The 55,939-nt window shown below is 68.7% G+C and carries 53 protein-coding genes and 1 tRNA gene (1 of these 54 cut by a window edge); 30 read left to right on the plus strand and 24 right to left on the minus strand.

Translation table 11 applies throughout. The annotated features are described in order from the left end of the window. Positions 1–89 precede the first annotated feature (89 nt). Positions 90–512, minus strand: a complete 423-nt coding sequence (locus WG923_RS18785; protein WP_340352519.1) for a rubrerythrin family protein — start codon at positions 510–512, stop codon at positions 90–92. A gap of 241 nt (positions 513–753) precedes the next feature. Here WG923_RS18785 and WG923_RS18790 point away from each other — a divergent pair, with 241 nt between their 5' ends. The 4 genes from WG923_RS18790 (at position 754) to WG923_RS18805 (ending at position 6,235) form a co-directional block, all read left to right on the plus strand. Next, entirely contained in the window at positions 754–1,371 is a 618-nt protein-coding gene (locus WG923_RS18790) for a VOC family protein (RefSeq protein WP_340352520.1), read from the plus strand. 87 nt (positions 1,372–1,458) lie between these two features. After that, positions 1,459–3,180: an FAD-dependent oxidoreductase gene (locus WG923_RS18795; RefSeq protein ID WP_340352521.1), complete on the plus strand. Its 1,722-nt coding sequence runs from the start codon at positions 1,459–1,461 to the stop codon at positions 3,178–3,180. After that, positions 3,177–3,365, plus strand: a complete 189-nt coding sequence (locus WG923_RS18800; RefSeq protein ID WP_340352522.1) for a DUF2783 domain-containing protein — start codon at positions 3,177–3,179, stop codon at positions 3,363–3,365. The genes WG923_RS18795 and WG923_RS18800 overlap by 4 nt, the downstream gene beginning before the upstream one ends. A 29-nt stretch (positions 3,366–3,394) precedes the next feature. Beyond that, positions 3,395–6,235, plus strand: a complete 2,841-nt coding sequence (locus WG923_RS18805) for a valine--tRNA ligase (RefSeq protein ID WP_340352523.1) — start codon at positions 3,395–3,397, stop codon at positions 6,233–6,235. A gap of 72 nt (positions 6,236–6,307) precedes the next feature. Here WG923_RS18805 and WG923_RS18810 read toward each other — a convergent pair whose 3' ends face one another. Then, positions 6,308–7,312, minus strand: a complete 1,005-nt coding sequence (locus tag WG923_RS18810; RefSeq protein ID WP_340352524.1) for an NAD(P)-dependent oxidoreductase — start codon at positions 7,310–7,312, stop codon at positions 6,308–6,310. A 95-nt stretch (positions 7,313–7,407) separates the two neighbouring features. On the opposite strand from WG923_RS18810, the gene galU reads away from it, so the two are divergent. After that, positions 7,408–8,301 (plus strand): UTP--glucose-1-phosphate uridylyltransferase GalU, encoded by an 894-nt coding sequence (galU, locus tag WG923_RS18815; RefSeq protein ID WP_340352525.1) that lies wholly within the window; start codon positions 7,408–7,410, stop codon positions 8,299–8,301. On the opposite strand, the gene WG923_RS18820 is transcribed toward galU, so the two are convergent. From WG923_RS18820 to cysM, 4 genes are read right to left on the minus strand one after another with little or no spacing between them, the layout of a single operon-like run. After that, on the minus strand, positions 8,271–9,179 hold the full coding sequence (locus WG923_RS18820) for a D-hexose-6-phosphate mutarotase (RefSeq protein ID WP_340352526.1): 909 nt from the start codon (positions 9,177–9,179) through the stop codon (positions 8,271–8,273). The genes galU and WG923_RS18820 overlap by 31 nt on opposite strands. 9 nt (positions 9,180–9,188) lie before the next feature. Next, entirely contained in the window at positions 9,189–9,416 is a 228-nt protein-coding gene (locus tag WG923_RS18825) for a sulfurtransferase TusA family protein (protein WP_340352527.1), read from the minus strand. 9 nt (positions 9,417–9,425) lie between these two features. After that, the gene (locus tag WG923_RS18830) at positions 9,426–9,956 is read right to left on the minus strand and encodes an NUDIX hydrolase (protein ID WP_340352528.1); all 531 of its coding nucleotides are present in this window, start codon (positions 9,954–9,956) and stop codon (positions 9,426–9,428) included. 14 nt (positions 9,957–9,970) lie between these two features. Next, the gene (gene cysM, locus WG923_RS18835; protein WP_340352529.1) at positions 9,971–10,873 is read right to left on the minus strand and encodes a cysteine synthase CysM; all 903 of its coding nucleotides are present in this window, start codon (positions 10,871–10,873) and stop codon (positions 9,971–9,973) included. A gap of 40 nt (positions 10,874–10,913) precedes the next feature. On the opposite strand from cysM, the gene WG923_RS18840 reads away from it, so the two are divergent. Further along, positions 10,914–11,000, plus strand: a tRNA-Leu gene (locus WG923_RS18840). Between the two features lie 77 nt (positions 11,001–11,077). Here WG923_RS18840 and WG923_RS18845 read toward each other — a convergent pair. Further along, positions 11,078–11,683 (minus strand): hypothetical protein, encoded by a 606-nt coding sequence (locus WG923_RS18845; protein WP_340352530.1) that lies wholly within the window; start codon positions 11,681–11,683, stop codon positions 11,078–11,080. A 224-nt stretch (positions 11,684–11,907) separates the two neighbouring features. On the opposite strand from WG923_RS18845, the gene WG923_RS18850 reads away from it, so the two are divergent. The 5 genes from WG923_RS18850 (at position 11,908) to WG923_RS18870 (ending at position 19,379) form a co-directional block, all read left to right on the plus strand. Further along, entirely contained in the window at positions 11,908–14,091 is a 2,184-nt protein-coding gene (locus tag WG923_RS18850; protein WP_340352531.1) for a YjbH domain-containing protein, read from the plus strand. Positions 14,092–14,201: 110 nt separating this feature from the next. Then, positions 14,202–15,362 (plus strand): polysaccharide biosynthesis/export family protein, encoded by a 1,161-nt coding sequence (locus WG923_RS18855; RefSeq protein ID WP_445322947.1) that lies wholly within the window; start codon positions 14,202–14,204, stop codon positions 15,360–15,362. After that, positions 15,359–15,790 carry a low molecular weight protein-tyrosine-phosphatase gene (locus WG923_RS18860; protein WP_340352533.1) on the plus strand — a complete coding sequence of 144 codons (432 nt, stop codon included), beginning with the start codon at positions 15,359–15,361 and terminating at the stop codon, positions 15,788–15,790. The genes WG923_RS18855 and WG923_RS18860 overlap by 4 nt, the downstream gene beginning before the upstream one ends. Positions 15,791–15,800: 10 nt before the next feature. Continuing rightward, positions 15,801–18,053, plus strand: coding sequence for a polysaccharide biosynthesis tyrosine autokinase (locus WG923_RS18865; RefSeq protein ID WP_340352534.1), 2,253 nt, complete (start codon positions 15,801–15,803; stop codon positions 18,051–18,053). Between the two features lie 207 nt (positions 18,054–18,260). Next, positions 18,261–19,379, plus strand: a complete 1,119-nt coding sequence (locus WG923_RS18870; protein ID WP_340352535.1) for an MraY family glycosyltransferase — start codon at positions 18,261–18,263, stop codon at positions 19,377–19,379. Between the two features lie 101 nt (positions 19,380–19,480). On the opposite strand, the gene WG923_RS18875 is transcribed toward WG923_RS18870, so the two are convergent. Further along, positions 19,481–19,807, minus strand: coding sequence for an H-NS histone family protein (locus tag WG923_RS18875; RefSeq protein WP_340352536.1), 327 nt, complete (start codon positions 19,805–19,807; stop codon positions 19,481–19,483). Between the two features lie 136 nt (positions 19,808–19,943). Between WG923_RS18875 and WG923_RS18880 the strand changes: the two genes are divergently transcribed. The 3 genes from WG923_RS18880 (at position 19,944) to WG923_RS18890 (ending at position 23,434) form a co-directional block, all read left to right on the plus strand. After that, positions 19,944–20,969 carry a S1C family serine protease gene (locus WG923_RS18880; protein WP_340352537.1) on the plus strand — a complete coding sequence of 342 codons (1,026 nt, stop codon included), beginning with the start codon at positions 19,944–19,946 and terminating at the stop codon, positions 20,967–20,969. Between the two features lie 144 nt (positions 20,970–21,113). Continuing rightward, on the plus strand, positions 21,114–21,293 hold the full coding sequence (locus WG923_RS18885) for a hypothetical protein (protein ID WP_340352538.1): 180 nt from the start codon (positions 21,114–21,116) through the stop codon (positions 21,291–21,293). Then, the gene (locus tag WG923_RS18890; protein WP_340352539.1) at positions 21,290–23,434 is read left to right on the plus strand and encodes a hypothetical protein; all 2,145 of its coding nucleotides are present in this window, start codon (positions 21,290–21,292) and stop codon (positions 23,432–23,434) included. Before WG923_RS18885 ends, WG923_RS18890 begins: the two co-directional genes overlap by 4 nt. Here the strand turns inward: WG923_RS18890 and WG923_RS18895 are convergent. Continuing rightward, the gene (locus WG923_RS18895) at positions 23,361–24,356 is read right to left on the minus strand and encodes an SDR family oxidoreductase (protein ID WP_340352540.1); all 996 of its coding nucleotides are present in this window, start codon (positions 24,354–24,356) and stop codon (positions 23,361–23,363) included. The two genes, WG923_RS18890 and WG923_RS18895, sit on opposite strands and share 74 nt — an antisense overlap. 46 nt (positions 24,357–24,402) lie before the next feature. Here WG923_RS18895 and WG923_RS18900 point away from each other — a divergent pair, with 46 nt between their 5' ends. Beyond that, on the plus strand, positions 24,403–25,461 hold the full coding sequence (locus WG923_RS18900) for a CDP-6-deoxy-delta-3,4-glucoseen reductase (RefSeq protein WP_340352541.1): 1,059 nt from the start codon (positions 24,403–24,405) through the stop codon (positions 25,459–25,461). A 143-nt stretch (positions 25,462–25,604) separates the two neighbouring features. Here WG923_RS18900 and WG923_RS18905 read toward each other — a convergent pair whose 3' ends face one another. Then, on the minus strand, positions 25,605–25,982 hold the full coding sequence (locus WG923_RS18905) for a hypothetical protein (RefSeq protein WP_340352542.1): 378 nt from the start codon (positions 25,980–25,982) through the stop codon (positions 25,605–25,607). A 132-nt stretch (positions 25,983–26,114) separates the two neighbouring features. On the opposite strand from WG923_RS18905, the gene WG923_RS18910 reads away from it, so the two are divergent. After that, complete coding sequence (locus tag WG923_RS18910) at positions 26,115–27,086, plus strand: Bug family tripartite tricarboxylate transporter substrate binding protein (protein WP_340352543.1); 972 nt, start codon at positions 26,115–26,117, stop codon at positions 27,084–27,086. Between the two features lie 104 nt (positions 27,087–27,190). Beyond that, the gene (locus tag WG923_RS18915; RefSeq protein WP_340352544.1) at positions 27,191–27,739 is read left to right on the plus strand and encodes an outer membrane beta-barrel protein; all 549 of its coding nucleotides are present in this window, start codon (positions 27,191–27,193) and stop codon (positions 27,737–27,739) included. A gap of 13 nt (positions 27,740–27,752) precedes the next feature. Here WG923_RS18915 and WG923_RS18920 read toward each other — a convergent pair whose 3' ends face one another. The 5 genes from WG923_RS18920 to WG923_RS18940 form a co-directional block, all read right to left on the minus strand. Continuing rightward, complete coding sequence (locus tag WG923_RS18920; RefSeq protein ID WP_340352545.1) at positions 27,753–28,469, minus strand: ABC transporter ATP-binding protein; 717 nt, start codon at positions 28,467–28,469, stop codon at positions 27,753–27,755. After that, on the minus strand, positions 28,466–29,278 hold the full coding sequence (locus WG923_RS18925) for an ABC transporter ATP-binding protein (RefSeq protein ID WP_340352546.1): 813 nt from the start codon (positions 29,276–29,278) through the stop codon (positions 28,466–28,468). Before WG923_RS18925 ends, WG923_RS18920 begins: the two co-directional genes overlap by 4 nt. Positions 29,279–29,288: 10 nt before the next feature. Further along, positions 29,289–30,383, minus strand: coding sequence for a branched-chain amino acid ABC transporter permease (locus WG923_RS18930; protein WP_340352642.1), 1,095 nt, complete (start codon positions 30,381–30,383; stop codon positions 29,289–29,291). Between the two features lie 16 nt (positions 30,384–30,399). Further along, complete coding sequence (locus WG923_RS18935; protein WP_340352547.1) at positions 30,400–31,329, minus strand: branched-chain amino acid ABC transporter permease; 930 nt, start codon at positions 31,327–31,329, stop codon at positions 30,400–30,402. 165 nt (positions 31,330–31,494) lie between these two features. Next, on the minus strand, positions 31,495–32,784 hold the full coding sequence (locus WG923_RS18940) for a replication-associated recombination protein A (RefSeq protein ID WP_340352548.1): 1,290 nt from the start codon (positions 32,782–32,784) through the stop codon (positions 31,495–31,497). Positions 32,785–32,810: 26 nt separating this feature from the next. Between WG923_RS18940 and WG923_RS18945 the strand changes: the two genes are divergently transcribed. Next, positions 32,811–33,182 carry a hypothetical protein gene (locus tag WG923_RS18945; RefSeq protein ID WP_340352549.1) on the plus strand — a complete coding sequence of 124 codons (372 nt, stop codon included), beginning with the start codon at positions 32,811–32,813 and terminating at the stop codon, positions 33,180–33,182. Between the two features lie 116 nt (positions 33,183–33,298). On the opposite strand, the gene lolA is transcribed toward WG923_RS18945, so the two are convergent. From lolA to WG923_RS18960, 3 genes are all read right to left on the minus strand, one after another. Then, positions 33,299–33,937: an outer membrane lipoprotein chaperone LolA gene (gene lolA, locus WG923_RS18950; protein ID WP_340352550.1), complete on the minus strand. Its 639-nt coding sequence runs from the start codon at positions 33,935–33,937 to the stop codon at positions 33,299–33,301. A 205-nt stretch (positions 33,938–34,142) separates the two neighbouring features. Next, the gene (locus WG923_RS18955) at positions 34,143–36,476 is read right to left on the minus strand and encodes a DNA translocase FtsK (protein WP_340352551.1); all 2,334 of its coding nucleotides are present in this window, start codon (positions 36,474–36,476) and stop codon (positions 34,143–34,145) included. An 82-nt stretch (positions 36,477–36,558) separates the two neighbouring features. Further along, on the minus strand, positions 36,559–37,233 hold the full coding sequence (locus tag WG923_RS18960) for a Crp/Fnr family transcriptional regulator (protein ID WP_201693301.1): 675 nt from the start codon (positions 37,231–37,233) through the stop codon (positions 36,559–36,561). Between the two features lie 157 nt (positions 37,234–37,390). Here WG923_RS18960 and trxB point away from each other — a divergent pair, with 157 nt between their 5' ends. The 4 genes from trxB to WG923_RS18980 all read left to right on the plus strand — a co-directional run bounded on the left by trxB (position 37,391) and on the right by WG923_RS18980 (position 39,968). Then, entirely contained in the window at positions 37,391–38,344 is a 954-nt protein-coding gene (gene trxB, locus WG923_RS18965; RefSeq protein ID WP_340352552.1) for a thioredoxin-disulfide reductase, read from the plus strand. 168 nt (positions 38,345–38,512) lie between these two features. Then, the gene (gene rpmB, locus WG923_RS18970) at positions 38,513–38,746 is read left to right on the plus strand and encodes a 50S ribosomal protein L28 (protein WP_201693300.1); all 234 of its coding nucleotides are present in this window, start codon (positions 38,513–38,515) and stop codon (positions 38,744–38,746) included. A gap of 20 nt (positions 38,747–38,766) precedes the next feature. Continuing rightward, positions 38,767–38,940, plus strand: coding sequence for a 50S ribosomal protein L33 (rpmG, locus tag WG923_RS18975; RefSeq protein WP_201676774.1), 174 nt, complete (start codon positions 38,767–38,769; stop codon positions 38,938–38,940). Positions 38,941–39,539: 599 nt separating this feature from the next. Beyond that, the gene (locus WG923_RS18980) at positions 39,540–39,968 is read left to right on the plus strand and encodes a DUF3597 domain-containing protein (protein WP_340352553.1); all 429 of its coding nucleotides are present in this window, start codon (positions 39,540–39,542) and stop codon (positions 39,966–39,968) included. 52 nt (positions 39,969–40,020) lie between these two features. Here the strand turns inward: WG923_RS18980 and WG923_RS18985 are convergent, their stop codons facing one another. The 5 genes from WG923_RS18985 to purN form a co-directional block, all read right to left on the minus strand. Beyond that, the gene (locus WG923_RS18985; RefSeq protein ID WP_340352554.1) at positions 40,021–40,503 is read right to left on the minus strand and encodes a hypothetical protein; all 483 of its coding nucleotides are present in this window, start codon (positions 40,501–40,503) and stop codon (positions 40,021–40,023) included. A gap of 184 nt (positions 40,504–40,687) precedes the next feature. Continuing rightward, complete coding sequence (locus WG923_RS18990; RefSeq protein ID WP_340352555.1) at positions 40,688–41,902, minus strand: DesA family fatty acid desaturase; 1,215 nt, start codon at positions 41,900–41,902, stop codon at positions 40,688–40,690. A 113-nt stretch (positions 41,903–42,015) separates the two neighbouring features. Next, on the minus strand, positions 42,016–43,284 hold the full coding sequence (locus WG923_RS18995) for an RsmB/NOP family class I SAM-dependent RNA methyltransferase (protein WP_340352556.1): 1,269 nt from the start codon (positions 43,282–43,284) through the stop codon (positions 42,016–42,018). A 19-nt stretch (positions 43,285–43,303) separates the two neighbouring features. Next, positions 43,304–45,154: a M48 family metallopeptidase gene (locus WG923_RS19000; protein ID WP_340352557.1), complete on the minus strand. Its 1,851-nt coding sequence runs from the start codon at positions 45,152–45,154 to the stop codon at positions 43,304–43,306. 20 nt (positions 45,155–45,174) lie between these two features. Further along, positions 45,175–45,759 (minus strand): phosphoribosylglycinamide formyltransferase, encoded by a 585-nt coding sequence (gene purN / locus WG923_RS19005; RefSeq protein ID WP_340352558.1) that lies wholly within the window; start codon positions 45,757–45,759, stop codon positions 45,175–45,177. Between the two features lie 24 nt (positions 45,760–45,783). Between purN and WG923_RS19010 the strand changes: the two genes are divergently transcribed. The 4 genes from WG923_RS19010 to WG923_RS19025 all read left to right on the plus strand — a co-directional run bounded on the left by WG923_RS19010 (position 45,784) and on the right by WG923_RS19025 (position 50,248). After that, a complete protein-coding gene (locus WG923_RS19010; RefSeq protein ID WP_340352559.1) occupies positions 45,784–46,461 on the plus strand; it encodes a YceH family protein in 678 nt (225 codons plus the stop codon). A 26-nt stretch (positions 46,462–46,487) separates the two neighbouring features. Beyond that, positions 46,488–47,666: an acyl-CoA dehydrogenase family protein gene (locus tag WG923_RS19015; protein ID WP_340352560.1), complete on the plus strand. Its 1,179-nt coding sequence runs from the start codon at positions 46,488–46,490 to the stop codon at positions 47,664–47,666. A gap of 12 nt (positions 47,667–47,678) precedes the next feature. Then, positions 47,679–48,794: an acyl-CoA dehydrogenase family protein gene (locus tag WG923_RS19020; protein ID WP_340352561.1), complete on the plus strand. Its 1,116-nt coding sequence runs from the start codon at positions 47,679–47,681 to the stop codon at positions 48,792–48,794. 80 nt (positions 48,795–48,874) lie between these two features. Next, the gene (locus WG923_RS19025) at positions 48,875–50,248 is read left to right on the plus strand and encodes an alpha/beta fold hydrolase (RefSeq protein ID WP_340352562.1); all 1,374 of its coding nucleotides are present in this window, start codon (positions 48,875–48,877) and stop codon (positions 50,246–50,248) included. Positions 50,249–50,360: 112 nt separating this feature from the next. On the opposite strand, the gene WG923_RS19030 is transcribed toward WG923_RS19025, so the two are convergent. Next, a complete protein-coding gene (locus WG923_RS19030) occupies positions 50,361–50,918 on the minus strand; it encodes an HNH endonuclease (RefSeq protein ID WP_340352563.1) in 558 nt (185 codons plus the stop codon). Between the two features lie 164 nt (positions 50,919–51,082). Here WG923_RS19030 and WG923_RS19035 point away from each other — a divergent pair, with 164 nt between their 5' ends. From WG923_RS19035 to WG923_RS19050, 4 genes are all read left to right on the plus strand, one after another. Next, complete coding sequence (locus tag WG923_RS19035) at positions 51,083–52,093, plus strand: bifunctional riboflavin kinase/FAD synthetase (protein ID WP_340352564.1); 1,011 nt, start codon at positions 51,083–51,085, stop codon at positions 52,091–52,093. A 102-nt stretch (positions 52,094–52,195) separates the two neighbouring features. Next, positions 52,196–55,120, plus strand: coding sequence for an isoleucine--tRNA ligase (ileS, locus tag WG923_RS19040; RefSeq protein ID WP_340352565.1), 2,925 nt, complete (start codon positions 52,196–52,198; stop codon positions 55,118–55,120). Continuing rightward, positions 55,120–55,641, plus strand: coding sequence for a signal peptidase II (gene lspA, locus WG923_RS19045; RefSeq protein WP_340352566.1), 522 nt, complete (start codon positions 55,120–55,122; stop codon positions 55,639–55,641). The genes ileS and lspA overlap by 1 nt, the downstream gene beginning before the upstream one ends. A gap of 144 nt (positions 55,642–55,785) precedes the next feature. Next, positions 55,786–55,939: the start of a Na/Pi cotransporter family protein gene (locus tag WG923_RS19050; RefSeq protein WP_340352567.1), read on the plus strand. Its footprint extends 1,517 nt past the window's final position; only the first 154 of its 1,671 coding nucleotides appear in the window; its start codon is at positions 55,786–55,788; its stop codon lies beyond the right edge, outside the window.

Here is a 55,939-nt window from a genome sequence, read left to right on the forward strand (position 1 = left end):
TTGTGTGGGGGGGGGGGGGGGGGGGGGGGCGCCCCGGGGGCGCCCCCCCACCCCAGCCCTCCCCCGGAGGGGGAGGGGGAAGACAAGGGTCAGTCGGCCAGTTCGTTGAGGGCCTTGGTGTAGCGGTTGGCGTGCGAGCGCTCCGCCTTGGCCAGGGTCTCGAACCAGTCGGCGATCTCGTCGAAGCCTTCCTCGCGCGCGGTCTTGGCCATGCCCGGGTACATGTCGGTGTACTCGTGGGTCTCGCCGGCCACCGCGGCCTTCAGGTTGTTGCGCGTGCTGCCGATCGGCAGGCCGGTGGCCGGGTCGCCCACCTGCTCCAGCCACTCGAGGTGGCCGTGGGCATGGCCCGTCTCACCCTCGGCCGTGGAGCGGAACAGCGCCGCGACGTCGTTCTGGCCTTCCACGTCCGCCTTGTTCGCGAAATACAGGTAACGGCGGTTGGCCTGGGATTCGCCTGCGAAAGCGGCCTTCAGGTTCTCTTCCGTCTTGGATCCCTTCAGAGCTGCCATGGAAATCTCCTTCGTGGTGGGTGAACAGGATGCCTGCCTCGGCGCGGCCGAAGACGCAACAAGCGTAGTGAGGCCGGAGCGCCGCGTCTAATAGCCGCAGTCAATGCGGCTCATCGCTTTTCTCTATCAGAGAACTGTAATTGATAAGGTTTTACATTCCACAGGCCGATCGCGCAAGGGCCCATTCCAACAGCGAGGGTAAAGTGAATGCGCAACGCATTCCCGAACAAAGGAGACACCCATGGCCGCCGTTCTCCAGGACCGCAGCGCCCTGCCCGCGCCCGCGCCGATCCAGCAACTGCACCACTACGCCTACCGCGCCCGCGATGCCGAGGAGACGCGCCACTTCTACGAGGACATCCTCGGCCTGCCGCTGTACCACATCATCCAGAGCGACCACGTCCCGAGCACCGGCGAGTACTGCCCGTACACGCATTTCTTCTTCCGCCTGCAGGACGGCTCGTTCATCGCCTTCTTCGACCTCGGCGACGACCAGGCCTGCGAGCCCTCGCCCAACACGCCCAGGTGGGTCAACCACATCTCCTTCCGCGTCGATTCGATCCAGGCGCTGCAGGACATGAAGGCGCGCCTGGAAGCGCACGGGGTCGAGGTGCTGGGCGTCACCGACCACCACATCTTCCACAGCATCTACTTCTTCGACCCGAACGGCATCCGGCTGGAGCTGACGGCGCAGCTCGCCGACGAATTCCAGATGCTGCAGGAGAGCATGACGGCGCACGCGCGGCTGCGCGAGTGGACCGCGCGCAAGGAACAGTGGCGCCGCGACCGCGCCGCCGGCAAGTCGGCGGCGCCGCTCAAGCCCCAGCAGAACGACCGGCCGGAATTCGTGAAGAAGTAAGGATCACCCTTTAAGCTCGCGGCGCAGCCTGCAGCCCGGGACCCGACCCCGGAATCCGGCGCGGACTGCACGCGAGGAGGATCAACGATGGCGGAGCGCTACGCCGAGGCGGCGTATTCCAACGGCTACGAATTCACCCAGGGCAGCGGCTACGAGCTGCCGGAGTACCCCTTCCGGGAGCCGCCGGAAATCGCTTCCGGGCAACCCAGCCACCACGAGATCGTGATCGTGGGCGGCGGCATCACCGGCCTGACCCTGGCCTGCGCGCTCGCGCAGTACGGCATCAGCGCCGTGCTGCTGGACGAGGACAACACGGTGGGCGTCAAGGGCGCGTCCTCGCGCGGCATCTGCTACACGCAGAAGTCGCTGGAGATCTTCCAGCGCCTGGGCATCTACGAGCGCATCGCGGCCAAGGGCATCCAGTGGAGCGTGGGCCGCACCTTCGCCGGCGCGGACGAGGTCTACTCCTTCGACCTGAAGCAGCAGGGCTCTTTCAACCTGTCGACGCAGCCGGCCTTCGTCAACATCCAGCAGTTCTACATCGAGGGCTACCTCGTCGAGCGCATCTACGCGCTGGGCGGCGTGGAGCTGCGCTGGAAGAACCGCGTCACGGCGTTCGAGCAGAACAACGAGTGCGCCACCCTCACGGTGAGCACGCCGGCGGGCGACTACCAGCTGCGCGCCGACCACGTGATCGATGCCACCGGCTGCCACAGCCCCTTCCGCCAGTGGGTCGGCGCCTCCGTCACGGCGAAGAAGGGCGACGACCGCTGGTGCATCGCGGACGTGCGCTTCAGCAAGCACCCGCCGGTGGAGCGCCACACCTGGATCGAGGCCCCGTTCAACGAGAACCGCGCGGTGTGGCAGCACCTGATGGGCGACAACGTGTGGCGCATCGACTACCAGATGGCGCCCGATTCCGATCCCGCCGAAGTCAGCCGCGAGGAGCTGGTGCGCGAGCGCCTCACGCGCCAGTTCGGGCCCGATTGCGAGGTCGAGATCGTGTGGGTGGGGCCGTATGCCTACCGCAGCGAGTGCGTGGACCGCATGCGGCACGGCCGGGTGTTCTTCATGGGCGACGCGGCCAAGGTGGTGAGCCCCTTCGGCGCGCGGGGCGGCAACACCGGCATCGCCGATGCGGACAACCTCGCATGGAAGCTGGCCGCGGTGATGAAGGGCCGCGCGGCGCCCGCGCTCCTGGACAGCTACCACGAGGAGCGGCACGACGCCGCCCAGCAGAACGTCAAGGTCACCAACCGCACGGCGCGCTTCCTGCGCCCGTCGACGCGCATGGAAAAGCTGTTCCGCGATGCGACGCTGAGCCTGGCGCGGCAGCACATGTTCGCGCGCCAGCTGGTGAACACCGGGCGCATGGCCATCGCCAATCCCTACACGCGCTCCAGCGCCTGCGAGCCGACCGGCGGCCTGTCGGTGCAGAACGTGTCCTTCGAATGGCCGGACGGCTCGCCCGGCACCGTGAACGACCTGCTGCGCTGGGCCGACGGCCGCCTCGTGGTGCTGGTGTTCGGCAACGCGAGCGCCGTCGCGCTGCAGCGCCTGGCCGGCCTCACGGCGACCGCTCCCGTGCGCGCGGTGCAGGTGCTGGACTCCGAGGACCGTCCGGGTGCCACGGAGTTCATCCGCGATCCCAAGGGCCACCTGCAGGGCGCCTGCCACGTGTTCGGCCACGCCTGGGCCCTGCTGCGGCCGGACAGCTACATCGCGGCGACCGGCGAAAGCGTCGACGCGACGCTGGTGCATGCCGTGGGCAAGGCGCTCGGTACGGCGCTGGAGGAGGAAACCGCATGAAGACGCAGCTCAATTTCCAGGATGCCGACGCCTTCTACGAACAGTTGCTGGATGCGCACCAGGACCTGGACACCGATGCCTCGGCGATGCTCAACGCGCGGCTGATCCTGATCCTGGCGAACCAGGTGGGGGATGCGAAGGTGCTCAAGGAGTGCGTGGAGGCGGCGAAGGCCCTGCCGTCCTGACGCCGGGACGCCCCCCGTAAAATCCCCGGGTGAGCACTGAACAACCCGGCCTGAACAGCCTTTCCAAGTCCTTCGAGCCCGCCGCCATCGAGGCCCGCTGGGGCCCCGCGTGGGAGCAGCGCGGCTACGCCCGCGCGGGCTACCGCGGCACCGGCGCGCCGCAGGAAGGCGCGCCCTCCTTCGCGATCCAGCTGCCGCCCCCGAACGTGACCGGCACCCTGCACATGGGGCACGCGTTCAACCAGACGATCATGGACAGCCTGGCGCGCTACCACCGGATGCGCGGCTTCAACACGCTGTGGGTGCCCGGCACGGACCACGCGGGCATCGCCACGCAGATCGTGGTGGAGCGCCAGCTGCAGGAGCAGGGGCAAAGCCGCCACGACCTGGGCCGACCCGCCTTCGTGCAGAAGGTCTGGGAGTGGAAGGAGAAGTCCGGCAACACCATCACCACGCAGATGCGCCGCATGGGCGACAGCGTGGACTGGTCGCACGAGTACTTCACGATGGACGAGAAGCTCTCGCGCGTCGTGACGGACACCTTCGTGCAGCTGTACGAGCAGGGCCTGATCTACCGCGGCAAGCGCCTGGTCAACTGGGACCCGGAGCTCAAGACCGCCGTGTCGGACCTGGAAGTGGAGAGCGAGGAGGAGGAGGGCTTCCTCTGGTACATCCGCTATCCCCTGGCGGACGGCTCGGGCCACCTCACCGTCGCCACGACGCGGCCGGAGACGATGCTGGGCGACGTGGCGGTGATGGTCCACCCCGAGGACGAGCGTTACCAGCACCTGGTCGGCAAGTCGGTCAAGCTGCCGCTGTGCGGCCGCGACATCCCCGTGATCGCCGACGACTACGTCGACCGCGCCTTCGGCACCGGCGTGGTGAAGGTCACGCCCGCGCACGACCCCAACGACTACGTCGTGGGCCAGCGCCACAAGCTGCCGCTGATCGGCGTGCTGACGCTGGACGCGAAGATCAACGACAACGCGCCCGCCGCTTACCGCGGCATGGACCGCTTCGCCGCCCGCAAGCAGGTGGTGGCGGACCTCGAGGCGCAGGGCCTGCTCGCCGAGACGAAGAAGCACAAGCTGATGGTCCCGCGCTGCGCCCGCACGGGGCAGATCGTCGAGCCGATGCTCACCGACCAATGGTGGGTGGCCACCACGAAGGTGAGCGACCGGGACCCCACGGGCAAGTCGATCGCGCAGAAGGCGATCGATGCCGTGCAAGGCGGCGCCGTGCGCTTCGTGCCCGAGAACTGGGTCAACACCTACAACCAGTGGATGAACAACATCCAGGACTGGTGCATCTCGCGCCAGCTCTGGTGGGGCCACCAGGTCCCGGCCTGGTACGACGAGCAGGGCAACGTCTACGTCGCGCGCAACGAGGCGCAGGCGCAGGCCCAGGCGCCGGGGCGCACGCTCACGCGCGACCCCGACGTGCTGGACACCTGGTATTCCTCCGCGCTGGTGCCCTTCTCCACGCTCGGCTGGCCGGCGAAGACGCAGGACCTGGCGCTGTACCTGCCCTCCAGCGTGCTGGTCACGGGCTACGACATCATCTTCTTCTGGGTCGCCCGGATGATCATGATGACGACCCACTTCACCGGGCAGGTGCCGTTCCGCGACGTCTACATCCACGGGCTGGTGCGCGACTCGCACGGCCACAAGATGAGCAAGTCGGAAGGCAACGTGCTCGACCCGGTGGACCTGATCGACGGCATCGCGCTGGGCCCGCTGCTGGAAAAACGCACCACGGGCCTGCGCAAGCCCGAGACGGCACCCCTCGTGCGCAGGAACACCGAGAAGGAGTTCCCCGAAGGCATCCCCGCCTACGGCGCGGACGCGCTGCGCTTCACCTTCGCGGCGCTCGCGACGCTGGGGCGCTCGATCAACTTCGACGCCCGGCGCTGCGAGGGCTACCGCAACTTCTGCAACAAGCTCTGGAACGCCACGCGCTTCGTGCTGATGAACTGCGAGGGCCACGACCTCGCGGAACAGGACGCGACGCTCACCGCGGCCGACCGCTGGATCATCTCGCTGCTGCAGCAGGCGGAGCAGGACGTCGCCAAGGGCTTCGCCGAATACCGCCTCGACAACGTCGCCACCGCGATCTACCAGTTCGTGTGGGACGAGTACTGCGACTGGTACCTGGAAATCGCCAAGGTGCAGATCCAGTCCGGCGAGAACGCGCAGGACCCGCAGGCGGGCCGCGCGCAGCAGCGCGGCACGCGCCGCACGCTGATCCGCGTGCTGGAGGCGATCCTGCGCCTGGCGCAACCGGTGATCCCCTTCATCACCGAGGAGCTGTGGCAGAAGGTCGCTCCGGTGGCGGGCAAGCCGGGGCAGTCGGTGAGCATTGCGCCTTACCCGGAATCGAATCCGGCCAACGTGAACCCCGAGGCCGAGGCCTGGATGGCGCGTCTGAAGGCGGTGGTCGATGCCTGCCGCAACCTGCGCGGCGAGATGAACGTCTCGCCCGGCACGCGGTTGCCGGCCTACGTGGTGGGGGATGCGGCCTTCATCCGGGAGGCGGCGCCCGTGCTGCAGGCCCTGGCCAAGCTGAGCGAAGTGCGCGTGTTCGACGACGAAGCCGCCTGGGCGGCCGCCGCGGGCGTGGCGCCGGTGGCGGTGGCGGGCGATGCGCGCCTGTGCCTGTACATGGAGATCGACGTCGCCGCCGAGAAGGCGCGCCTGGCCAAGGAAGTGGGCCGCCTGCAGGGCGAACTCGCCAAGGCCAACGGCAAGCTCGCCAACCAGGCCTTCGTGGCCAAGGCGCCCCCGGCCGTGATCGAGCAGGAACGCAAGCGCATCGCCGATTTCACGGCCACCCTGCAGAAGCTGCAGGCGCAGCTGCAGCGCCTGGGCTGACCGCGGCCCGGCGCGCCTGTGCGGTCTTGCTCCCTCACCCCCTGGGAGAGGGTTGGGGTGAGGGCACGCCCCCTACTCGATCGGGCCCGGCCCGGTGAGCGGCGCCGGCTGCGAATCGAGCGGCGCCGGGCCGCTCAGGATGGTGTCGTAGCCGGTGCTGCGAGGCGTCGTGAGCGTCTCGTGCAGGCGCTGCGCGACGTACCAGCTGGCGCGCTGCCGCGACTCCTGCGTGAGCGACCCGATCCGCGGCGTGAGATAGAGGTTGGGCAGGTCCGCCAGCGGCGTGCCGCGCCCGGCGAAGCCGCTCTCCGCGCCATCGAGCATGGCCGCATCGATCCGCCCGTCCTTCAGGGCCTGCGCGAAGGCATGGGGCTCGAAGATGCGCGAGCGCGTGGTCGCCACCCAGAGCTGCCCGGGCTTGCAGTGCGCCAGCACCTTGTCGTTGAGGAAGCCCTGGAAGCGCGACGCATACAGCACCTGCACCGAAACGGCGTCGGCCCGCGCCAGCACGTCCTGCAGGCCCATGGGCTCGATGTGCAGCCGCTTCCAGACGGAGGCGGTGTGGTGCACGGCGGGGTCGTAGCCGACCAGCCGCGCGCCCAGTGCGTTGAGCATGAGGGCGAGCGCGTGCGCCGACGGCGCCAGGCCGATGATGCCGATCACGCTGCCGTGCAGTTCGCGGCCCACCAGGGGCGGTGCGTCGCGTTCGCCCTTGAACGCCGCCCCGATGCCGCGTCGCATCAGCAGCAGCAGGCTGGCCAGCAGGTATTCGGCGTTGGAGCGCACGTGCGCATGGGTACCCTGCACCACGCGCACGCGGTGGTCGCGGCAGGCCTCGAGGTCCGTGTTCTCGGTGCCGACGTGCAGGCGCGCGATGGCGCGCAGCACGGGTGCAAAATCGAGCAGTTCGCGGGTGACGACGACCTTGCGCGGCAGCACCAGCGCCTGCACGTTGTAGACCTGCCGGCGCAGCTCGCCCGGATCCTCCGCCAGCTCGGGGCGCAAGGCAACGCGGTGCCGCGCCTGCAGCCAAGCCTGCGCTTCGGGAGCCAGTCGCTCGAGAAGAAGGATTTCCACGGCAGGACCTCGTTGCACCGCCCACACGCTTTCTTCCGCACAATCGGGCGTTCAAGTGCGTCGATACACTCTATCCACAACTCAACAGCGGGTCGATGAAAAACTTCACAAATGTTAACAAGGCAGTCTTTCCGGTGGCCGGCCTCGGAACGCGGTTCCTGCCCGCGACCAAGGCGCAGCCCAAGGAAATGCTGCCGATCGTCGACAAGCCGCTGATCCAGTACGCCGTGGAGGAGGCCTACGAGGCCGGCATCCGCCACATGATCTTCGTCACCGGCCGCAACAAGCGCGCCATCGAGGACCATTTCGATACGGCCTACGAGCTGGAGACCGAGCTGGAGGCCGGCGGCAAGGAGGAACTCCTCGCCGTGGTGCGCGCCCTCACGCCGGCCGACATGGATTGCTCCTACGTGCGGCAGCCCCGCTCGCTCGGGCTGGGCCACGCCGTCCTGTGCGCCCGCCACATCGTCGGCGACGAGCCGTTCGCGGTGCTGCTGGCGGACGACCTGATGTGCGGCCCCCAGGACGGCCCCGGCGTGCTCGCGCAGATGGTGGAAGTGTTCGCCCAGGTGCGCAGCTGCGTGCTGGCCGTGCAGGAGGTGCCGCTCGCGCACGTGCAGCGCTACGGCATCGTGGCCGGCGAGCCCGCGGGCGAGCGCCTCGTCAAGGTGCAGCAGATGGTGGAAAAGCCGTCTCCCGACAAGGCGCCGTCGCGGCTGGGCGTGGCGGGCCGCTACGTGCTCACCTCGGCCGTGTTCGACGCCATCCGCAACCAGCCGCGCGGCAGCGGCGGCGAGATCCAGCTCACCGACGGCATCGCGCAGCTGATCGCGCCCGAGGGCGTGTACGCCTACCGCTACCAGGGCAAGCGCTACGACTGCGGCAGCAAGGAAGGCTTCCTGCAAGCGAGCGTCGAATTCGCGCTGCGGCACGCGGAGGTCGGAGAGGGATTCCGCGACTACCTGCGCGGCCTGGATCTCTCGGCCTGAACGCCCGCGACCGGCGTCGCCTGCGCCGCGTCGAACGCCGGGTGCCCCGGCACTTCCAGCCGCTGCAGGCCGTGCCAGGTCTTGCCCGGCGCCAGGTGCACGGGCGCCCCGATCACGGCAGCCTCGATGCACAGCATGCGCTCCCAGTCCGGCGGCGGCATGTCGCCCAGCTGCGCGGCCTTGGCCGGCCCGGGATTCCACACGACGGTGTCCGTGAAGCCCTGCTGGATCACGCGACTATGTTCAATGCCGTTCTCCAGCCGCAGCACCGGCGGGGCCTGGAGGTAGACGCGATCGACCTCTCCTGCCACCGTCAAGGCGCTCGACGCTTCGCGCCGAACCTGGCGAGCGGCGAGGTTGTCCTCGTAATCGCAGCCCTGCAGGCCGTGCAGGCGCGCCGCGCGAACGTCCACTGCCAGGTAGGTGTGCAGCGCCGCGGTGAAGTCATAGGCGTCGCGGCCCGTGTTCGCGGCCTGCAGCTGCAGCTCCAGCCAGCCGGGGCCCAGGCGCGCGACCAGCACGAGGCAGAAGGCATGCTCCCACGCCGCGCCGCTGCCGGCGGAATCGACCTGGAAGCGCGCCTGCGCGACCTCCGCGCCGGAAACGGGTGGCGTGACGAGCTCCCAGCGCGCGGTACGCACGAACCCGTGCTTCGGCAGCGGCCCGCGGTCCGAGAACTGCGGAAAGCACACCGGCGTGCCGCCGCGCGCGGACTTGCCCGCTGCGGGTGGCGAGAGCGGGCTCAGGTAGAGCTGCTCGCCGGCCTCGCGGGGCAGCCAGGACAGCAGCTGCGCGCCGTGCAGGCTGAAGACCGCCGCGTCGCCGGCGGCATTGCGCAGCGGAACCTCCGTTCGGTCGCGCGTGGCCGGCGGCGGCATGGAGCCCGCTCAGCGCCGCCGCAGCACGTGGATGTACTCGTCGCCCACCGTCTGCTGGTCGACCAGCTCGTTGCCGGTCTGCTTGGAGAACGCCTGGAAGTCGCGCAGCGACCCGCCGTCGGTGGAGACCACGCGCAGCAGCTGCCCGCTCTGCATCTCGGTGAGCGCCTTCTTCGCCTTCAGGATGGGCAGCGGGCAATTCAGCCCGCGGGTGTCGATTTCCTTGTCGATCTGCATCTCTTCTCCTCAGGACGCTCGCGCGGGCGGCTCCATGTACTGCGGCTGCAGGCCGCGGGAGCGCAGCCAGTCGGCCAGCGCGTGGCCGGTGCCCGCGGGCCAGCAGCGCACCTGGTCGAACGCGAACAGGCGGTAGTCCACGAGCTCGGGCGACAGCTTCACCTCGCCCTCGCATTCGGCATGGTAGGCGATGATCACCTGGTTCATGCGCTGGAAGTCGTAGACGCCGATCAGGTCCAGCGAGCGGGCGTGCAGGTTCGTCTCCTCCGCGATCTCGCGCGCGATGCCTTCGCTCGGCGTCTCGCCGGCTTCCATGAAGCCGGTGATCAGCGCGTACATCTTGTTCGTCCATGCCGCGTTGCGCGCCAGCAGGATGCGGCCCTGGTATTCGACCACCGCGGCGAGCACGGGCGTCGGGTTGTTCCAGTGGGTCCAGCTGCAGCCGGGGCAGCGCAGGCGCTGCTTTTCTCCGCCGTCCTCCAGCTGCGCCAGCAAGGCGAGCGGGGTCGCGCATTGCGGGCAGAAGCGGTACTCGCTCATCGTCGCGCGCGCATTCAGGCGGGGAACACGCCGGTGGACAGGTAGCGGTCGCCGCGGTCGCACACGACGAAGACGATCGTGGCGTTCTCGACCTGCTGCGAGATCTGCAGCGCGACCCAGCAGGCGCCGGCGGCGGAGATGCCGCCGAAGATGCCTTCCTCGCGCGCGAGCCGGCGCGCCATTTCCTCGGCCTCGTCCTGGCTCACCGAAACCGTTTCGTCGACGGCGCTCGGATCGTAGATCCTGGGCAGGTATTCCTCGGGCCACTTGCGGATGCCGGGAATGCGCGAACCTTCGCTCGGCTGCGCGCCGATGATCCGCACCGCGGAGTTCCTTTCCTTCAGGAAGCGCGACACGCCGGTGATCGTGCCGGTGGTGCCCATCGCCGAGACGAAATGCGTGATGCGCCCCTGCGTCTGCTCCCACAGCTCGGGGCCGGTGGTCTCGTAGTGGATGCGCGGATTGTCGGCATTGGCGAACTGGTCGAGCACCCGGCCGCGGCCTTCGCGCTGCATGTTCTCGGCGAGGTCGCGCGCGTACTCCATGCCGCCGCTCTTGGGCGTGAGCACGAGTTCGGCGCCGAAGGCCTTCATGGTCTGGGCGCGCTCCACGGAGAGGTCCTCGGGCATGATCAGCACCATGCGGTAGCCGCGGATCGCGGCGGCCATGGCGAGCGCGATGCCCGTGTTGCCGGACGTCGCCTCGATCAGCGTGTCGCCGGGCTTGATCTCGCCGCGCTCCTCGGCGCGCTTGATCATGGAGAGGGCGGGCCGGTCCTTCACCGAGCCCGCGGGGTTGTTGCCTTCGAGCTTGCCGAGGATCACGTTGCCGCGCTGCGCGCCCACCTCCGCGCCGATGCGCTGCAACTGCACCAGTGGCGTGCGACCGATCGCGTCCTCGATCGTGGGGTAGTTCATGACCTCACTGTGCCATAATTTCCCGCGCCACTTTCTCACTGCCGGAGTGGCGAAATCGGTAGACGCAGCAGACTCAAAATCTGCCGGTGGAAACACCGTGCCGGTTCGATTCCGGCCTCCGGCACCAGTCGCGTCGCGTGACGCGCGCTGAACGAAAAAAGGCCCGTGCAGTGCACGGGCCTTTTTCGTTGCGGGGTGTGGCGATCAGGAACCGGTGAGTTCCGCGACGGGGACCGAGCCCACCGGGATCTGGTTGATGAACACCGTGCCCTGCGCGTTGATGGACACCTGCAGCGTGACGTTGGCCGAGGTGACGAGGCGCAGGATCAGCCGCACGATGCGCGGGCGCGCCTGCGCATCCGCGGGTATTCCCAGCGTGTTGATGAACAGCCTGCAGGGGTTGATGGTGATGTCGCGCCCTTCCGCGAGGGGACTGCCCGTCGGGAAGGTGGAGTTGGTCACCGTGAAGATGCAGGAGCCGAAATTGACATTGCCGGTTGCCGTCTGACCGCCCGACGTCACGCTGAATCCCGAAATGTTGGAGCCGGTGGAGAGCGAGGACGAGCCGCCGCTGGCGGCAGTGAACGTGACCGTCGTCGACCCGGACGTGCCGAAGTCGGGGACGCCCGTCGGGAAGTTGAAGCCGGACCCCCGGACGGCCGCGGTCGTGGCGGGCCCCGAGTCCTGGTTGATGTCGACCGTGGTGTCGCTGGTGGCTTGCAGGACCTCTCCGCCACCGCCCCCACCGCACCCCGTGAGTGCGAATGCAAAAGAAAGAACGGCCGCCAACAGGAACTGTTTCTTGATCATTGTCGATCCTCGCTGTAGGGAGAAAAACGTGCGGCCCCAAAGGGCAGGTCCGCGCCTGCGCGAAGAGTACTGCAAAACTTGCGGCGTGGGAAAGATCGCATGAAGGTGAATTTGCAGTCGCTCCTCGACAAGAACGACAAATCACTGCGCGTCGAGACGCATGCGAGGTCGCCACATGGATGAAACGCGAGTTCCAGCCGGGCGGTTAAGATGGCGCGCCCCCTATGAAGCATCTCCTGCCCCATGCACTTGCGGCTGCTGCCGCGTTGCTTTCTTCCACAGCGTGCGCGGTGGAAACCAACCTCGCCACCGGAGGATTCACCGGCCTCGCAGTGACGCCGAACGCGCGCCTGCTCGGATGGGGCCAGTTCGGATTCACCTACGATCGCCAGCTGCCCGGGGCGGTCGACCCTTCCGGACATAACTACGTCGCTGGTTTCGGGCTCCTGCCCAATCTCGAAGTCACCGGCCGGCTCGCGGCGAACACGCTGCACACCAATTGCTTTCTCGATCCTTGTGGGATACGAGACCTTTCGGCTTCCGCCAAGTTGGGGATCGGGCTCGGGCCGGACAACCGCTTCCATCTGGCGGCAGGGGTGTCGGACTTCGGCGGCGCCGCGACCAACTTCCGCTCCTATTACGGAGTCCTCACGTACACGCGCGACGCGTATGAATTCAGCGGCGGCTTCGCCCGCCGGGGCAACCGTGCCGCGGGCACGCACAGGTCACCGCTCGACGGCGTGTTCGGCAGCGCGGCGTGGCAGCCCGTCTCCTGGGTGCGGGGACACGTCGAATACACCGACGGCAACGCCTGGGCAGGAGTGCGGCTGTTTGCGCCTTCATCGTGGTTGCCCGGGGGCTGGTCTGCACACGTCGGCGCCAACATGCGACTGACGAGCACGAACATCACAGACCGCTCGTGGTTCTCCGCCGGCATCACGATTCCCCTTTACAAGGTGCCCGCGGTCCGGACGGCGGCACCTGTCGCGCAAGGCGCCTCGCCGGACCTGGCCCCTGCGGCCCCGGACGCGATGCGCGCAACCGCGCCGCAAGCCGCTGCGCCTGCACCCGCACCCGCACCCGCACCCGCACCCGCGATCGTTTCAGCGGGCCCGGTCACCGACGCCGAACTCGACGCCCTCGCGCGCGAGCTGCAGTCGCGCGGGTTGGAGGACATCTGGGTCGGCCGCATGCCGGATGGCTCGGTCGCCGCGCGCGCGAACAACGCGACCTACAACTGGAACACCGTCGACGCACTGGGCGCCGCGCTCGGGGCGACGGCGCGCACGCTGGGGCAGCGTCGCGCGCTCTATCGCCTGGTGCTCACTCAGCGGCAGATTCCGATCGTCGCTGTCACCGGCCAGGCGGACTGCCTGCGCCAATGGATCGAGCAGCCGGCCAGCAGCTGCGCGGGAGGCGAACTGTCGACGCCGGGCACCTTGTCGCTCGACGCCGTGCAGGAGGGTGCGACCTGGATCGTCCGCGGGCTGCAACCGAGCTGGAAGACGACGCGGGTGCAGCTCTCGCCCGTGCTGCGGACGAACCTGGGCACAGAGGTCGGTGCCTTGGACTACTCGGCGGGAGTGAACGTCGGCTTTTCGCAGCCGCTCTGGGCAGGTGCCACCGCGGACTGGCGGGTGCAGGGCGAGGTCGCGCACTCCGACGACTACGGCCCGGGCGGCATCCTCGAACGCCGCCGCGTGCTGTCGGGGACGGAGCGGCTGGCCATCACCCAGACCGTCCGGCTGAACATGACGCCCCTGCTGGGCCCTGCGGATGAAGCCGTGGTGCGCAACCGGGGATTGGCGGCGGTCAGCGCGCAAGGGACGGTCGGCCGCATCGGCCACCACTTCGACGGCTTGTACGGTTCCCTGCGGTGGGAGCCGGGCGAAGGCCGCCATCGCGTCACGGCACAGGGCGGCGTCCTCCACAACAGCAAGTTCGGCCTCGTTCCGGGCGAGCCGCGCAACGCCACCCCGCTACTACTTTCCTATCGGTATGACGTGACCGCGACCCGCACGTACCTCGAAGCCACCGGCGGCCGCTTCATGAACAACGATGGCGGGTTGCAGATCGGGATGCGGCAATGGTTCGGCGACGTTTCGGTGCAGGTCTTCCTGCGCCGCACGCGGTTCTCGGACCGCGGCGCGCGCACGGCGGCCGGGCTGGAATTCTCGGTGCCGATCGGGCCGCGCCGGGACATGCAGCCTTCCATATTCCAGGTGACGGGCACGCCACGCTTTTCGCACACCGTCCAGACCGTGGTCGGTTCCGGGAGCAATCCCGTCGTGTTCGGGCAGGGGGCACTGCCACCCGCACCCTCGCTCGACGCGGTTTACAACTCCGATCGCGCAAGTCTGCTTTACTTCGAGGACAACCTCGGTCGGCTCCGGGATGCTGCAAGATGAAGGACGAACTGCGCAGCTTTCCACATTTCTGTAACCACGAACGCTTAACTCCCGGCAGCGGGAGCGATCCTGTCAGTTACAGTTTCAGGTTCCCTACGACAAGAAAGAATATGGGCATCGTGCGGCTTCGTTCGGTTTTGTGCTGGTTTTCTTCCGTCGCGGTGCTGGCGCTGCATGGCTGCGCGGTGGTGACCGCCCCCGGGTTCGACTTCGCGGATCCCAAGCTGCGTTCGAGCATCACCCTGGGCCAGACGACGCCCGCCGACCCCAACGCCCCGCCGCAGGGCGTGATCACCCCGATCACGCCCGCCTTGATCCAGGCACAGCGTGCCAGCGTGCGTCGCGACATCCCGCAGGAGGTGCAGCGCCTCTTCGCGCAGCCCGCGCCGTACACGATCGGCCCGAGCGACATCATCAGCATCGTCGTCTACGACCACCCCGAACTCCAGCCCCAGGGCAGTGCCGTGATCACGCAAGGGGGCGACCCCACCGGGATCAGCGGCGCGCCGGGCTTCATCGTCGACGACCAGGGGTTCATCTACTACCCTTATGCGCGACGCGTGAAGGTGGGCGGGCTCACGGAGGCGCAGGCCGCCGAACTGATCGAGTCCCGCATCCGCACCGTCATCAAGGATCCGCAGGTCACCGTGCGCATCGCCGCCTTCCGCAGCCGCCGTGCCTACGTCGAGGGCGAGGTCCGCAACCCGGGTACGCAGATCTTCACCGACGTGCCGATGACGCTCAGCGAGGCGATCAACCGCGCCGGCGGCATCACCCCCACCGGGGACCGCTCCTTCGTCACCTTGACGCGCAACGATGTCACGACCACCATCGACCTGATGCGCCTGCAGGATCTCGGCGTGAACCCGAGCCGCATCCTGCTGCAGCCGGGCGACCTGGTCACGGTGCGCAGCCGCGAGGACAACAAGGTGTTCGTGATGGGAGAGATCACGCGGCCGGCCTCCTTGCCGATGCGCAATGGCCGCATGACCCTCAACGAGGCCATCGCCGAGGTGGGGGGGCCCAACCTGGGCACTGCCAACACGGGACAGATCTACGTGATTCGCAACGTCGGCCAGGAAGCACCAGCGCTGTTCCACCTGAACGCCAGCAGTCCCAGCGCCCTCGCGCTGGCGGACAATTTCTTCCTGCTGCCGCGCGACGTGGTCTACGTCGACTCGGTGCCGCTGGTGCAATGGAACCGCATCATCAGCCTGATCCTCCCCAGCGCGCAGGCGGTCAGCACCGGTCGCTCCCTCGTGAATCCATGAAGAACGTCCTGGTCGTTTGCGTCGGCAACGTGTGCCGCAGCCCGATGGCACAGGGCGTGCTGGCCGCGCAACTTCCAGGCTGGAAAATCGACTCCGCAGGGCTGGATGCGCTCATAGGGGCTCCGGCCGACGAGATCGCCGTGCGCCTGTTGCGCCAGCGCGGCATCGAAATCGGCGATCATCGCGCGGTCCAGATCACGCGCAGGATGTGCATGGCGGCCGACGTGGTGCTCGTGATGAGCCGCGAACAGCGCCGCCAGCTCGAATCCATCTACCCGGAAACCTGCGGCCGCGTCTTCCGCCTGGCGGAACACGCCGATCGCGACATCCCCGACCCGTACCGGCAGCCGGAGACGGCTTTCCGCCACGCCCTGAAGCTCATCGACGAAGGCGTGACCTCCTGGGTGCAACGCATCCAAAGACTCTGATTGCTAGACCATGAACGCTCCCCATCCCCTGCAGACGACGCTGATGCCCGCGAACGTCCCGCCGCACGACGACGAGAGCGGAATCAACCTGGTGGAATACTGGGACATCATCATCGACAACCGCTGGCTGGTCGCGGCGGTGGCAGCGATCGCGGTGGCGCTGGGCGGCACGTATGCCTTCCTGGCGCGCCCGATCTATGAGGCCAACCTGCTGGTGCAGGTGGAGGACAACGCCGGCAACGCCAAGGGCCTGATCGGCGAAGCCGCGGGGCTGGTGGACGTGAAGACCGCGACATCGGCGGAGATGGAGATCCTGCGCTCGCGCCTCGTCATCGGCCAGGCCGTGGACAGTGCGCGCCTGTATATCAGCGCGCAGCCGCGCTACCTGCCGGTCGTGGGCGCCGCCATGGCGCGCAATGCCAAGGGCCTCTCCACGCCGGGCTTCTTCGGCTTCCCGGGGTACGTCACCGGCCGCGAATCGATCGCCGTGCCGGCGTTCAGCGTGCCGCAGGAGCTCGAAGGCAGCGTGTTCCGCGTCACCGCGCAGGGCAATGGCGAATACACGCTGACGCACCCGCGTCTTGCCGCCCCCCTGCGCGGGCGCGTCGGTGCGCCCATGCGCGCGGACACCCCCCTGGGCGGCATCGAGCTCACCGTGAGCGCGATGCAGGCCAATCCTGGTGCAGACTTCAACCTCGTGCGGCGCTCGCGCCTGTCGGCCATCGAGGACCTGCAGCGCACCCTGAAGCTGAGCGAAAAGGGCAGACAGTCGGGCATCGTCGACACGACGCTGCGCAGCTCCGACCCCGACCAGCTCGTCTTCGTCCTCAACGAGATCGGCAAGCAGTACGTGCGGCAGAACGTCGAGCGCAAGGCCGCCGAGGCCGAAAAGACCCTGGCCTTCCTCGACGTGCAGTTGCCCCAGTTCAAGAGACAGCTGGTGCAGGCGGAGGATTCGTACACCAAGTACCGCAACCAGCAAGGATCCGTCTCCCTCGACGACGAGGCGAAGATGATGCTGTCGCGCACGGTGGAACTGCAGGGCAAGATGTTCGAGGCGGAACAGAAGCGGCGCGAGTTGACCACCCGCTTCACTCCGGAACACCCGGCCATCAAGATGCTGGACTCGCAGATCCGCGCCTGGAGCGACGAGCTGGGACGCGTCAATTCGTCCATCCGCAAGATGCCGACGGTGCAGCTCGATGCCTTGCGCCTCGAACGTGACGTGAAGGTGACCAACGAACTCTACCAGCAGCTGAGGAACAGCGCCTTGCAGCTGCAACTGGTGCGGGAAGGCAAGATCGGCAACGTGCGCGTGATCGACCAGGCGACGAAGCCGGAGTATCCGGTGGGGCCGAACCGCTCCGCGATCGTCGGCGTCGCGACCATCATCGGCCTGATCGGCGGCGCGATGCTCGCGCTCGCCCGCAATGCCTTCTTCCGCGGCATCCGCAGCGCCCAGGAGATCGAGGCCGAAGCGAACCTGAACGTGTACGCCACCATTCCGCTGAGCCCGACACAGTCCGAACTGGGGCGCAAGACGGCGGACAAGCAGTCGGGGGTTCACGTGCTCGCGGCCACGCTGCCGGACGACCCGGCCGTGGAAAGCCTTCGCAGCCTGCGCACCGCGCTGCAGTTCGCGATGCTGGACGCGAGTTCCAACCGGATCCTGATCACGGGCGCCACGCCCAGCGTCGGCAAGAGCTTCGTGTCGTGCAACTTCGCCGCGGTGCTGGCGAGCGCCGGCAAGCGCGTGCTGCTGGTCGACGCCGACCTGCGCAAGGGCCACCTGAACCAGTACTTCAACGTGCCGCGCCAGCGCGGCCTGTCCGAACTGGTCATCGGCACCCTGCAGGTGAACGACGTCGTCCGCCGCAACGTGCTGCCCAACCTCGACCTGATCACGACGGGCGTGCTACCGCCGAACCCGGCGGAGCTGATGATGAGCGGTGCGCTGGCGGCGCACCTTCAGCACTTCTCCAGCCATTACGATTACGTGATCGTGGATACACCTCCGGTGCTCGTTGCCGCGGACACTCCCGCGATCGCGGCCCAGGCGGGAACCCTCCTGCTCGTGGCGCGCGCCGGAGAAACGCAGATGGGCGAAATCCACGAATGTGCGAAGCGCCTGGCGCACGCCGGCAAGGCGGTCACCGGGGTGCTCCTGAATGCGCTGGACCTGAGCCGCCGGCATTACGGCAGCTATGCCTACCGGTACGGCGGCTACCGGTACCGCCAGTACACCTACGCCTCCGGCAAGTAGGACGTCCATTGTGTTGCGACAGGCGGCGCCAGCTCCCGAAACGAACTTGTTGCCTGTCAAGGTCGCGCGGCCGTTGCACGTACACCATATGGGCGACTTGCCACCGGCGGTTGTCTGAAATAAAGTGCGACCCTCTGTCACATTTTGTTGTAACTGTGGCGGGGATGTGGGCGCTCGAGCCCTGACAACGATGAAGAGGATTTCGTGGTGCTCTCCCTGAGTTCGCCCGTGGCCATCACGGTAACGTTGCTAGTGTCGTTCTTGATCGCCCAGGCCCTGGTCCTCAGCGCGCACAAGCACGGCCACCTGACGATGGACCTGCCCGGCGCGGTCCAGAAGTTCCATCTCGATCCCACGCCGCGCGTGGGCGGCATCGCCATCTACGTCGCGATCACCGCGACTTGGCTGCTGCTGCCCGGCGTCGCCGAGGGCAAGCTGCTGGCGGGCGTCCTGCTCGCTGGCATGCCGGCGCTGCTGATCGGGCTGCTGGAAGATGTCACCAAGCGCGTCAGCGTGCGCACCCGCCTGCTCGTGACCATGGCCAGCGGCGGCCTCGCCGCGGCGTGGACGGGCGTCGGGATCACCCGCGTCGATGTCCCCTGGCTCGACTCCGTGCTGGCGTACTGGCCCGTCGCCGTGCTCTTCACCGCCTTCTGCGTGGGCGGCATCGCCAACGCGATCAACATCATCGACGGCTTCCACGGCCTGGCGAGCGGGACGATGATCATCTCCCTGCTCTCGCTCGCGGCCATCGCCTTTTCGGTGGGGGACGTGCCCCTGGCGACCGTGGCCGTGGTGGTTGCCGTCGCCGTGGCGGGCTTCTGGCTGGTGAACTTCCCCTGGGGCCGCCTGTTCCTGGGCGACGGCGGCGCCTACTTCTCCGGCTTCACGCTCGCCTGGCTGTCGGTGGAACTGTTCGCGCGCAACGCGCAGGTGTCGCCCTGGGCGAGCGTGCTGCTCTGCGCCTATCCGACGGTGGAAGTCGTCTACAGCATCATCCGCCGCCGCCAGCAGCGCCGTTCCCCCGGCGAGGCGGACCGCAACCACCTCCACAGCCTGGTGGCCACGCACATCGTGCAGCCCCGGCTGCTCCACCTGCACCCGAACCTGCGCAATGCCGCCGTCTCGGTGCTGATGTGGGTGTGCGCGGTGGTGCCGGTGATTCCCGCGATCTTCTTCCCCGGCCGGCCGGACGTGCTGGTGCCCTGCCTGGCGGGCTGCTTCCTCGCCTATCACCTGTTCTACCGGCGCGTCGCGTCGATCGCCACGCGGCAGGAGCAGGAGCTGGCACCCGAGCAGGATGCCGCCGCGGACGCCCCGACCTGAAATTTCCCGCACGGGATATTCCGGGGCGCGCGGCGCCCCGGTTTCGTTTTAGGGCGCGCCGCGCCCCGCCTGTCTTCAGCGGCCGTTCCTGACGGTGGGCTTCAGCGTCCGTTCTTGACGGCGAATTCCTCCAGGCTGCGCCCGTCCTTGAGCGCCTGCACCACCCATTGGGGCTTGCGCCCGCGCCCGCCGGACCAGGCTTCGCCATTCGGGCCGCGGTATTTCGCCGCTGCCTTGGCGGGTTTGGCCCGCGACATGCCGGGGCCACCGGAATTCTTCGCCAGGCCGAGATCGGCGGCCGTCAATCCGTAAAGCTCGATTTTCCTTTTGATATCGGCGATCGCCTCCCCGATTTCCTGCTCGCGCATGCGTTCGGCTTCCGCCAGCAGTTTTTCGGCCTGTTCCTTCAGTTCCAGATAAGTCGCCACGACGATTTCCCTTTTTAATTCGGTGCGGCGAATTATGCAAAACAAGGAGGCATTGCCGCAAAGGCAGGCGACCGGGGGCGGGTTGCACGCCTTGCGCTTTTGACGCATCCTGAGGGGCCTACTTCGGGGGATCGCGATGACCCGCTCCCGCCTCCTGCGCGCCGTGCTGCGCTGCCTCTTCCTGCTCTCCTTCTGGGCTCCCTTGGCGCAGGCCGCCGCCCCCGCGGCGAGCCAGCAGGACGCGATCGACGCGCTCACGCGGGCGGTGGATGCGGTGGTCGGCGTGCAGGTCACGGCGACCGAGGGGGCGCGCTCCGCGGAGACGCTGGGCCGCCGCCGCAGCGGCTCCGGCGTGGTGATCGGGCCGGAGGGCCTCATCCTCACCATCGGCTACCTCATTCTCGAAGCGGACAGCATCCAGGTCACCACGCAGGACCACCGGGTGCTGCCCGCGCGCGCGGTGGCCTACGACGTGGCGACCGGCTTCGGGCTGGTGCGGCCGCTGCTGCCGCTGCCCGTGAAGCCCGCTCCCCTGGGCAGCGCCAGCGGCACGGAGGCGAGCTCGATGCTGATGGCGGCAGTCGGCGGCGACGACGGCGGTATCGCCGTCACGCAACTGGTCAGCACCCGGCCGTTCTCGGGCTACTGGGAATACCACATCGAGACCGCCCTCTTCACCAGCCCGCCGGTGGGCAACCACAGCGGCGCCGGCCTCTTCAACCAGCGCGGCGAGCTGCTCGGGATCGGCAGCCTGTTCGTGGGCGACGCGCTCGGCGACAGCCACCGCATGCCCGGCAACATGTTCGTGCCGGTGGACCTGCTCAAGCCGATCCTCGCGGAACTGCAGGCCACCGGCAGCACCCGCAGCAGCCACCGGCCCTGGCTCGGGATCAATTCCAGCGAACAGGGCGGACGCGTGCAGATCGTCCGCGTGAACCAGGACAGCCCCGCCTTCGCCGCGGGCCTGGCGGCCGGCGACATCGTGCTCGCCATCGACGGCGAGCAGGTCAGCACGCTGGAAGGCTTCTACAAGAAACTGTGGTCGCGCCCGGATGCCGAGGGCGAGGTCACGTTGACGGTGCTGCAGGGAACGCAGATCCGGCAGGTCCCCGTCAAGACGATCGACCGCATGAAGACCATGCAGCGGCCGGCCGGCATCTGACCGAGTATCTGCCAGCGCTGTCCGACAACGCCTCCGGATAAAACCTGACAGGCCGCCGGGCAGCAGTCCTTAGCCTTGGAGCCTGCACTGCAGACCTTGGTCGCAGCGCGGTGCCAGCAGATCGGCACGAAACGGGGGGAAGTCATGTCGGCGGAAGTACCTGGATCCACGCAGCAGCCCGCCCGCGCGGGGTGGCTCGAGTGGCTGCGCCTGTGCGTGGCCGCACTCGTCCTGCTGGCGCTGTCGGAAGCCCTGTGGGTCTGGCAGACCTGGCCGGTGCGCGAGCTGCTGCAGCCCGCCCCCACGCGCGCCACGGGGCGATGATGCGGGCGCCCTGGCTGCGTGCCCGTTTCGGGTCGGCGTCCGCCGCCGCGCTCACGCTCGGCTGGCTGCTGCTCGCACTGTGGGCGGTGGGCCTGATCGCCGCCGCCGTCCAGCTCGGAAGCTGGCGCCAGGAGCTCTCGCGCACGCTGCTGCAGCTCAATGCGGATGCGCAGTTCCGCGCCCGCGCCCACACCCGCGACGCCGTGGATCCCGAGTGGTACCGCCGCAAGGCGCTCGCGCTGCTGTCGGCCACGCAGCGGATGCAGCACGACGCGAGCTGGACGGTGTTCGTGCCGGGTTCCTGGCGCGCCTTCGACAACCTGGAGGAGCAGATCCAGGATCGCCTCGAGCGCGAGTTCTCGGACATCGTGGTGGAAACCATGCGCCGCGAGCTCTATGCGCGCGCCAGCAAGCTCACCGGCGTGCCGCTGGTGAGCGGCTCCGGCGAATTGCAGACGGGCGCGGAGTGCCAGTCGCCGGTGCCGCAGAACCTCGATCGCCGCCTCACGGTGGCGGCGGAAGACCTGCCGGAGTTCGTCGCCGTGGCCGACTACGTGGGGGCGGTGCAGGGCCTGGACGACGCGGTGCAGTCCTTCCTCTCGCTGCAATACAGCGGCGGCCAGCCGGACCAGCTGCGCAAGCTGGTGGCCTATACGCTGGACCAGCAGCTGCCCGGCGCGCTCGCCGGCGCCGTCGGCATGTTCCACTCGGGCGACGAGGTCAAGCTGCAACCCGCGCTGATGCAGACGCGCCTGCAATGGGCCACCCGCTGCGCGCTGGGCAAGGCGATGAGCGCGCTGCACGCGCGCCTGCTGAACACCAACGACCTGTTCGCCCTGGAGCAGGGGCTCGTCGAGCGCAGCGCGGGCCTGTTCGAGCCGTCGGCCCGTCCCGCCGCCTTCGATCGCACGCTGGAGCGCTATCGCGCGGTGCACGCGCTGCTGGAGGACCAGCACACGCTGCTCGCCAAGGGGCACAACGACTGGATGGGACAGGGCACGCTGCAGCTCGGGCCGGCCTACCGGCAGGTGCTGGCGCGCATCGCGCGCACGCGGCTGCTCGGGCCGGAGGTCGTGCATCAACTGGAGAACCAGTCCGGCGAGGCCTTCGTCGAATTCCGCCGCCAGTTCGACCTCGCCTTCGGCACCCGCGGCGAGCCCGGCATCGTGTGGCTGGAAGGCGAGAAGCGCTTCGGCCTCTCTCCCGACCGCGCTGCGCTGCGCGAGGGGCTGGCCGCCCTGCTCAAGACCTCGTTCATGGCCGAGGAGACGGCGCGCGCCGCGCGGGCCGCCCGCGAATCGGGTTCGCTCGCCAAGGTGCTGCAGGAAGCCCGCGCGCTGGCGGAGGAACGCGAGCGCGCGGTGGCTCAGATCGTGCCCACCTTCCCGCGCCAGGCCCAGCCCGCGGTGCAGCGCGTGATCGATGCGCGCGTCTCCGAGCTGGTGTACCAGCGCGCCTACCGCACGCTCAAGGCGGCCCTGCCGACGGATCCCCAAGGTGCCCTCGATCCCGGGGCGTTCCGGCAGCAGCGCGAACAGGTGCTCGCGCTGCAGGCCGTCCTGAAGGAAACCGGCGGCAGCGCCCTGGGCGACAAGCTGGTCGCCACGCTGGACGGCGAACTCACGCGCCGCCTGGCCGACCTGCAGGAGGACTGGATGCAGCAGCCGCTGCAGGCACCGCGCGCGGATGATTTCGGCTGGTGGCAGGGCGAGTCCTTCTCGCTGGCGCAGACGCTCGGCGCGGGCGAGAACGCGGCCAGTCCATCGCTCGCCCGCACCGCCACCCGGCTGGACCTGCTCACGCAGCAGGCGAAGGCGCTGCTGGCCCTGGGCAGCCCCGCGCTGGCGGCCGACCCGGCGGCCACCCGCTGGCGCGAGCTGCACGCGGAGCTGGATCGCTACAACGCGCGCGCCGCCGACAGCAGCCTGCTGCGCCTGGAGCGCTATCTCGCCACGCTGGGCCCGGACCTGCGGCGCGAGAACTGCGCGGAGCGCCTCGCGGCCACGCAGCCGGTCCCGGCGACCGGGGACGAGATCGCGCAGCGCCACCTGCAGCTGCACCAGGCGCTCATGAAGCGCTGCCAGGACCTGCGCGCGGCCCCGGCGCTGCCGCTGGTGCCCGCGGCCAGCCTGTCGCAGTAGCGCGCAGGCCGCTTTCCACCGTGGGGTGCCGCAGCCGCACGCGCAGCTCGTTCTTCATGCGCGCGTTGTCCAGGCGGCGCGACTCGCTCATGAAGCTCAGAAGCACCAGGGGAAGGGACTCCTGCGCCGCGCTGCGCGGCACGCGCGGCGGCCGCGGCAGGCCGTACAGGTCCGCGGCCAGGTCGAAGTAGTCGCCCATCTTCAGCGCGCTGTCGTCGCTGGCGTTGTAGACGCGCTGCGGCCGGCCGCGCCACAAGGCCGCGATCACCGCGCGCGCCAGGTCGTCGGCGTGGATGTGGTTGGTATAGACGTCGTCCCCCGCCGCCAGCACGGGCGTGCCCTTCTCCAGCCGCTCGCGCGGCGTGCCGCCGACGCGGTCAGGGGCGTAGATCCCGGGAATGCGCAGCACGCTCGCGCGCGTGCCGCTGCCGCGCCCGAAATGCCGCACCAGGCGCTCGGCATCCACGCGCCGCTGCGCGCGCGGGGTGTGCGGTGCCACCGCGCGATGCTCGCTCACCAGCGCGCCGGCACAGTCGCCGTACACCCCGCTGGTCGATGCGTACACCAGCGCCGCGGGAACGCTGCGCCGCCGCAGCACGCGCAGCAGCGCCTCGGTGCGGCGATCCCGCCACCACTGCTGCGCCGGCTCGGTGGACGGCGGCGCGAGATGCACCACGCGGTCGGCCAGTCCGGCCAGCCGCACCAGCGTCGCCGCCTCGTCGAGGTTCCCCTGCAGCGGCGTGATCCCGCATTCCCGCAGGTGCGGCGCCCGGGCGGGCGACGACGTGAGACCGAGCAGGCGCACGTGGCGCGGCAGTGCGCGCGCGACCCGCAGGCCGACGTCGCCGCAGCCGATCACCAGGATGCGCTGGCGGCGAAAGCGGGCGGGCAAGGCGCCGAGGGGGTTCTGGTTTGAGGGCAAAATCGGAAGGAGACCACACCGACAAGAGCCCGAGGATACCCAAAGCATGACTGACGCCACGAAGCCCGCCGGGCCCTTCCAGATCACGGTCCAGCCGAGCGGGCGGCAGTTCAGCGTGGATGGCGGCGAGGCGATCCTTTCCGCGGCGATCCGGCAAGGCATCGGCATGCCCTATGGCTGCAAGGACGGCGCCTGCGGGTCGTGCAAGTGCAGGAAGCTCGAAGGCACGGTGGTGCACGGCGTGCACCAGGCCAAGGCCCTGTCGGCGGAGGAGGAAGCCGGCGGACTGATCCTCACCTGCTGCGCCGTGCCGCAGACGGACGTGGTGCTCGAGTCGCGCCAGGTCACCGACGAAAGCGCCTTCCCGGTGCGCAAGATGCCTTCGCGGGTCTCGAGCCTGGAGAAGGTCTCGCCCGACGTGATCGTGCTGAAGCTGCAGCTGCCGGCCAACGACACGCTGCGCTACCACGCCGGCCAGTACATCGAGTTCATCCTGCGCGATGGCGCCCGCCGCAGCTACTCGATGGCCAACGCGCCGCACAACGGCCCGGGCGTCGAACTGCACATCCGGCACATGCCGGGCGGCAAGTTCACCGACCACGTGTTCACGGCGATGAAGGAAAAGGAGATCCTGCGCGTGGAGGGCCCCTTCGGCAGCTTCTTCCTGCGCGAGGACTCGGACAAGCCGATGATCCTGCTGGCCTCGGGCACGGGCTTCGCGCCCATCAAGGCGCTGATCGAGCACATGCAGGCCAGGGGCATCCAGCGCGAGGCGACGCTCTACTGGGGCGGTCGGCGGCCGTCGGACCTGTACATGGACGCGTGGGTGCGCGAGCGCCTGGGCGAGATGCCGAACCTGAAGTACGTGCCGGTGATCTCCAATGCCCTGCCCGAGGACAACTGGACCGGCCGCACGGGCTTCGTGCACAAGGCGGTGATGGAGGACTTCCCCGATCTCTCGGGTCACCAGGTGTATGCCTGCGGCGCGCCGATCGTCGTCGACTCCGCGCGCGCGGACTACTCCGCCGCCTGCAAGCTGCCGCCGGAGGAGTTCTACGCCGACTCGTTCACCAGCGAGGCTGACAAACATGGCCCTCAGAGCTGAGCTCCGAGCGCCTGTTGTCGTCGCAGGCTCACTTCTGCCCGCGGGCAGGCGTCGAGCGCAGCGGCCGCAGACACAAGCACGCAAGCAGGCCTGAGCCCGCTTGCCGTTCGGGACTCCCGCGCAGGCGGGAATCCGGTGCCCGATCAGCGGCGCTGCAGGCGCAGCCAGTCCTCGTAGGCGCTGTTCATGCGTGCCTCGCGCGAGCCGGAGTTGAGGTCCGTCGCGTGACGGGCCGCACCGGCGCCCATCGCGCGGGTGTCGTGGTGACGCATGTGCGCGCGGGCGTGCATGTCATGGTGGCCATGGTGCATCGCGCTGGCGTGCTGGCGCGCGTGCGCCTTCTTCGCCTTGGCCACGTGCTTCCTGTGCGCCTTCGCGGGCTTGTCGGTGCTCATCCTGGTGCCGGCGCTGGCGGACGCGCCGGTGTCGGCCGGGGCCTTGGCGGTGCCATACGGCGCCTGCGCGAACGCGGTGCCGGCAAGGGCCAGCGCGGCGGCGATCATGAGGGCATGGAGCTTCATGGGGTTTCCTTTCTTCATCGGGAGTAGGTTTCTACTCAACGCCCCTGCCCGGATGCGGCTTGTCGGACATCACGCATGCGGCGCGTCAGGCTTTCCCGGCGCCCCCCTGACCGCACTTGCGACAATGGCGGCATGAAACGCCGTGAACTCCTCCATTCCTGCGCCGCCGCCGCGGCGTCCGTGGCCCTTCCTGCCGCCTACGCGCAGTCCCGCCCGATCCGCCTGATCGTCCCCTACGCGGCCGGCGGCCCGATCGACGTCACTGCCCGGCTGCTGGCCGAGCGCGTCAAGGACACGCTGGGCACCGTGATCATCGACAACAAGCCGGGCGGCGGCGGCAACATCGGCGCCGACGCGGTCGCCAAGGCCGCGCCGGACGGCACCACCATCGGCATCTCGGCGGTGGCCACGCACGCGATCAACCCGTGGCTGTTCTCGAAGATGCCCTACGACCCGGTGAAGGACTTCGCCGCCATCACGCAGATGGTGCGCGTGCCCAACGTGCTGGTCATGAACGCCGAGACGGCCCAGCGCCTGAGCATCGCCTCCGTGCGCGACCTGATCGCGTACGGCAAGCGCAACCCCGGCAGGCTCAATTACGGCAGCGGCGGCAACGGCAGCGCCGGCCACCTCGCCGGCGAGATGTTCAAGCGCGATGCCGGCATCTTTGCCGTGCACATCCCGTACAACGGCGGCAATCCCGCGCAGCTCGCGCTGCTGTCCGGCCAGGTGGACTTCAACTTCGACAACCTGGCCACGGCCGCGCCGAACATCCGCTCCGGCAAGCTCAAGGCGCTGGCGGTCACCACCCTCAAGCGCTCGCCCAACCTGCCGGAGGTGCCGCCGGTGGCCGACACCCTCAAGGGCTTCTCCATCGACACCTGGTGGGGCTTGGTCGCACCCGCCGGCACCCCGCGCGACGCGATCCAGAAACTGAACCAGGCCTTCGTGGCGGCGCTGCATTCCACGGAAGCGAAGACGCGCTTCGCCACGTTGATGGCGGAGCCGGTGGCGACCACGCCGGAGGAATTCGCCTCGTTCATGAAGGCCGAACTGGCCAAATACGAAAAAGTTGTGAAGGCCTCGGGTGCCAAGGTCGATTGACGGCTGAGCCGGGCCTCCTACAAGCCTTGTGAGACTTGTCCGACACGCAATGGCTCAGCCGGGTTCGACATTGGGGCTGCAAGAACAACATGAGGGAGCCCGCGATGTCGTCGTCTCAGCGCAATGGCCTGGTGTTGATCCTCGGCATGGCGGCCGCCCTGGCGGCCGTCGCCCAGTCGAATGCGACGCTGCGATGGCGCTCCGGCGCCAGCCCGCTCGGGCTCCAGCCCGCGGGCACCGCACCGGCGGTGCAGTGCGGGCCCTTCTCCCTGGCGTGCGACACCACGGCCATCGTGCCGCTCTACGCCAGCCGCGTCGCCCCGCGCACTGTCAGCATGCAGGTGGGTACCTCGGACGCCGCGGCGCTGCGCATGGCGCGCTCGCAGGGCCTGAGCCTCGCCCTGGTGGGCAAGGCGGGCCTGTTCTCCGACCTGGGCGTGTACGGGCGGGTGGGGGCGACGCTGGGGCGCGGCAGCGGCTTCGCGGCGATGCCCGGCTCCGACACGGGCATGACCTACGGCGTGGGCCTGAGCTGGGATTTCTCGCGCGGCGCCTCCGCGATGCTGGGCTTCGACAGCTACGACGTGCGCGGCGCCGGCGGCGATGCGCGCGACGTGCGCGCCACCAGCCTCGGGCTGCAGTGGCGCTACTAGCCCCCCGGTCGGCTCACTCGCCGAGGTAGGCCGCCCGCACCTTCGGGTCGTTCAGCATCTCGCGGGCGTCGCCCGACATGCTGATGACGCCGGACTCCATCACGTAGCCGCGGTCGGCGATCTCCAGCGCGCGGCTGGCGTTCTGCTCCACCAGCAGGATCGTCACGCCCTGCGAGTGCACCTCGCGCACCACCTCGAAGATCTTGTCCACCATGATGGGCGACAGGCCCATCGACGGTTCGTCCATCAGCAGCACCTTGGGCCGGCTCATGAGCGCGCGGCCCATCGCCAGCATCTGCTGCTCCCCGCCGGACATGGTGCCCGCGAGCTGGTCGCGGCGTTCCTTCAGGCGCGGGAAGATCGTGAAGACCCTGTCCATGTCGCCGGCGATGCCGGCCTTGTCGGTGCGGATGTGCGCGCCCATCAGCAGGTTCTCGGTGATGGTCATGCGGGTGAAGACGCCGCGGCCTTCGGGCACCATCGCGAGGCCCTGCTTGACGAGGTCCCATGCGCCGCGGCCCTTGATGCTCTGGCCCAGGTACTCGATCTCGCCGCCGTTGAGCGGCTGCAGGCCGGTGATCGCCTTCATGGTGGTGGTCTTGCCGGCGCCGTTGGAGCCGATCAGCGTCACCAGTTCGCCCTCGCGCACCTCGAAGTCCACGCCCTTGACGGCCTGGATGCCGCCATAGGCCACCTTCAGCCCGCTCACCTTCAGCAGGGTCTGGCTCATTGCTGTTCTCCAACCGCTGCGCCGGCGGCCGTGCCGGTGGGCTTGTGGCTGTGACCGAGGTAGGCCTCGATCACCTTCTCGTTGCGCTGCACGTCGTAGGGCGAGCCCTCGGCGATCTGCTTGCCGTAATCGAGCACCGTCACGCGGTCGCACAGGCCCATCACGAGCTTGACGTCGTGCTCGATCAGCAGGATGGTGCGGCCGTCCTTGCGGATGCGGTCGATCAGCTCGCGCAGCACCACCTTCTCGGTGGAGTTCATGCCGGCGGCCGGCTCGTCCAGCGCGATCAGCTGCGGGTCCGTGGCGAGCGCCCGCGCGATCTCCAGCCGCCGCTGGTCGCCATAGGACAGCGTGCGCGCCTTGTATTCGGCAAAGCGGCCGATGCCCACGTAATCGAGCAGCTCCTGCGCGCGCTTGGCGATTTCCGCTTCCTCCTTCTTGAAGGTCCTGGTGCGCAGCATGGCGCCGAGCAGTCCCGAGTGCGTGCGCACGTGGCGGCCCACCATCACGTTCTCCAGCGCCGTCATGTCGGCGAACAGGCGGATGTTCTGGAAGGTACGCGCGATGCCCGCGCGGGCGACGTCGTGCACCGCGGTCGGCTGGTAGGCCTTGCCGGCCAGCTCGAAGCTGCCGCTGTCGGGCGTGTACAGGCCCGTGAGCACGTTGAAGAAGGTGGTCTTGCCGGCGCCATTGGGGCCGATCAGGCCGTAGACCTGCCCGCGCTCGATGGTGACCCCCACGTCCGACAGCGCCTGCAGGCCGCCGAAACGCTTGGAAACGCCCGCCACGCGGAGAACGACATCTGCCATGCGCTGCTCCTTACTTGGCTGGGGCCTGCAGCGCCTTGCCGTGCTCCGCCGTCGGCCAGAGCCCGCGCGGCCGCAGCAGCATGACGATGATCATCGCCAGGGCGATGAGCAGCTGGCGCAGGATGGCGGGGTCCAGGCGCCCGCCGGAGATCGACTGCAGGTCCAGCGCGCCGGACACCCAGCGCAGCACCTCCGGCAGCGCCGACAGCAGCACCGCCCCGAGGATCACGCCCGGCAGGTGGCCGATGCCGCCCAGCACCACCATCGCCACGATCATGATCGACTCCATCAGGCTGAAGGACTCGGGCGAGACGAAGCCCTGGAAGGCCGCGAACATGGTGCCCGACACGCCGCCGAAGGTGGCGCCCATGCCGAAGGCCAGCAGCTTCATGTTGCGGGTGTTGATGCCCATCGCCTTGGCCGCGATCTCGTCCTCGCGGATCGCCATCCACGCCCGCCCGATGCGCGAGAGCTCCAGGCGGTGGCAGATCACCACGCTCAGCACCACCAGGATCAGGAACAGGTAGTAGTAGAAGGTGACCGAGGAGATGTCGAAGTTCTCGGTCACCTCCATGCGCTTGCCCAGGTCCAGTCCGAAGATCGTCACGGAATCGATCTGCCCCAGCCCCTTGGGGCCGTTGGTGAGGTTGATCGGCTGGTCGAGGTTGTTCAGGAACACGCGGATGATCTCGCCGAAGCCGAGCGTCACGATCGCGAGGTAGTCGCCGCGCAGCTTGAGCGTCGGCGCGCCGAGCAGCACGCCGAAGAATCCGGCCACCAGTGCACCCAGCGGGATCACCGCCCAGATCGAGATGTGCAGGCCCTCCGGCCACATCTGCGCGATCCAGGGAAAGGCCTCGGCCAGGTGCGGCGAGGCCAGCAGGCCATAGAGGTAGGCGCCGATCGCGAAGAAGGCGACGAAGCCCAGGTCCAGCAGGCCGGCGAAGCCCACCACGATGTTGAGGCCCAGCGCGAGCAGCACGTAGAGCAGCGCGCTGTCGGCGATGCGGACCCAGAAGTTGCCCGCGTATTGCAGCAGGAGGGGCAGCACGAGCAGGGCGATGCCGCCCACCACCCAGCCCGCCTTGTTGGTGCGTTGGAACATGGCCATGCTTTGCTCCTCAGGCCCGGTCCGCCACGCGCTCGCCCAGCAGGCCCGAGGGGCGCAGCGTGAGGATCACGATCAGCACGATGAAGGCGAAGATGTCCGAATAGTGGCTGCCCAGCACGCCGCCGGTCAGCATCCCGAGGTAGCCGGAGCCGATCGACTCGATCAGCCCCAGCAGCACGCCGCCGACCACCGCGCCCGCGAGGTTGCCGATGCCGCCGAACACCGCCGCGGTGAAGGCCTTCAGGCCCGGCAGGAAGCCCATGGTGTGCGACACCGTGCCGTAGTTCGAGGCGTACATCACGCCGGCGATGGTGGCCAGCACCGCCCCGATGATGAAGGTGGCGGAAATCACCATGTCCGGCTTCACGCCCATGAGGGCGGCCACGCGGGGGTTCTCCGCCGTCGCGCGCATCGCGCGCCCGAGGCGGGTGTAGTTCACCAGGTACGTCAGCACCCCGAGCGAAATGGCGGTCATCGCCAGGATCACGATCTGCGTCGTCGTGATCACCGCGCCCGCCACCTGGATCGGCACGGGGGGCAGCAGCGTCGGATACGGCTTGTAGTTCGGCTTGAAGATGATCATCGCCAGCGTCTGCAGCAGCAGCGACATGCCGATGGCCGTGATGAGGGGCGCGAGCTTCGGGCTGTTGCGCAGCGGCCGGTAGGCAATCTTCTCGATGGCGAAATTCAGCACGGCCGCGACCACGCAGGAGATGATCAGCGCCACCAGCAGCAGCAGCCAGCCGGGAATGCCCGGCATCGCTTCCTGCGCGTTGGTGATGATCGCCCAGCTGGTGAGCGCGCCCACCATCAGCACCTCGCCGTGCGCGAAGTTGATCAGGTTGATGATGCCGTACACCATGGTGTAGCCCAGGGCCACCAGTGCGTACATGCTGCCCAGGACCAGACCGTTGATGATCTGCTGCAGCAGGATCTCCATAGAGGGGTTCTCCGTTTCTTGGCCGGACCGGCGCCGGCGACACCTTTGTGAGGCGCTTGCATTCAGCAAAAAACCCGCCAAGCGGATCCACAGGCGGGTTGATGCGGCGGCGATTGTAACGGTGCCACCTGACGCCCAACTTTTGCCCGGCAGGGGGTTAACCCTCTATCTTTTCCTTTCGTTGAGCGAGCGCAATTCGCGCAGCTTTTCCGCGATCCGGATCTCCAGCCCGCGCTCGACGGGCCGGTAGAACCGGGGCGGCTGCATGCCCTCGGGGAAATAGGTCTCGCCGGCCGCGAAGCCGCCTTCCTCGTCGTGCGCGTAACGGTACTCCTTGCCGTAGCCCAGGTCCTTCATCAGGCGCGTGGGCGCATTGCGAAGGTGCAGGGGCACCGGACGGGTGCCGTCCTTGCGCACCAGCGCGCGCGCCTCGTTGTAGCCCACGTAGACGGCGTTCGACTTCGGCGCGATCGCGAGATACACCAGGCACTCGGCCAGCGCGAGCTCGCCTTCGGGGCTGCCCAGGCGCTCGTAGACCTCCGAGGCGTCCAGGGCGATCCGCAGCGCGCGCGGGTCCGCCAGGCCGATGTCCTCGATCGCCATGCGGATCATGCGGCGGGCCACGTAGCGCGGATCGACGCCGCCGTCGATCATGCGCACGAACCAGTACAGCGTGGCATCGGGGTCGGAGCCGCGCACCGACTTGTGCAGCGCACTGATGGTGTCGTAGAACTGCTCGCCGCCCTTGTCGTAGCGGCGCATGCGCTCGCCCAGCACCTTGAGCAGCCATTCGTCGCCGACCTCGGCGCGCTTTTCCTTGGTGGCTGCGACGGCCAGCGTCTCCAGCGTGTTCAGCAGGCGCCGCGCGTCGCCGTCGGCATAGGCGACCAGCCGCTCGAGCGCCTTGGCCTCGATGGCGGGCACGGCACCGATCGCCTGCGCGCGCTGCACGATCTGCTGCAGGTCCTCCTCCGACAGGGGCTGCAGCACGTACACGGCGGCGCGCGACAGCAGCGCGGAGTTCACCTCGAACGACGGGTTCTCGGTGGTCGCGCCGATGAAGGTGAACAGGCCCGATTCGACGTGCGGCAGGAAGGCGTCCTGCTGGCTCTTGTTGAAGCGGTGCACCTCGTCGACGAACACGATGGTGCGGCGGCCATGGCCCTGCGCGACCTGCGCCTGTTCGACCGCGTCGCGGATGTCCTTCACGCCGCCCAGCACCGCGCTGATGGTGATGAACTGGGCGTCGAACGCATCGGCCATCAGCCGCGCGATGGTGGTCTTGCCGGTGCCGGGCGGCCCCCACAGGATGCAGCTGTGGGGCTGGCCGGATTCGAAGGCGATGCGCAGCGGCATGCCCGCCCCCAGCAGGTGCTGCTGGCCGATCACCTCGCCCAGCGCCTGGGGCCGCAGGCGCTCGGCGAGCGGCGCGTGGGCGGGGGTGGCCTTGCTCATGCGGTCGAGTTTATAGTGCGGCGATCATGGACGCCGCGCTCTGGTCAACGCTGTCGGCCCTGCTCGGGGCCATGGTGGGGGGAGGCATCAGCTACCTGCTCAATCGCCAGCAACTGGCCAACCAGCTGCGCATCCAGCAGGAGCTGCACAAGGTCGAATTCATGGCGGAGACGACCGCGCGGCACTTCCTCAGCCACAAGGCGTACACCGACCGCTCCTTCGAGACCCTGCGCAACCACCTGGGCGGCTTCGCCGACGACGAACTGCGCAAGATCCTCGTGCGCGCCGGGGCGATCAGGCTGTACCGCGAGGACGGATCGGAGTGGTGGCGGCTGCTGTCGCGGATGGAGGAGTACATCGAGCGCAAGCAGCTGGACCAGATCGCGCGGGAGATCTGACCGGTTTTCCTCCTTCCCCCTTTGGGGGAAGGTCGGGATGGGGGCGCTCCCGAGGTGAATCACGCGCGGGGAGTGCCCCCACCCCTGCCCTCCCCCGGAGGGGAGGGAGGAAGGGCTCAGGGAGCCTGCACGACGTCCGCGCCCTTCGGCGGCTGGAACCGGAACGCATCCGCTCCCACCCCCGCATTCACCTGCAGCCCGTTGAACGTGATCAGCGAGCGCTGGCCGAAGCTGTCCAGGATGTCGAGCGCGGCGAGCTGCTCGCCGCGGAAGCCCACCTTCATGTTCGCGAGCTGGCCTTCCTTGACGCGCGGCGTGGCCTGCACCCACTGCAGGCCGTCCTTGTCCGGCAGGGCCTGCAGGTCGAAGTCCTTCTTCAGCGTCTCCAGGTCCGGCGACGCGGCGATCAGGGCCGCGGGCGTGGCGCCCAGCACCTTGGCCTGCTTGCGCTGCGTGACCTGGTTCAGGTCCTTGTCATGCAGCCACAGCGTCTGGCCGTCGGCCACGATGGTCTGCTCGAACGGCTTGCGGTAATCGAAGCGGAAGCGGTTCGGCCGCTGGAAGTCGAAGGTCCCGGTGGAGGTCTTGGTCCGTGCGGCCTCGCCGTTCTTCGACGGCGCCGTGATGACCTGCGTGAAGTCCGCATGGCCGCTCTTGGCCGTACGGATGAAGTTCTCGAGGCTTTCGATCGGCCCGGCGTGGGCGGCGGCAGCGGCCAGCGTGCTCAGTGCAAAGGCGGCAAACAGTTTCTTCATGCGGATCTCTCCCGACAAGGCAATTCTCCGTTGGGTAGCCCGTCCGCGGGGAAGTTCGTTAACCGGTCGTGAACTCTGCAAAATGGCGGGCGGCCGGCGCGCGTTGGGGCGCTTGTCCTACGCCGGCCCTGTGGCCGAGGCGGGCCGCTCGGACTACGCGCTGCATTCAGCACTCGGACCGGCGCTTCGCGCGTCACCGCCAAGCCTACTCGCGGCCCGGCACCATGATCTCCCGCTGGCCCCGCGCGTTCATCGGACTCACCAGCCCGGCCTTTTCCATGGCCTCCAGCAGGTTCGCGGCCTTGTTGTAGCCGATGGCCAGGTGCCGCTGCACCAGCGAGATGCTCGCCTTCTGGTTCTTCAGCACCACTTCCACGGCGCGGTCGTAGAGCGGGTCGCCCTCGCCGCCACCTTCGCCGGCCACGCCGCCCGCAGCGCCGTCCTCGCCGTCGACCGTGCCGCCCTCGAGCACGCCCTCGATGTAGTTCGGCTCGCCGCCCTGCTCCTTGAGGTAATGCACGACGCGGTGCACTTCCTCGTCGCTCACGAAGGCGCCGTGCACGCGCACCGGCAGGCCGGTGCCGCTGGCCATGTAGAGCATGTCGCCCATGCCCAGCAGCGCTTCCGCGCCCATCTGGTCGAGGATGGTGCGGCTGTCGATCTTGCTGGAGACCTGGAAGGCGATGCGCGTCGGGATGTTGGCCTTGATCAGGCCCGTGATCACGTCGACGCTGGGGCGCTGGGTGGCCAGGATCAGGTGGATGCCCGCGGCGCGCGCCTTCTGCGCCAGCCGGGCGATCAGCTCCTCGATCTTCTTGCCCACCACCATCATCAGGTCGGCCAGTTCGTCGATCACCACCACGATGTGGGGCAGGCGGTCGAGCGGCTCGGGGCTTTCGGGCGTGAGGCTGAAGGGATTCGGGATCAGTTCCCCCTTCGCCTTCGCCTCGTCGATCTTGTGGTTGTAGCCGGCGAGGTTGCGCACGCCCATCTTGCTCAGGAGGCGGTAGCGCCGCTCCATCTCGGCCACGCACCATGTGAGGCCGTTGGCGGCCTGCCGCATGTCGGTGACCACGGGCGCCAGCAGGTGCGGGATGCCCTCGTAGATCGACATCTCCAGCATCTTGGGGTCGATCATCAGCAGGCGCACGTCGCGCGCCTCCGACTTGTACAGCAGGCTCAGGATCATCGCGTTGATGCCCACCGACTTGCCGGAGCCGGTGGTGCCGGCCACCAGCACGTGGGGCATCTTCGCCAGGTCCGCCACGACCGGGTTGCCGACGATGTCCTTGCCCAGGCCCATCGACAGCTGCGACTTCGCCTCGTTGTACGCCTGCGAGCCGAGGATCTCCGACAGCTTGATCGACTGCCGCTTGGCGTTGGGCAGTTCCAGCGCCATGTAGTTCTTGCCCGGGATGGTCTCGACCACGCGGATGGAGACCAGCGACAGCGAGCGCGCCAGGTCCTTGGCCAGGCCGACGATCTGCGAGCCCTTCACCCCGGTGGCCGGTTCGATCTCGTAGCGCGTGATCACGGGGCCCGGCGAGGCCAGCACCACCCGCACCTCGACGCCGAAGTCCTTGAGCTTCTTCTCGATCAGCCGCGAGGTCATCTCCAGCGTCTCGGGCGAGACGGTTTCCTGCCGGCCGCTGGCCGTATCCAGCAGGTCCACCTGCGGCAGCTTGCTGTCCGGCATCTCGGCGAACAGCGGTTTCTGGCGCTCCTTGGCCACCCGCGCGCTCTTGGGCACGTCGACGATCACCGGCTCGATCAGCACCGGCGTCGGATGGTGCTCCTCGCTCTCGATGCGCTCTTCCTGCACCGTTTCCTCGCGCTCGCGCGCCGCCCGCTGGCCCAGCGCCAGGTCCTCGGCCATCTCGCGCTTTTCGCGCCGCGCGGCGATGAAGCCGTCGACGACCGCGCCCAGGCGTTCGGCCACGTGGCTCCAGGAGAAGCGGAACACCACCGCCGTCGCCAGCACCAGCAGGGCGATGAAGAACAGGCCCGAGCCCGTGAATCCGAGCCACTGCACGCCGGTGCGGCCCACCAGGTAACCCAGCGCGCCGCCGGCGTGGTCCGGCAGGCGCGGCTCGAGGCGGTACAGGCGAGACCACTCCAGCCCCGCGCTGGCGGCCAGCAGCAGCGCGAGGCCCGCCCAGAACATCCAGCGGCTGCGCAGCCACACCGGCCCCGGCGCCTCGGGCACGGGCTCCTCCGAGCGCATCCAGCGCGCCAGCGAAGCGAGCCAGGCGCGCACGCCGGCGGCCACGCACCACCACGCCGAGTAGCCAAGCGCGAAGTAGCTGCCATCGGCCAGCCAGGCGCCCAGCCGGCCACCCCAGTTGTGCAGCGGGCTGCCGTCGCCCGAGGTGGAGAAGGCCGCGTCGGCCGGCGAGTGGCTCACCATCGCGAGCAGCCAGAACACCAGGGCCGCGGCCCCGAGCACCAGCGCGCTCTCGTGGGCGAAGCGGGCCAGGCCCGGGCGCGGGGCGGACGCCGCGTCCGGCGCGTCCGTGAGGGTGTTCAGCGAGTACGTCATGCGCAAGCGCGAGCTTAGCGCAGGGAGGACTTACATCCGCCCGCGCGAGGGGCGAGCGGTGGGGGGATGTTGCGCCGTACCGTCAGCCGAGGGTGGTCAGGCGGTCCTTGACCAGCATCGAGCCGTCTTCGCGGGTCTCGATGAAGCCGCGGTCTTCCAGGTCCTTCATCACCCGGCTGACCATCTCCCGCGAGGCGCCGACCATCTTGGCGATGTCCTGGCGCGAGATGCGTTCGCGGATGGTCATGAGGCCTTCGCGATCGGGTTGCGCGAATTCGAGCAGTGCCCGCGCGACGCGCCCGTACACGTCCATCAGCGCCAGCGATTCGATCTTGCGATCGGCCTGCCGCAGGCGCTGCACCAGCCCCTTCATGATCGCGTACGACATCGAGCTGTTCTCGGGCAGGCAGCGGGCGAACTCGGCCCGGCCCAGCGTGAGCATGTCGGTCTGCACCTCCGCGCGGCAGGTGGCCGAGTGCGGCTCGTTGTCGATCAGGCTCATCTCGCCGATGTAGTCACCCGGGTTCAGCGTGGCCAGGATCACCTCGCGGCCGCGCTTGTCGGAGGTGACGACGCGCACCCGGCCGGTGAGGATGATGAACAGCGTGTTGGTCTTCTCGCCCTGTTCCACGATGGTCTCGCCGCGCTTGAAGCGGCGCTTGATCACCGCATCGGCGACGGCTTCCGCCTGGGACGATGTCAGCAGGGCGAACAGCGGCACCCGGCGAATCAGTTCCAGGTTGGACAGCATCGACATGTTTCAAATCCCTCCGGCGAAGTGGCCTGTGATGGGTTCTTACAATCTTCGTAATTGAGAAGTCGCAAGCATTGCGCATGCGTGCATCGGTGATACTTCTCCAACCGGGCAGAAATGTACACCGACCTGTGGCGTTTGCCACACAGGTTTTTCCATCATGAACAACAGCAAGCACGCCAAAGTCCTGATCCTCGGTTCCGGCCCCGCCGGCTATACCGCCGCCGTCTATGCAGCCCGTGCCAACCTGAACCCGGTCCTGATCACCGGCATCGCGCAAGGCGGCCAGTTGATGACGACCACCGAAGTCGATAACTGGCCGGCCGACGTGCACGGCGTGCAAGGCCCCGAGCTGATGCAGCGCTTCCTCGAACACGCCGAGCGCTTCAAGACCGAGATCGTGTTCGACCACATCAACAAGGTCGATTTCAGCCGGCGTCCCTTCACCCTTTCGGGGGATAGCGGCACCTACACCTGCGACTCGCTGGTCATCGCCACCGGCGCGTCGGCGCGCTACCTGGGGCTGCCTTCGGAGCAGGCCTTCATGGGCAAGGGCGTGAGCGCCTGCGCGACCTGCGACGGCTTCTTCTATCGCGGGCAGGTCACCTGCGTCATCGGGGGCGGCAACACCGCGGTGGAAGAGGCGTTGTACCTCTCGAACATCGCCAGCAAGGTCTACCTCGTGCACCGGCGCGACAAGTTCCGCGCCGAGCCCATCCTCGTCGACAAGGTGATGCAGAAGGTCGCGGAAGGAAAGATCGAGCTCAAGCTGTTCCAGACGCTCGACGAGGTGCTGGGCGACGCGAGCGGCGTCACCGGCGTGCGCCTGAAGGACACCCGGACCGGCGCGACGGAGGACCTGAAGCTGCAGGGCTGCTTCATCGCGATCGGCCATTCGCCCAACACCGAGATCTTCCAGGGCCAGCTGGAGATGAAGGATGGCTACATCCTCACCAAGGGCGGGCTCAATGGTTTCGCCACCATGACCAGCGTGCCCGGCGTGTTCGCGGCAGGCGACGTGCAGGACCACGTGTACCGCCAGGCGATCACGAGCGCCGGGACGGGGTGCATGGCGGCGCTGGATGCGCAGCGGTTCCTGGAGCAGCAGGACTAGATTCGCGCCCTGGGCTATAATCGCCGGCTCGGCTGATTGCGGACCTGGGAAGGTCTCGTCAGCCACGGGTTACCGCCACCCTTCTGGCGAGGTGAGGCGAGAGCGAGGTCGACGCGCATGCGCGCCGGCCGGCAAGTTCCGCCGTTTCGAAGATATCGGAGAGTGCTGATGGCACGCGTCTGCGACGTGACGGGCAAGGGCCCGATGGTGGGGAACAACGTCTCCCACGCCAACAACCGAACCAAGCGCCGGTTCCTGCCGAACCTGCAATACCGCCGTTTCTGGGTCGAGAGCGAGAACCGCTGGGTGCGCCTGCGCGTTTCCAGCGCCGCGCTGCGCCTCATCGACAAGAATGGCATCGACGCCGTGCTCGCCGACATGCGTGCGCGCGGCCAGGCTTAAGTCCCTCAAGGAGCAGCACCATGGCAAGCAGCAAAGGCGGACGCGAAAAGATCAAGCTGGAGTCCACCGCGGGCACCGGCCACTTCTACACGACCAGCAAGAACAAGAAGACGATGCCCGAGAAGATGTCGATCATGAAGTTCGACCCGAAGGCGCGCAAGCACGTCGAGTACAAGGAAACCAAACTGAAGTGATGCCGGTCACCCGGTGATCACGGTCGTCCCCACCCAGGCGGGGATCCGGAAAGCCCCGCGATGCGGGGCTTTTTACTTGGTTCTTCGCCGATTTGCGGGGAGACCAGTCACCACTGCCAAGCTGAGGTTGTCGAGATCAATTGATCTGCGACGGGCAGCCGCTCGGGGGCCGTGTTCGGTGGACGTCGCGCCGCTCGGGCCGGACCAGCCCGTGTCTGTCCGTCTCAGCGACTGTCCCCCGGCGCGGATGAGAACCGTTGCTCGTGCTGGCGCCGCGCCTGCGCCTCCTCCTTGATGTCGCTGAGCCGGACAAACACGGACTGGTCCTGCAGCGTGTCGATCGGAAGGGTGTGGCTTCGGTTGGCGCAGTCGCCGGCGCTCGAGGCGCGCTCACTGATGGACGGTCACGCCCGGGTCCGGGTCGAAGGCAACCGGCGAACCGTGGCAGCCATCGATCGCCATTCTCTTGTCTCCCCGGAAATCAGCGAGACCTTTCTTTCGTCCGCGCGCGACCGTTCGGCCACCACGCGTCCCTCTCCCACACGCCCGGTCTCGCCTTGCCTCCGATGATGCGCATGGTCCCCTTCTGGAGAACAACCATGAGCATCCTCGGCAAGATCTTCGCGCGCATCTTCCCCGGCGCGCACGCGCAGCAGCCCGCCCCCACGCAAGCCGCTCCAACGACGACTGGAGGTGCCTCGGCCAGCCAGGCGCAGGCGGGCGCGCCGACCGGCACGCAAGCCGGCGGCGCCGCCGCGGCCACGCTGCAACGCGTCGACATCGAGAAGGTCCTCGACGACCTGGCGGCGAAGAATTCGCAGAAGCTGAACTGGCGCACCTCGATCGTCGACCTGATGAAGCTGGTCGGCATGGACAGCACCCTGCAGGAACGCCGCGAACTGGCGGACGAACTGGGCTACACCGGCGACAAGCAGGACTCCGCGGCCATGAACACATGGCTGCACAAGCAGGTGATGAAGAAGATGGCGGACAACGGCGGCAAGGTGCCCGCCAACCTCATGGATTGAGGCGAACCCGCCACGACGAAAGGCCCCGCGGTGCGGGGCCTTCGTTCATGCGTCAGCGATAGCGCGGATCGTTCGGATAGCGGTCATAGCTGTCCGGCACCCCGTCGCGGTCCCGGTCGAACAGCCGCGACTGCGCCACGCCCGCGATCCCCACGCCGCTGATCGGCGTGTGGCGGCCCGTCATGTCCACCTGGACCCGGCGGCCGTAGCGGTCGATGTACGTGCCCGACGCGTCCAGCGTCACCTGCCCGCCATCGGCGCTCTCGACCACCGTGCCACCCGGCATCGCGGCCACGCCCGTCGCGGCGATCACGACCGGACGGCCGTTGGCATCGAGCACGACGCTGCCAGGGGCCGGCTGGCCGCTGCCAGGGGTGTAGATGTTTCCGGGCAAGCCGGGATAGGCGTTGCCCAGGCCGATGTTGCCCAGGATCTGCGGCAGCACGTTGCCCAGGCCGAAGATGTCCTGCGCGGAGGCGGCCCCGCCCGCCGCGAGTGCGCCCACCGCCAGCATCGAAACGATCAGTCTTTTCATGAGGTACTCCTGCGCGGAAACTCCGCTTTGGCCTGATTCCACCGCCCAACGCGGCTTCCATCCAGCGGCCGGCTTCCCTTTCGGTGTGCGAGCCGACCGTGACCCAGGGTAGTCCGCAACGCCTGAACCGGGCGTGAACGAAAAAAGCCCCGCGGTGCGGGGCTTTCGTCGGGAGTTCGGTGCCTCAGGCGTGCGCGGCGCGCAGCTTCAGCGAGAACTGGCGCAGCGCCTCGATCCCGCTTTCCTCGGCCCGGCGGCACCAGGCCTGCAGGTCCGCCGCGAGCTGCTCGCGCGAGTGGTTCGTGTTGAGCCACATCTGGCGCAGTTCCTCGCGCATGCTGGCCATCTTGTCCAGCACCGGGTGCTCGGCCCGCACCTGGGCCAGTTGCGGCCTGGCCGCGGCCGGCACGCGCTCTTCGTCGCGGTGCAGCCAGCGCTTGGCGGCCTTCAGCGCTCCGATGTCCTGGCCCTTGGCCTGCAGCGCGGCGATCTCCGCCTTGGCGGCGCGGCGCATCTCGCGGCCATAGCGCGCCATCACCTCGTAGCGGTTGGCGATCACGGCCTCGAGCGTCTTCTCGTCGGCCACGGGCTTGATCGTACCCAGGCGCAGCTTCGGCGGCACCTTCTTGACGGTGGCCCAGCCGATCTTCTGCATCAGGCTGATGTAGAGCCATCCGATGTCGAACTCGTAGGGCTTGACCGAGAACTTGGCCGAAGTCGGGTACGTGTGGTGGTTGTTGTGCAGCTCCTCGCCACCGATCATGATCCCCCAGGGGGAGATGTTGGTGCTGGCGTCCGGCGCCTCGAAGTTGCGGTAGCCCCAGTAGTGGCCGATGCCGTTGATGATGCCGGCGGCGGACACCGGGATCCACGCCATCTGCACGGCCCACACAGCCAGGCCGAGGAAGCCGAACAGCGCCACGTTGATGATCAGCATCAGGCCCACGCCCTGCCAGCTGTAGCGGGTGTAGAGGTTGCGCTCGATCCAGTCGTCAGGCGTGCCATGGCCGAACTTGGCCATCGTTTCCTGGTTCTTCGCCTCGGCGCGATAGAGCTCGGCGCCCTGCCAGAACACGGTGTCGATGCCGCGCGTCTGCGGGCTGTGCGGGTCTTCCGGCGTCTCGCACTTCGCGTGGTGCTTGCGGTGGATGGCCACCCACTCCTTGGTCACCATGCCGGTGCCCAGCCACAGCCAGAAGCGGAAGAAGTGCGACGGGATGGCGTGCAGGTCCATGGCCCGGTGCGCCTGCGCACGGTGCAGGAAGATGGTGACGGCCGCGATGGTGATGTGCGTCGTCGCCAACGTATACAGCACGATCTGCCACCAGGACAGGTCCCAGAGTCCGTGGGCGAGCCAGTCGATCGCCGCGTTCAGGACGGCCCAGTCGGGAAGCAACATGGATGCTTTTTCTCTTTCTCAGGAAGGAGCCCGCATGAAGTCCCCGCGGGCAAAGGAACGTGTAGGACGGATTCTATGGCCTCGGGTTCCCCCCGTTGACCCATCTTTTGACTTCAGGACTGGACTTTTTCCCAGACTGCAGCGTAAAAGCCGTCCGTCGCGTGGCGCTGCGGCCAGAGCCGGAGGTCCTGTCCCCCTTCCCCGCAGAGCTTGCCAGCGTCATCCACGCGGGCGGATTCGAGCAATTCCCGCACCAATAGTCGCCGAAACCCGGGATGCGCGGCAGTAAAGGCCGCCGCGATGTCTTCGTTCTCGGCCCGCAACAGGCTGCAGGTGGCGTACACGATGCGCCCGCCGGGCTTCAACAGCCGCGCCGCGCTGGCGAGGATGGCCGATTGCTTGGCCGTCAGTTCCACCACAGCTTCCGGCGATTGGCGCCATTTCAAGTCCGGGTTGCGCCGCAGCGTGCCCAGGCCCGAACAGGGCGCGTCGACGATCACGCGGTCGATCTTGCCGGCCAGCCGCTTGATGCGCTCGTCGCGCTCGTGCGCAATCGCGGCCGGATGCACGTTGGACAGCTTGCTGCGTGCGAGCCGCGGCTTCAAGTTCTCCAGCCGGTGCGCCGACACGTCGAAGGCGTAGAGCCGCCCCGTGTTGCGCATCGTCGCCCCCAGCGCCAGCGTCTTGCCGCCGGCGCCGGCGCAGAAATCCACCACCATCTGGCCCCGGCGCGCATCGGTCAGCAGGGCCAGCAGCTGCGAACCCTCGTCCTGCACCTCGATCGCGCCGCGGGCGAAGGCGTCGACCTTGGTGAGGGGCGGCTTGCCTTCCAGGCGCAGGCCCCACGGCGAATACGGCGTGGGCACGCTGCGGATGCCGGCGAGCGCCAGTTCCCGCCGCACGTCCTCGCGCTTGTCGCCCAGCGTGTTGACGCGCACGTCCAGCGGCGCCGACTGGTCCAGGCTTTCCACCAGGGGCCAGAACTCGTCGCCCAGCTGCTCCTTCAGCGGCGCGACCAGCCACTCCGGCAGGTTGTGGCGGTGCCGCTCGGAGAGCGTGGCGCGGTCGACGGCGTCGCACTGGTCGACCCAGTGCTTCTCCTGGTCGTTCAGCGCGCTCTTGAGGAAATCGCGGTCGCCGGCAAACCCGAGGATCGCCAGCCGCCGTTCGCGCGGGCCGCTGCCCGAGCCGGCGAAATGCTCGAACAGCAGCTTGCGCCGCACCACGGCATAGGCGGTCTCGGCCAGCGTGGCGCGCTCGCGCGGGCCGAGCGAACGGTGTTCGCGGAAGTAGCGCGACACCACGGCGTCGGCGGGATGGTCGAATCGGAGGACTTCGCGGACCAGCTCGGCACACGCATCGAGCAAGGCTTTGGGGTGCATGCCCCGATTGTCGCCGGGCTCACACCGCGACGCGGGCGTCGTACAGCGGGCGGCCTTTCCCGCGGACCTCTCCCAGTTCCGGCGACTGCCCGCTCCACAGCAGCAGCACCGGGCCGGGCAGCCACAGGCCCGGCTCCAATGCGGCGCACAGCGCGATCGCCTGCTGCGCATCGAGCCGCGGCACGTCGACGACCAGCAGGTAGCAGCGCCGCGCCGGGAACTCGCGGACCTCCTTGCGCAGCAGCCAGGCGCAGCGCACGTCCGGCCAGCGCGCCAGTTCCGACTCCAGCTCCCAGCGTTCGAACTCGTTCAGGTCGGACGGGGAGGTGCGCGCCAGCACGGGTTGCTGGGTGAGTTCCGACCAGGCGCGCGCCTCGGCCGCCTCGGCGTGCTGCAGCCGGGCGCGCCACCAGGCCAGGGCCTCGCCGTCGTGCGCCGGATCCTCTTCGAGCGCTGCGATCGCCGTCTGCGCGGCCCACCAGCGATGCTGCGGACTGGCTTCGTGCAGGCGTTCCAGGCAGGCCATGCGCTGCTGCACGTGCTCCGCCGGCAGGCAGGCGTACAGCCCCTGCAAGGCCTGGCCGTGGTGCGGCGCCAGCGCCAGGGCGCGGTCGTAGTACGGGCGCGCCGGTGCATCCACCTGCAGGCGCCGTTCGAGGTCGCCGAGTTCGGTCCATTCGTCCGCGTTCTTCTCGCCGCGCCCGCGCAGGTGTTCGATGCGGCCGCGGATGCGCGCCAGCGCCGCGTGGTACTGCTTCCAGGCGATGGCGTTCTCGCCGCGCCACTGGTGGTCGAAGTGCGCGATCCACCGGTGCGCCTTGCGTCCGAGCAGTTCCAGCGCGGCACGCCCGGACCAGGCGGGCAGCTTCGGCGCCACGCCCAGGCCGTCGAGCCGGTCGCGCAGCACGGGATGCGTGTCGTCGAAGCCGCTGAGGCGGCGCAGCGCCTGGCGCAGGCTTCGGCGCGCGAAGGCGTCCGGCAGCGGCAGCGCCAGCAGCTTGCGCATGCGGGCATAGGGCCCCACCGGCAGCTCCTGGTCCACTGCCTGCGCCCAGTGGCTGGGCCAGAAGTGCTGCTGCAGCCAGTCGGCCTTCAGGGCGATCTCCGTCAGGGCCGCTGCGGCGACCTCGCTGCCGACGAGCCGGGCCGCGATGCGGTCGGCTTCGTATTCGTCCTGCCGGGCCAGCGCGAAGGTGCGGGCAACGAAGCGCGGGAAGTACCAGGCCAGGAAGCCGTGGGTCAGTGCCGCGACCGGGCCGCTCTCGCCTTCCATGCTCTCGTACAGGCGGCTCCAGCTGGCCCGCGTGCGGTAGATCCAGGCGCCGAAGCGGCCGTGGTCGCGCCGCAGGTGGCCGTATTCGTGCGCGAGCACGGCCAGCAGGCGTTGCCGGTCCAGGGCCATCAGCAGGGGCAGCCCGATCGCGAGGTGGTTGCGGGCGCCGCCGAACACGCCCCAGCGCGGGCGCTGCGCGATGCTGGCATTGAGCTCGCCGGTCAGCATCACCTCGTGGATGGGCGGCCCCTTCACCTTGCGGCGGATGCGCTCCAGCGCCTCGAACAGGGCGGGCGCGTCCTGCGGCCGCAGGCGGATGCCTGCCGGCGCGGCGAGGTGGAACCACAGGGCGCGCGCACAGCTCCAGAGCAGGCCGGCGGCGGCCACGAGGGGCACCGCATACACGGCACGGAAATGCCCTTGCAGCGCGGAATGCGCGATCAGCCCCAGCAGGCCGCCGGCGAGCACGAAGCAGCCCAGCACCCAGGCGTAGCCCAGGCCGGCGAATGCCGCGAGGCCGCGACGGTACGCCGCGGCGTCCTGCGCGCTCGCGTGTTCCGACATCCGCACCAGGTGGACGAAGTCCGCGTGTTGCACCGGGGCGCCTCCTCTGCCGCTTACGCAGCTTGCCGCAGGAAGTGCGCGACCGCTTTCGGATAGATCAAGTGTTCCTGCGTCAGGACGCGCGCGGCCAGCGTCGCCGCGGTGTCGTCCGGCAGGATCGGAACGACGGCCTGCTCCAGGATCGGGCCGTAATCCAGTTCCGCGGTGACCTGGTGCACGGTGGCGCCGGCGAAGCGGCAGCCGGCGTCCAGCGCGCGCTGGTGCGTGTGCAGGCCGGGAAAGGCGGGCAGCAGCGAGGGGTGGATGTTCAGCAGGCGAGCGCGGTAACGCTCCACGAACGCCGGCGTCAGGATGCGCATGAAGCCGGCCAGCACCACCAGGGCCGGCGCATGCCGGTCGATGGCGGCCGCCAGCGCTTCGTCGAACGCCTCGCGCGAGGGGAACAGCTTGTGGTCCACCACTTCGGCGGCCAGCCCCTGCTCGCGCGCGAAGGCCAGCCCGCCGGCGTCGGGGCGGTTGCTGATCACGGCCTTCACCTCCGCCCCATGGGTCTTGCGCCAGTTGTCGCGCTGCGCCGCGCGCACAATGGCGGCCATGTTCGAGCCCCCGCCCGAAATGAGGATCACGATGTTCTTCATGCTGCGGCGGATTATCCCAAGCCCATGGAACCGTTAACCCTGGCCGAGGCGCGCGTCCTCGGCACCCTGATGGAAAAGGCACGCACGGTGCCGGACAGCTACCCGATGACGCTCAACGCGCTGGTGGCCGGCTGCAACCAGAAGAGCGCGCGCGATCCCGTCTCCAACCTCAGCGAGGCGCAGGTGCAAGAGGCGCTGGACGGCCTCAAGCGCCGGTCGCTGGCCTTCGCCACCAGCGGCTCGCGCGTGATGCGCTGGGAGCACAACTTCCAGCGGGCCATGGTGGTGCCGGAACAGTCGGCGGTGCTGCTGGGCCTGCTGATGCTGCGCGGCCCGCAGACCGCGGGCGAACTGCGCATCCACAGCGAGCGCTGGTACCGCTTCGCCGACATCTCCTCGGTCGAGGCCTTCCTCGAGGAGCTGCGCGACCGCTCCGAGGCCAAGGGCGGAGCGCTGGTGGTGCAGTTGCCGCGCGCCACGGGCGCCCGCGAGGCGCGCTGGGCGCACCTGCTGTGCGGGCCGGTGGACGTGGCTGCGGCAGCGGCCAGCGCCGAGGCCCGCGCGGCCGGCGACGGCGCCCTGGCGGCCCGCCTCGCCCTGCTGGAGGAGGAGGTGGCGCAGCTGCGCGAGATCGTCACCGACCTGGCCACCCAGCTCGGTTTGTCACCGCCTGGACAGCAGAAAACGAACGACCGTGCTTGAATAACCGATTGCTCCGGAGACAGCCCATGGATCTAGCCTTCACCCCCGAAGAACAGCAGTTCCGCGAGGAAGTCCGCGCCTGGGTGCGCGAGAACCTCCCGCCGGAGATCGCGCACAAGGTGCACAACGCCCTGCACCTGACGCGTGACGACATGCAGCGCTGGGCCCGCATCCTGGGCAAGAAGGGCTGGCTGGGCTACGGCTGGCCCAAGCAGTTCGGCGGCCCCGGCTGGACGGCGGTGCAGAAGCACCTGTTCGAGGAGGAAGCGGCCCTGGCCGGCGCGCCCCGCATCGTGCCTTTCGGGCCCGTGATGGTGGCGCCCGTGATCATGGCCTTCGGCTCGCCCGAGCAGCAGAAGCGCTTCCTGCCCGGCATCGCCAGCGGCGAGGTCTGGTGGAGCCAGGGCTACAGCGAGCCGGGCTCCGGCTCCGACCTGGCATCGCTCAAGTGCAGGGCCGAGCGCCGCGGCGACAAGTACATCGTCAACGGCCAGAAGACCTGGACCACGCTGGCGCAGCACGGCGACTGGATCTTCTGCCTGGTGCGCACGTCCACCGAAGGCAAGCCGCAGACCGGCATCTCCTTCCTGCTGGTCGACATGAAGTCGCCCGGCGTCACGGTGCGGCCGATCGTCATGCTCGATGGCAGCCCCGAGGTGAACGAGGTGTTCTTCGACAACGTCGAAGTGCCGGCCGAGAACCTGATCGGAGAAGAGAACAAGGGCTGGACCTACGCCAAGCACCTGCTGTCGCACGAGCGCACCAACATCGCCGACGTGAACCGCGCCAAGCGCGAGCTGGAGCGGCTCAAGCGCATCGCGCGCAGCGAAGGCGTGTACACGGACACGCGCTTTCGCGACGAGATCGCCAAGCTCGAAGTGGACGTGGTGGCGCTGGAGATGCTGGTGCTGCGCGTGCTCTCCGCCGAGAAGTCCGGCAAGAACCCGCTGGACATCGCCGGCCTGCTGAAGATCAAGGGCAGCGAGATCCAGCAGCGCTACTCGGAGCTGATGATGCTGGCGGCCGGCCCCTACGCCATCCCCTTCGTGCTGGAGGCGATGGAAGCCGGCTACCAGGGCGAATTCGTGGGCGCCGCCACCCTCGCGCCCCTGGCCGCCACGTATCTCAACATGCGCAAGACGACGATCTACGGCGGATCGAACGAGGTCCAGCGCAACATCGTCGCCCAGACCGTTCTGGGCTGAGGGGAGCAGGACATGGACTTCAATTTTTCCGACGACCAGGAACAGCTGCGCGACGCCGTGCGCAAGTGGGTGGACCGCAGCTACACCTTCGAGCGCCGGCGCGCCATCACGAAAGCGGGCGGCTTCGACCGCGCGGCCTACGGCGAACTCGCGGAGCTGGGCCTCGCGGGCCTGTACGTGCCCGAGGACCAGGGCGGCATGGGGATGGGCCCCGTGGAGGCGATGGTGGTGCTGGAGGAACTCGGGCGCGGCATCGTGCTGGAGCCCCTGAAGCACGCCTTGGTCGCGGGCGGCGTGCTCGGTGCCTACGCACCGCAGGCCGTGCGTTCGGCGTGGCTGCCGAAGATCGCCTCCGGCGAGGCGCTGGTGGTGCTGGCGCACCAGGAGCGCAAGGCGCGCTACCGGCTCGATGCCTGCGAGGCCCAGGCCACGCAGGCCGGCGGCGGCTGGAAGGTCTCCGGCGAGAAGAGCGTCGTGCCCGCGGGCGACCAGCCCGATGCCTTCCTGGTGCCGGCCAGGGCCAACGGCAAGATCGCCCTCTTCCTCGTCGAGCGGCAGGCGCAGGGCGTGGGCACCCGCGGCTATCCGACGCTGGAAGGCGCCCGCGCGGCCGAAGTGACGCTGCGCGATGCCGCCGCCACGCTGGTCAGCGAGGACGGCCTGCCGGTGCTGGAGCACGCGGTGGACATCGGCATCGCCTGCACCTGCGCCGAAGCCGTCGGCGCGATCGACAGGACGATGCAGCTCACGGCCGAATACCTCAACACGCGCAAGCAGTTCGGCGTCACGCTCGCCACCTTCCAGGCCCTGCGGCATCGCATGGCGGACATGAAGATGCAGCAGGAGCTGGCGCGGTCCATGAGTTATTACGCCTCCCTGAAGCTCAATGCGCCGCCGGAGGAGCGCCGGCGCGCGATGGCCCGTGCGAAGTACCAGCTCGGGGTGGCGATGCGCTTCGTGGGCCAGAACTCGGTGCAGCTGCATGGCGGCATCGGGGTGACCGACGAATACGCCGGCAGCCATTACTTCAAGAAGCTGACGCAGCTCGAACTCGAATTCGGGGATACCCTGCACCACCTCGGCGAGGTCTCGGCAAGAATGCAGGACACCGCCGGCGTGTTCGCCTGACGGCGTTTGTTGTTCGGACGGAACGCCCGCGGCCCGCGGGCGTTTTCTTTTGTTTTCACCACTTGCAGGAGCAAGGAACCATGACCACTCGCCGCGAATTCATCGCGTTGCCGGGCGCGCTGATTCTCAGCGCCTGCGCATCCGGCCCTTCGCGATCGTCGGAATTCCCGCCGATCGTGTTCGTCCACGGCAACGGGGATTCCGCCTCCATCTGGCAGACCACGCTGTGGCGCTTCGAGTCCAACGGCTGGCCGCGCGATCGCCTGTTCGCCCCCGACCAACCCTATCCGCTGGCCCGCGAGGACGACCGCGTCGAGCAGCCCGGCCGCTCGTCCACGACGCAGCACATGGAGTTCCTGCGCGACGAGGTGGAGAAGGCCCTGAAGGCCACGGGCGCCTCGCAGGTGGTGCTGGTGGCCAGCTCGCGCGGCGGCTATGCGGTGCGCAACTACATCCAGAACGGCGGCGGCGCCGCCAGGGTGAGCCATGCGATCCTGGGCGGGGTGCCGAACCACGGCGTGTGGAACGTGCCCGGGCGCTCGCCGGGCAGCGAATTCGCCGGCAACGGCGCCTTCCTGCAGGCGCTCAACGCGCCCAAGAACGCGCAGGGCGACGAGGTCACCGGCCCCGTGAAGTGGCTCACGATCCGCTCCGACCGCAACGACAAGTACGCGCAGCCCCTGGGCACCTGGATCGGCGACCCGAAGCTGGCCACCGGCGTCACCTACGAAGGCCCGGCGCTCAAGGGCGCCACGAACGTCGTGCTGCCGCGGGTGGACCATCGCGAGACCGCGTTCTCCGCCGCCGCCTTCGAGGCGATGCATCGCTTCATCACGGGCAGGGAGCCGGCCACATTGCAGGTCGTGCCCGAGGATCACGTCATGCTCGGTGGCAAGGTGGTGGGCACCGGGCTTTCCTCCACCGAGCCGGCCAGCGGCAACTTCGCCAACAACCTGCCGTTGCCGGGCGCGAAGCTGGAGGTGTACGCCACGGATGCGGCCACCGGCGAGCGCCGCGGGCCGGCGGTGCTGACGCAGACGATAGGCGCCGATGGCGCCTGGGGCCCCTTGCACGCGCAGCCCGCCACGCCCTACGAGTTCGTCATCACCGCGCCGGGCTACGCCACGACCCACATCTACCGCGGCCCCTTCCCGCGTTCCAGCACCATCGTGCACCTGCGGCCGGACCGGATCGCCCTCTTCGAACGCAATGCCATTGCGATCGTGACCCTTTCGCGGCCGCGCGGCTACTTCGACCCGGAGCGCGACAAGATGATCTTCGACCGCCGCAGCCCGCCCCCCGGCGTGCAGCCGGGCGCGGGCGTCGCCACTTCGCGCATCCAGCTGCTGGACGTCGGGCGGCCCGTGCTGGCGGAATTCAACGGCGAGAAGATCGCCGGCCGCAGCTGGCCGGTGGCGAACAACGAGGTGGCGGTGATCGAGCTGACGTACTGAGATAACTAGGCGTAGGCTGGTGGTGGAGCGCAGCGAAACCCCAGCGATGCGCGGAGCGCCGGCGTTCCGGCGCTATCGCGCGTCACCGCCAGCCTGCAAGACAGCCAGCACGCTACGCGTGCAGCCGCGAGTTCTTCGGCAGGTGCGCCATCAGGAACTCCATCTGGTCCGCCAGGATGCGGCGGTTGCGCAGGATGAAGTCCTCCCACAGGCTCGGGATGTAGGGCGCGTACAGCAGCGCCATGTTGGCCTGCTCCGGCGTGCGGCTGCCCTTGCGGTGGTTGCACGCGCGGCAGGCCGTCACCACGTTCATCCAGTGGTCCTTGCCGTTCTGGGCGAAGGGAATGACGTGCTCGCGCGTGAGCTCTTCCTCGTGGAACAGCCCGCCGCAATAGGCGCAGATGTTGCGGTCGCGGGCGAACAGCTTGCCGTTGGTGAGCCCCGGCTTGAGCTCGAAGGGGTTGATGTTCGGCACGCCCTTGGTGCCGATGATGCTGTTGACCGTGATGAGCGACTGCAGCCCGCTCATGGCGTTGATGCCGCCGCGGAACACGGCGACGTCCGCCCCTGCTTCCCACCGGACCTGGTCGGCGGCATAGTGCAGGACGGCTTGCTCCAGCGAAATCCACGACTGGGGCAGTCCCTGGGCGGACAGCTTCAAGACCTTCAAGACGGGGCCTCCATTCAGCACGGACGTCACCGTCGCCGGGCGCCAGCGCCCGGAGGCAGCGTGAGACACAATATACCGTGTTTTCGTGATCCGCCTGTGGCAGGCCATGCGTGCGTTGGCGCCGGCCAACGGCGCCCGTCTGCTATCAAAAACATATCAGCTCCATGCAGATCCTGCGCGGCTTCCACCACCCCCAGATCGCCCGCGCCTGTGCGGTGACGATCGGTAACTTCGATGGGGTCCACCGGGGCCACCAGGCCATGCTGGCGCTGCTGAACAACGAGGCGCGCCACCGCGGGGTGCCCAGCTGCGTGCTGACCTTCGAGCCGCACCCGCGCGACTATTTCGCCGCCCTGCACCGCAAGCCGGAGCTCGCCCCGGCGCGGGTGGCCACCCTGCGCGACAAGCTGGGCGAACTGCGCAAGTGCGGGGTGGACCAGTGCGTGATCCTCAAATTCGACCAGCGCCTGTCGAGCCAGCAGCCCGAAGCCTTCATCGACCAGGTGCTGGTGCGCGGCCTCGGGGCGAAGTACGTGCTGGTCGGCGACGACTTCCGCTTCGGCGTGAAGCGGGCCGGCGACTACGCGATGCTGGATTCGGCGGGCAGCCGCCAGGGCTTCGACGTCGCCCGCATGAACAGCTACGAAGTGCACGGCCTGCGCGTGTCGAGCTCCGCCGTGCGCGAGGCGCTGGCGCGTGGCGACATGGCGGGCACGGCGGCCCTGCTCGGGCGGCCGTACAGCATCAGCGGCCACGTGGTGCACGGGCGCAAGCTCGGTCGCGAACTCGGCTTCAAGACGCTCAACCTGCGCTTTTCCCACTGGAAGCCCGCCGCCAGCGGGATCTTCGCGGTGACGGTCCACGGCCTGGACGACCAGCCCCTGGAAGGCGTGGCGAACCTGGGCATCCGGCCCTCGCTGGACCCGCGCGACGTCAATGGCGGGCGGGTGCTGCTGGAGACCCATTGCTGGGACTGGCCCGCGCGGCTGGGCGAGGAAGGGGCCTACGGTAAAATCATCCGGGTGGAACTGTTGCACAAACTGCACGACGAGCTGCGCTACGACGGCCTCGATGCCCTGAAGGCGGGCATCGCGCGCGACGTCGAGGGCGCGCGCGCGTTCTTCGCTTCCACGCACGCCGAAACCCGCCGGCAGACCACGCGCGACCGAATTTAGCGGCCTTGTCACCGCGGCCCCGGGCCGCATCCACCCCACGCCGGCCCCCGCCCGCGTGGCTGCCGGGTCCACCCCGGCGTGACAAGTTCGCAGAGGCTTCCCATGACCGACAAGACCGATTACCGCGCCACCCTCAACCTGCCCGATACGCCGTTCCCGATGCGCGGCGACCTGCCCAAGCGCGAGCCGGGCTGGGTGAAGCAGTGGGAGGACGAGGGCCTGTACAAGCGCCTGCGCGAGGCGCGCTGCGGCCGGCAGAAGTTCATCCTGCACGACGGCCCGCCCTATGCCAACGGCCAGATCCACATGGGCCACGCCGTCAACAAGATCTTGAAGGACATGATCGTCAAGTCGCGCCAGCTCAAGGGGCTGGATGCGGCCTACATCCCGGGCTGGGACTGCCACGGCCTGCCGATCGAGAACGCCATCGAGAAGAAGTTCGGCCGCAACCTGCCCCGCGACGAGATGCAGGCGAAGAGCCGCGCCTTCGCCACCGAGCAGATCGACATCCAGCGCACGGACTTCAAGCGACTGGGCGTGCTGGGCGACTGGGACAACCCGTACCGCACGATGGACTTCGCGACCGAGGCCAACGAGATCCGCGCCTTCAAGCGCGTGATCGAGCGCGGCTTCGTGTACCGCGGCTTGAAGCCCGTGTACTGGTGCTTCGATTGTGGCTCCTCGCTGGCGGAGTTCGAGATCGAGTACGCGGACAAGAAGTCGCAGACGCTCGATGTGGGGTTCAGGGCGGATGCGCCGGCCAAGGTTTATGCAGCGTTCGGGATCACGCCCCCTCCCCAACCCTCCCCCAAAGGGGGAGGGAGCAAAGAAGAACTCCCTCCCCCTCCGGGGGAGGGCGGGGGTGGGGGCGCTCCCGGCGCCGACGACATCTTCGCCGTCATCTGGACCACCACCGCCTGGACCATCCCGGCCAACCAGGCGCTGAACCTCAATCCCGAGATCGTCTATGCGCTGGTCGACACGCCGCGCGGCAAGCTGATCCTGGCCGAGGTGCTGGTCGAGAAGGCGCTCGCGCGCTACAAGCTCGAAGGCAAGGTGCTGGCCACCACCGAGGGCAAGAACCTCGGCGGCCTGGAATTCCGCCATCCGCTGTACGACGTCGACGCCGGCTACCGGCGCCTGTCGCCCGTGTACCTGGCCGACTACGCCACGGCCGAAGACGGCACCGGCATCGTGCACTCCTCGCCGGCCTACGGCCTCGACGACTTCAACTCCTGCGTCGCGCACGGCATGAAGTACGACGAGATCCTCAACCCGGTGCAGGGCAACGGCTCCTACGCGGCCGACTTCCCCCTGTTCGGCGGCGAGAACATCTGGAAGTCCGTGCCGCACATCCTCGCCACGCTGGATGCGGCCGGGCGCCTGTTCACCACCGAGAACATCGTCCACAGCTATCCGCACTGCTGGCGCCACAAGACGCCGGTGATCTACCGCGCCGCCGCCCAGTGGTTCATCCGCATGGACGAAGGCGTGGGCGTGTTCACCAGGGACAAGGCCCCCGACACGCTGCGCAACATGGCGCTGAAGGCCATCGAGGACACCAGCTTCTATCCGGAGAACGGCAAGGCCCGCCTGCGCGACATGATCGCCGGCCGGCCCGACTGGTGCATCAGCCGCCAGCGCAGCTGGGGCGTGCCCCTGCCCTTCTTCCTGCACCGGGATTCGGGCGAGCTGCACCCGAAGACCATGGAGATCCTCGACGTCGCCGCGGCGATGGTCGAGGCCGGCGGCATCGAGGCCTGGAGCAAGGCCTCCACCGAGGAGATCCTCGCCAAGGTGGGCGCTGCCGCGGACGCGCCGCACTACACCAAGAGCACCGACATCCTGGAGGTGTGGTTCGACTCCGGCACCACGCACACCACCGTGCTCAAGGGCTCGCACGCGGGTGCCGCGCACGAGAACGGCCCGGAGGCCGACCTCTATCTCGAGGGCCACGACCAGCACCGCGGCTGGTTCCATTCGTCCCTGCTCACCGCCTGCGCGATGTATGGCCGCGCGCCCTACCGCGGCCTGCTCACGCACGGCTTCACGGTGGACAGCCAGGGCCGCAAGATGAGCAAGTCGCTGGGCAACGGCATCGAGCCGCAGCAGGTCAGCAGCAAGCTCGGCGCGGAAATCATCCGCCTGTGGGTCGCCGCCTCGGACTATTCGGGCGACATCGCCGGCGACGACAGGATCCTCGCCCGCGTGGTCGATGCGTATCGCCGCATCCGCAACACGCTGCGCTTCCTGCTCGCCAACGTGAGCGACTTCGACCCGGCGAAGGACGCCGTGCCGCGCGCCGAGATGCTGGAGATCGACCGCTACGCGCTGGCGCGCGCCGCGCAGTTCCAGGCCGAGGTGCTGGCGCACTTCGAGGTCTACGAATTCCACCCGGTGGTCGCCAAGCTGCAGGTGTACTGCTCGGAAGACCTGGGCGCCTTCTACCTCGACGTGCTGAAGGACCGCCTCTACACCACCGCGCCGAAGTCGCTGGCCCGCCGCAGCGCGCAGACGGCGCTGTGGAACATCACGCATGCGATGCTGCGCTGGATGGCGCCCTTCCTCAGCTTCACCGCGGAGGAGGCCTGGAAGGTGTTCGGCAGCTCGGAGTCGATCTTCCTGGAGGAATACGCCGAGATCGGCAGCCCCGACACGGAACTGCTGGCGAAGTGGGAGCGCATCCGCGCGATCCGCGACCTCGCCAACAAGCAGATCGAGGCGCTGCGCACCGAGGGCCAGGTCGGCTCCTCGCTGCAGGCGAACCTCGTGATCACGGCGGGCGCCGACGACCACGCGCTGCTGGCAGGCCTGGGCGACGACCTCAAGTTCGTGTTCATCGCTTCGGCGGTGCGGCTCGAACGCGGTGAGGCGCTGGCCGTGCAGGCGCTGCCCAGCACGGACGCCAAGTGCGACCGCTGCTGGCACTGGCGCGCCGACGTCGGCAGCGATCCCGAGCATCCCGCGCTCTGCGGCCGCTGCGTGAGCAACCTGTTCGGAGCCGGCGAAGCCCGGGCGCACGCCTGATGGCCGCGCGCGGCACCACCCTGACGATCCGCGGCGGCAGCTCCGGCGGGAGCCTGCTGCCCTGGATCGCGCTGGCGCTGATCATCCTGATCGTCGACCAGTTCACCAAGATCCTGATCCTCGGCTACTACAAGCTCGGCGATTCGACGACGATCACGTCCTTCTTCAACATCGTGCGGGCGCACAACACCGGCGCGGCCTTCTCGTTCCTGGCGGCCGCCTCCGGCTGGCAGCGCTGGCTGTTCACGGCCATCGGCGTGGTGGCCACGCTGTTCATCCTGTACCTGCTGAAAAAGCATGCGGGCCAGAAGCTGTTCTGCTTCGCGCTGGCGTGCATCCTCGGCGGCGCGATCGGCAACGTGATCGACCGCCTGCTGCATGGCTACGTCGTCGACTTCCTGCAGTTCCACTGGCAGGGCCGCTGGTACTTCCCGGCGTTCAACGTCGCCGACACCGCGATCACCATCGGGGCCGCGGGCCTGATCCTCGACGAATTGTTGCGGGTACGGCGCAGCAGGTAGTGCCTCGCGGGGGAGGAAGCACCGGGCCCGTGGCTTGCTTGACACAGCCATGAGAACGCCCCCCTCCCCCACGACGTCCAAGCGGTTGACAGGATTCGTCCTGAACCCGACAGGACCTGCCGCGGCGTATCATTTCCTGCAAACATGAAGCATTTGCTGAACCTGCTGGCGGCCGTCGCGCTGCTGGTCTGGGGCACGTATCTCGTTCGGACCGGCATCCTGCGGGTTTTCGGGGCCAACCTGCGCCAGGTCCTCGCGCGCAGCATCACCACCCGCCCCGCCGCCGGCATGGCCGGCC

It is taken from the genome of Ramlibacter sp. AN1133, assembly GCF_037890035.1.
Classification (GTDB): domain Bacteria; phylum Pseudomonadota; class Gammaproteobacteria; order Burkholderiales; family Burkholderiaceae_C; genus Ramlibacter.

Excerpts from the sequence above, each read along its gene's own strand:
- WG923_RS19020 (WP_340352561.1), top strand. The coding sequence starts at position 47,679 with ATGGACTTCAATTTTTCCGACGACCAGGAACAGCTGCGCGACGCCGTG.
- galU (WP_340352525.1), top strand. The coding sequence starts at position 7,408 with ATGAAAAACTTCACAAATGTTAACAAGGCAGTCTTTCCGGTGGCCGGC.
- WG923_RS18930 (WP_340352642.1), bottom strand. The coding sequence starts at position 30,383 with ATGTTCCAACGCACCAACAAGGCGGGCTGGGTGGTGGGCGGCATCGCC.
- WG923_RS19025 (WP_340352562.1), top strand. The coding sequence starts at position 48,875 with ATGACCACTCGCCGCGAATTCATCGCGTTGCCGGGCGCGCTGATTCTC.
- WG923_RS18825 (WP_340352527.1), bottom strand. The coding sequence starts at position 9,416 with ATGCAGATCGACAAGGAAATCGACACCCGCGGGCTGAATTGCCCGCTG.
- WG923_RS18955 (WP_340352551.1), bottom strand. The coding sequence starts at position 36,476 with ATGACGTACTCGCTGAACACCCTCACGGACGCGCCGGACGCGGCGTCC.
- WG923_RS18935 (WP_340352547.1), bottom strand. The coding sequence starts at position 31,329 with ATGGAGATCCTGCTGCAGCAGATCATCAACGGTCTGGTCCTGGGCAGC.
- WG923_RS18800 (WP_340352522.1), top strand. The coding sequence starts at position 3,177 with ATGAAGACGCAGCTCAATTTCCAGGATGCCGACGCCTTCTACGAACAG.
- lspA (WP_340352566.1), top strand. The coding sequence starts at position 55,120 with ATGGCCGCGCGCGGCACCACCCTGACGATCCGCGGCGGCAGCTCCGGC.
- WG923_RS19010 (WP_340352559.1), top strand. The coding sequence starts at position 45,784 with ATGGAACCGTTAACCCTGGCCGAGGCGCGCGTCCTCGGCACCCTGATG.
- WG923_RS18885 (WP_340352538.1), top strand. The coding sequence starts at position 21,114 with ATGTCGGCGGAAGTACCTGGATCCACGCAGCAGCCCGCCCGCGCGGGG.
- WG923_RS18915 (WP_340352544.1), top strand. The coding sequence starts at position 27,191 with ATGTCGTCGTCTCAGCGCAATGGCCTGGTGTTGATCCTCGGCATGGCG.
- WG923_RS18995 (WP_340352556.1), bottom strand. The coding sequence starts at position 43,284 with ATGCACCCCAAAGCCTTGCTCGATGCGTGTGCCGAGCTGGTCCGCGAA.
- WG923_RS18960 (WP_201693301.1), bottom strand. The coding sequence starts at position 37,233 with ATGTCGATGCTGTCCAACCTGGAACTGATTCGCCGGGTGCCGCTGTTC.
- WG923_RS18900 (WP_340352541.1), top strand. The coding sequence starts at position 24,403 with ATGACTGACGCCACGAAGCCCGCCGGGCCCTTCCAGATCACGGTCCAG.
- WG923_RS19035 (WP_340352564.1), top strand. The coding sequence starts at position 51,083 with ATGCAGATCCTGCGCGGCTTCCACCACCCCCAGATCGCCCGCGCCTGT.
- WG923_RS18795 (WP_340352521.1), top strand. The coding sequence starts at position 1,459 with ATGGCGGAGCGCTACGCCGAGGCGGCGTATTCCAACGGCTACGAATTC.
- WG923_RS18785 (WP_340352519.1), bottom strand. The coding sequence starts at position 512 with ATGGCAGCTCTGAAGGGATCCAAGACGGAAGAGAACCTGAAGGCCGCT.
- trxB (WP_340352552.1), top strand. The coding sequence starts at position 37,391 with ATGAACAACAGCAAGCACGCCAAAGTCCTGATCCTCGGTTCCGGCCCC.
- rpmG (WP_201676774.1), top strand. The coding sequence starts at position 38,767 with ATGGCAAGCAGCAAAGGCGGACGCGAAAAGATCAAGCTGGAGTCCACC.
- cysM (WP_340352529.1), bottom strand. The coding sequence starts at position 10,873 with ATGAACTACCCCACGATCGAGGACGCGATCGGTCGCACGCCACTGGTG.
- WG923_RS18985 (WP_340352554.1), bottom strand. The coding sequence starts at position 40,503 with ATGAAAAGACTGATCGTTTCGATGCTGGCGGTGGGCGCACTCGCGGCG.
- WG923_RS18830 (WP_340352528.1), bottom strand. The coding sequence starts at position 9,956 with ATGAGCGAGTACCGCTTCTGCCCGCAATGCGCGACCCCGCTCGCCTTG.
- WG923_RS18925 (WP_340352546.1), bottom strand. The coding sequence starts at position 29,278 with ATGGCAGATGTCGTTCTCCGCGTGGCGGGCGTTTCCAAGCGTTTCGGC.
- WG923_RS19015 (WP_340352560.1), top strand. The coding sequence starts at position 46,488 with ATGGATCTAGCCTTCACCCCCGAAGAACAGCAGTTCCGCGAGGAAGTC.
- WG923_RS18910 (WP_340352543.1), top strand. The coding sequence starts at position 26,115 with ATGAAACGCCGTGAACTCCTCCATTCCTGCGCCGCCGCCGCGGCGTCC.
- WG923_RS18860 (WP_340352533.1), top strand. The coding sequence starts at position 15,359 with ATGAAGAACGTCCTGGTCGTTTGCGTCGGCAACGTGTGCCGCAGCCCG.
- WG923_RS18850 (WP_340352531.1), top strand. The coding sequence starts at position 11,908 with ATGAAGCATCTCCTGCCCCATGCACTTGCGGCTGCTGCCGCGTTGCTT.
- WG923_RS18945 (WP_340352549.1), top strand. The coding sequence starts at position 32,811 with ATGGACGCCGCGCTCTGGTCAACGCTGTCGGCCCTGCTCGGGGCCATG.
- WG923_RS18820 (WP_340352526.1), bottom strand. The coding sequence starts at position 9,179 with ATGCCGCCGCCGGCCACGCGCGACCGAACGGAGGTTCCGCTGCGCAAT.
- WG923_RS18890 (WP_340352539.1), top strand. The coding sequence starts at position 21,290 with ATGATGCGGGCGCCCTGGCTGCGTGCCCGTTTCGGGTCGGCGTCCGCC.
- WG923_RS18920 (WP_340352545.1), bottom strand. The coding sequence starts at position 28,469 with ATGAGCCAGACCCTGCTGAAGGTGAGCGGGCTGAAGGTGGCCTATGGC.
- rpmB (WP_201693300.1), top strand. The coding sequence starts at position 38,513 with ATGGCACGCGTCTGCGACGTGACGGGCAAGGGCCCGATGGTGGGGAAC.
- WG923_RS18790 (WP_340352520.1), top strand. The coding sequence starts at position 754 with ATGGCCGCCGTTCTCCAGGACCGCAGCGCCCTGCCCGCGCCCGCGCCG.
- ileS (WP_340352565.1), top strand. The coding sequence starts at position 52,196 with ATGACCGACAAGACCGATTACCGCGCCACCCTCAACCTGCCCGATACG.
- WG923_RS18865 (WP_340352534.1), top strand. The coding sequence starts at position 15,801 with ATGAACGCTCCCCATCCCCTGCAGACGACGCTGATGCCCGCGAACGTC.
- lolA (WP_340352550.1), bottom strand. The coding sequence starts at position 33,937 with ATGAAGAAACTGTTTGCCGCCTTTGCACTGAGCACGCTGGCCGCTGCC.
- WG923_RS18905 (WP_340352542.1), bottom strand. The coding sequence starts at position 25,982 with ATGAAGCTCCATGCCCTCATGATCGCCGCCGCGCTGGCCCTTGCCGGC.
- purN (WP_340352558.1), bottom strand. The coding sequence starts at position 45,759 with ATGAAGAACATCGTGATCCTCATTTCGGGCGGGGGCTCGAACATGGCC.
- WG923_RS18845 (WP_340352530.1), bottom strand. The coding sequence starts at position 11,683 with ATGATCAAGAAACAGTTCCTGTTGGCGGCCGTTCTTTCTTTTGCATTC.
- WG923_RS18940 (WP_340352548.1), bottom strand. The coding sequence starts at position 32,784 with ATGAGCAAGGCCACCCCCGCCCACGCGCCGCTCGCCGAGCGCCTGCGG.
- WG923_RS18980 (WP_340352553.1), top strand. The coding sequence starts at position 39,540 with ATGAGCATCCTCGGCAAGATCTTCGCGCGCATCTTCCCCGGCGCGCAC.
- WG923_RS18990 (WP_340352555.1), bottom strand. The coding sequence starts at position 41,902 with ATGTTGCTTCCCGACTGGGCCGTCCTGAACGCGGCGATCGACTGGCTC.
- WG923_RS18855 (WP_445322947.1), top strand. The coding sequence starts at position 14,202 with ATGGGCATCGTGCGGCTTCGTTCGGTTTTGTGCTGGTTTTCTTCCGTC.
- WG923_RS18880 (WP_340352537.1), top strand. The coding sequence starts at position 19,944 with ATGACCCGCTCCCGCCTCCTGCGCGCCGTGCTGCGCTGCCTCTTCCTG.